This window comes from Atribacterota bacterium, from assembly GCA_028703475.1.
Taxonomy (GTDB): domain Bacteria; phylum Atribacterota; class Phoenicimicrobiia; order Phoenicimicrobiales; family Stramentimicrobiaceae; genus JAQVMU01.
Window position 1 is genome coordinate 1 of record JAQVMU010000001.1, and the last position, 57,671, is coordinate 57,671.

Annotated in this window: 49 protein-coding genes and 1 tRNA gene (1 of these 50 running past the window's edge); 6 read left to right on the forward strand and 44 right to left on the reverse strand. The window is 33.5% G+C overall.

Going from position 1 to position 57,671, the window contains the following annotated elements; genetic code table 11:
- The 31 genes from PHQ99_00005 to polA form a co-directional block, all read right to left on the reverse strand.
- The coding region (locus tag PHQ99_00005) for a hypothetical protein (protein ID MDD4287968.1) at positions 1–521 on the reverse strand (521 nt) is incomplete at its 3' end.
- 46 nt (positions 522–567) lie between these two features.
- Positions 568–2,523 (reverse strand): methionine--tRNA ligase, encoded by a 1,956-nt coding sequence (gene metG, locus PHQ99_00010; GenBank protein MDD4287969.1) that lies wholly within the window; start codon positions 2,521–2,523, stop codon positions 568–570.
- A 139-nt stretch (positions 2,524–2,662) separates the two neighbouring features.
- The gene (gene rsmI / locus PHQ99_00015; protein MDD4287970.1) at positions 2,663–3,541 is read right to left on the reverse strand and encodes a 16S rRNA (cytidine(1402)-2'-O)-methyltransferase; all 879 of its coding nucleotides are present in this window, start codon (positions 3,539–3,541) and stop codon (positions 2,663–2,665) included.
- 81 nt (positions 3,542–3,622) lie between these two features.
- On the reverse strand, positions 3,623–4,315 hold the full coding sequence (locus PHQ99_00020) for a methyltransferase (protein ID MDD4287971.1): 693 nt from the start codon (positions 4,313–4,315) through the stop codon (positions 3,623–3,625).
- Entirely contained in the window at positions 4,236–5,159 is a 924-nt protein-coding gene (locus PHQ99_00025) for a stage 0 sporulation family protein (protein MDD4287972.1), read from the reverse strand. Before PHQ99_00025 ends, PHQ99_00020 begins: the two co-directional genes overlap by 80 nt.
- Before the next feature lie 2 nt (positions 5,160–5,161).
- Positions 5,162–6,151 carry a DNA polymerase III subunit delta' gene (holB, locus tag PHQ99_00030; protein ID MDD4287973.1) on the reverse strand — a complete coding sequence of 330 codons (990 nt, stop codon included), beginning with the start codon at positions 6,149–6,151 and terminating at the stop codon, positions 5,162–5,164.
- A gap of 38 nt (positions 6,152–6,189) precedes the next feature.
- On the reverse strand, positions 6,190–6,894 hold the full coding sequence (gene tmk, locus PHQ99_00035; GenBank protein MDD4287974.1) for a dTMP kinase: 705 nt from the start codon (positions 6,892–6,894) through the stop codon (positions 6,190–6,192).
- Positions 6,872–7,339, reverse strand: coding sequence for a CBS domain-containing protein (locus tag PHQ99_00040; protein MDD4287975.1), 468 nt, complete (start codon positions 7,337–7,339; stop codon positions 6,872–6,874). Before PHQ99_00040 ends, tmk begins: the two co-directional genes overlap by 23 nt.
- A 17-nt stretch (positions 7,340–7,356) precedes the next feature.
- Complete coding sequence (locus tag PHQ99_00045) at positions 7,357–8,298, reverse strand: 1-phosphofructokinase family hexose kinase (GenBank protein MDD4287976.1); 942 nt, start codon at positions 8,296–8,298, stop codon at positions 7,357–7,359.
- 149 nt (positions 8,299–8,447) lie between these two features.
- Positions 8,448–9,134 (reverse strand): rhomboid family intramembrane serine protease, encoded by a 687-nt coding sequence (locus PHQ99_00050; GenBank protein ID MDD4287977.1) that lies wholly within the window; start codon positions 9,132–9,134, stop codon positions 8,448–8,450.
- A 198-nt stretch (positions 9,135–9,332) separates the two neighbouring features.
- A complete protein-coding gene (wecB, locus tag PHQ99_00055; protein MDD4287978.1) occupies positions 9,333–10,499 on the reverse strand; it encodes a UDP-N-acetylglucosamine 2-epimerase (non-hydrolyzing) in 1,167 nt (388 codons plus the stop codon).
- The gene (locus tag PHQ99_00060) at positions 10,492–10,941 is read right to left on the reverse strand and encodes a cytidine/deoxycytidylate deaminase family protein (protein MDD4287979.1); all 450 of its coding nucleotides are present in this window, start codon (positions 10,939–10,941) and stop codon (positions 10,492–10,494) included. Before PHQ99_00060 ends, wecB begins: the two co-directional genes overlap by 8 nt.
- Positions 10,942–11,410: 469 nt before the next feature.
- Complete coding sequence (gene upp, locus PHQ99_00065; protein MDD4287980.1) at positions 11,411–12,040, reverse strand: uracil phosphoribosyltransferase; 630 nt, start codon at positions 12,038–12,040, stop codon at positions 11,411–11,413.
- Positions 12,041–12,092: 52 nt separating this feature from the next.
- Positions 12,093–12,542 (reverse strand): ribose 5-phosphate isomerase B, encoded by a 450-nt coding sequence (gene rpiB, locus PHQ99_00070; protein ID MDD4287981.1) that lies wholly within the window; start codon positions 12,540–12,542, stop codon positions 12,093–12,095.
- 3 nt (positions 12,543–12,545) lie between these two features.
- Positions 12,546–13,022, reverse strand: a complete 477-nt coding sequence (locus PHQ99_00075; protein MDD4287982.1) for a low molecular weight protein arginine phosphatase — start codon at positions 13,020–13,022, stop codon at positions 12,546–12,548.
- Positions 13,023–13,057: 35 nt separating this feature from the next.
- Positions 13,058–13,951, reverse strand: coding sequence for a peptide chain release factor N(5)-glutamine methyltransferase (gene prmC / locus PHQ99_00080; GenBank protein MDD4287983.1), 894 nt, complete (start codon positions 13,949–13,951; stop codon positions 13,058–13,060).
- Between the two features lie 28 nt (positions 13,952–13,979).
- Positions 13,980–15,020, reverse strand: coding sequence for a peptide chain release factor 1 (gene prfA / locus PHQ99_00085; GenBank protein ID MDD4287984.1), 1,041 nt, complete (start codon positions 15,018–15,020; stop codon positions 13,980–13,982).
- Between the two features lie 122 nt (positions 15,021–15,142).
- Entirely contained in the window at positions 15,143–15,823 is a 681-nt protein-coding gene (gene thyX / locus PHQ99_00090) for an FAD-dependent thymidylate synthase (protein MDD4287985.1), read from the reverse strand.
- Positions 15,824–15,840: 17 nt separating this feature from the next.
- A complete protein-coding gene (locus PHQ99_00095) occupies positions 15,841–16,437 on the reverse strand; it encodes a thymidine kinase (protein MDD4287986.1) in 597 nt (198 codons plus the stop codon).
- 193 nt (positions 16,438–16,630) lie between these two features.
- The gene (gene rpmE, locus PHQ99_00100; GenBank protein MDD4287987.1) at positions 16,631–16,876 is read right to left on the reverse strand and encodes a 50S ribosomal protein L31; all 246 of its coding nucleotides are present in this window, start codon (positions 16,874–16,876) and stop codon (positions 16,631–16,633) included.
- A gap of 189 nt (positions 16,877–17,065) precedes the next feature.
- Positions 17,066–18,325 (reverse strand): transcription termination factor Rho, encoded by a 1,260-nt coding sequence (gene rho, locus PHQ99_00105; GenBank protein ID MDD4287988.1) that lies wholly within the window; start codon positions 18,323–18,325, stop codon positions 17,066–17,068.
- Between the two features lie 404 nt (positions 18,326–18,729).
- Complete coding sequence (locus tag PHQ99_00110) at positions 18,730–19,485, reverse strand: NTP transferase domain-containing protein (GenBank protein MDD4287989.1); 756 nt, start codon at positions 19,483–19,485, stop codon at positions 18,730–18,732.
- 41 nt (positions 19,486–19,526) lie between these two features.
- Complete coding sequence (locus PHQ99_00115) at positions 19,527–21,134, reverse strand: CTP synthase (protein MDD4287990.1); 1,608 nt, start codon at positions 21,132–21,134, stop codon at positions 19,527–19,529.
- A gap of 481 nt (positions 21,135–21,615) precedes the next feature.
- Positions 21,616–22,251, reverse strand: a complete 636-nt coding sequence (locus PHQ99_00120) for an MBL fold metallo-hydrolase (GenBank protein MDD4287991.1) — start codon at positions 22,249–22,251, stop codon at positions 21,616–21,618.
- Positions 22,251–23,783, reverse strand: coding sequence for an HTH domain-containing protein (locus PHQ99_00125; GenBank protein ID MDD4287992.1), 1,533 nt, complete (start codon positions 23,781–23,783; stop codon positions 22,251–22,253). Before PHQ99_00125 ends, PHQ99_00120 begins: the two co-directional genes overlap by 1 nt.
- Before the next feature lie 27 nt (positions 23,784–23,810).
- Positions 23,811–24,314 (reverse strand): gamma carbonic anhydrase family protein, encoded by a 504-nt coding sequence (locus PHQ99_00130; protein MDD4287993.1) that lies wholly within the window; start codon positions 24,312–24,314, stop codon positions 23,811–23,813.
- Positions 24,298–25,788, reverse strand: a complete 1,491-nt coding sequence (locus tag PHQ99_00135) for an excinuclease ABC subunit UvrC (GenBank protein MDD4287994.1) — start codon at positions 25,786–25,788, stop codon at positions 24,298–24,300. The genes PHQ99_00130 and PHQ99_00135 overlap by 17 nt, the downstream gene beginning before the upstream one ends.
- A 28-nt stretch (positions 25,789–25,816) precedes the next feature.
- A complete protein-coding gene (gene uvrA / locus PHQ99_00140; GenBank protein MDD4287995.1) occupies positions 25,817–28,666 on the reverse strand; it encodes an excinuclease ABC subunit UvrA in 2,850 nt (949 codons plus the stop codon).
- 516 nt (positions 28,667–29,182) lie between these two features.
- The gene (gene uvrB / locus PHQ99_00145; protein MDD4287996.1) at positions 29,183–31,174 is read right to left on the reverse strand and encodes an excinuclease ABC subunit UvrB; all 1,992 of its coding nucleotides are present in this window, start codon (positions 31,172–31,174) and stop codon (positions 29,183–29,185) included.
- A 293-nt stretch (positions 31,175–31,467) separates the two neighbouring features.
- Complete coding sequence (gene coaE / locus PHQ99_00150; GenBank protein ID MDD4287997.1) at positions 31,468–32,082, reverse strand: dephospho-CoA kinase; 615 nt, start codon at positions 32,080–32,082, stop codon at positions 31,468–31,470.
- Between the two features lie 46 nt (positions 32,083–32,128).
- Positions 32,129–34,819, reverse strand: coding sequence for a DNA polymerase I (polA, locus tag PHQ99_00155; GenBank protein ID MDD4287998.1), 2,691 nt, complete (start codon positions 34,817–34,819; stop codon positions 32,129–32,131).
- 186 nt (positions 34,820–35,005) lie between these two features.
- On the opposite strand from polA, the gene PHQ99_00160 reads away from it, so the two are divergent.
- A tRNA-Leu gene (locus PHQ99_00160) sits at positions 35,006–35,094 on the forward strand.
- An 11-nt stretch (positions 35,095–35,105) separates the two neighbouring features.
- On the opposite strand, the gene PHQ99_00165 is transcribed toward PHQ99_00160, so the two are convergent.
- The 3 genes from PHQ99_00165 to fba all read right to left on the reverse strand — a co-directional run bounded on the left by PHQ99_00165 (position 35,106) and on the right by fba (position 40,680).
- Positions 35,106–38,579 carry a DNA polymerase III subunit alpha gene (locus tag PHQ99_00165; GenBank protein MDD4287999.1) on the reverse strand — a complete coding sequence of 1,158 codons (3,474 nt, stop codon included), beginning with the start codon at positions 38,577–38,579 and terminating at the stop codon, positions 35,106–35,108.
- 150 nt (positions 38,580–38,729) lie between these two features.
- Positions 38,730–39,761, reverse strand: coding sequence for an ATP-dependent 6-phosphofructokinase (locus PHQ99_00170; GenBank protein MDD4288000.1), 1,032 nt, complete (start codon positions 39,759–39,761; stop codon positions 38,730–38,732).
- A 52-nt stretch (positions 39,762–39,813) separates the two neighbouring features.
- A complete protein-coding gene (gene fba / locus PHQ99_00175) occupies positions 39,814–40,680 on the reverse strand; it encodes a class II fructose-1,6-bisphosphate aldolase (GenBank protein MDD4288001.1) in 867 nt (288 codons plus the stop codon).
- Between the two features lie 310 nt (positions 40,681–40,990).
- Here fba and hflK point away from each other — a divergent pair, with 310 nt between their 5' ends.
- Both hflK and hflC read left to right on the forward strand, forming a co-directional pair.
- Complete coding sequence (gene hflK, locus PHQ99_00180; protein ID MDD4288002.1) at positions 40,991–42,001, forward strand: FtsH protease activity modulator HflK; 1,011 nt, start codon at positions 40,991–40,993, stop codon at positions 41,999–42,001.
- Positions 42,001–42,858 carry a protease modulator HflC gene (hflC, locus tag PHQ99_00185; protein MDD4288003.1) on the forward strand — a complete coding sequence of 286 codons (858 nt, stop codon included), beginning with the start codon at positions 42,001–42,003 and terminating at the stop codon, positions 42,856–42,858. Before hflK ends, hflC begins: the two co-directional genes overlap by 1 nt.
- Before the next feature lie 140 nt (positions 42,859–42,998).
- Here hflC and PHQ99_00190 read toward each other — a convergent pair whose 3' ends face one another.
- Positions 42,999–44,657, reverse strand: coding sequence for an NAD(P)-dependent oxidoreductase (locus tag PHQ99_00190; protein MDD4288004.1), 1,659 nt, complete (start codon positions 44,655–44,657; stop codon positions 42,999–43,001).
- Between the two features lie 371 nt (positions 44,658–45,028).
- Between PHQ99_00190 and PHQ99_00195 the strand changes: the two genes are divergently transcribed.
- Together PHQ99_00195 and PHQ99_00200 are read left to right on the forward strand one after the other, a co-directional pair.
- A complete protein-coding gene (locus PHQ99_00195; GenBank protein MDD4288005.1) occupies positions 45,029–45,757 on the forward strand; it encodes a hypothetical protein in 729 nt (242 codons plus the stop codon).
- A gap of 2 nt (positions 45,758–45,759) precedes the next feature.
- Positions 45,760–46,353 (forward strand): hypothetical protein, encoded by a 594-nt coding sequence (locus PHQ99_00200; GenBank protein MDD4288006.1) that lies wholly within the window; start codon positions 45,760–45,762, stop codon positions 46,351–46,353.
- 104 nt (positions 46,354–46,457) lie between these two features.
- Here PHQ99_00200 and PHQ99_00205 read toward each other — a convergent pair whose 3' ends face one another.
- The 9 genes from PHQ99_00205 to ligA all read right to left on the reverse strand — a co-directional run bounded on the left by PHQ99_00205 (position 46,458) and on the right by ligA (position 56,539).
- The gene (locus tag PHQ99_00205) at positions 46,458–48,113 is read right to left on the reverse strand and encodes a mucoidy inhibitor MuiA family protein (GenBank protein MDD4288007.1); all 1,656 of its coding nucleotides are present in this window, start codon (positions 48,111–48,113) and stop codon (positions 46,458–46,460) included.
- An 82-nt stretch (positions 48,114–48,195) separates the two neighbouring features.
- Entirely contained in the window at positions 48,196–49,047 is an 852-nt protein-coding gene (locus PHQ99_00210; GenBank protein ID MDD4288008.1) for an MBL fold metallo-hydrolase, read from the reverse strand.
- A 3-nt stretch (positions 49,048–49,050) separates the two neighbouring features.
- Positions 49,051–49,575, reverse strand: a complete 525-nt coding sequence (locus tag PHQ99_00215) for a hypothetical protein (protein MDD4288009.1) — start codon at positions 49,573–49,575, stop codon at positions 49,051–49,053.
- Positions 49,576–49,695: 120 nt separating this feature from the next.
- A complete protein-coding gene (locus tag PHQ99_00220) occupies positions 49,696–50,874 on the reverse strand; it encodes an FprA family A-type flavoprotein (protein MDD4288010.1) in 1,179 nt (392 codons plus the stop codon).
- A 2-nt stretch (positions 50,875–50,876) separates the two neighbouring features.
- Positions 50,877–51,038, reverse strand: a complete 162-nt coding sequence (locus PHQ99_00225; GenBank protein ID MDD4288011.1) for a rubredoxin — start codon at positions 51,036–51,038, stop codon at positions 50,877–50,879.
- Positions 51,039–51,098: 60 nt separating this feature from the next.
- The gene (gene gatB, locus PHQ99_00230; GenBank protein ID MDD4288012.1) at positions 51,099–52,556 is read right to left on the reverse strand and encodes an Asp-tRNA(Asn)/Glu-tRNA(Gln) amidotransferase subunit GatB; all 1,458 of its coding nucleotides are present in this window, start codon (positions 52,554–52,556) and stop codon (positions 51,099–51,101) included.
- 96 nt (positions 52,557–52,652) lie between these two features.
- Complete coding sequence (gene gatA / locus PHQ99_00235; protein ID MDD4288013.1) at positions 52,653–54,092, reverse strand: Asp-tRNA(Asn)/Glu-tRNA(Gln) amidotransferase subunit GatA; 1,440 nt, start codon at positions 54,090–54,092, stop codon at positions 52,653–52,655.
- Positions 54,093–54,200: 108 nt separating this feature from the next.
- On the reverse strand, positions 54,201–54,494 hold the full coding sequence (gene gatC, locus PHQ99_00240) for an Asp-tRNA(Asn)/Glu-tRNA(Gln) amidotransferase subunit GatC (GenBank protein MDD4288014.1): 294 nt from the start codon (positions 54,492–54,494) through the stop codon (positions 54,201–54,203).
- Positions 54,495–54,517: 23 nt separating this feature from the next.
- Positions 54,518–56,539, reverse strand: a complete 2,022-nt coding sequence (ligA, locus tag PHQ99_00245; GenBank protein MDD4288015.1) for an NAD-dependent DNA ligase LigA — start codon at positions 56,537–56,539, stop codon at positions 54,518–54,520.
- 209 nt (positions 56,540–56,748) lie between these two features.
- On the opposite strand from ligA, the gene PHQ99_00250 reads away from it, so the two are divergent.
- Positions 56,749–57,671, forward strand: partial view of a SurA N-terminal domain-containing protein gene (locus tag PHQ99_00250; GenBank protein ID MDD4288016.1) — the 5' portion only. The gene runs 199 nt beyond the window's last position; only the first 923 of its 1,122 coding nucleotides appear in the window; the start codon lies at positions 56,749–56,751; the stop codon falls past the right edge of the window.

Sequence of the window (57,671 nt, forward strand, 5' to 3'; positions counted from 1 at the left end):
CTTTCTACTTTTATTAATGCTGAAACTAATAAAGGATTAAAATTGTATTTAGTGGATTCCTCATAAATACTTTTTGCAATTGAATAAATAGTTTCACTTTCTAACTGATTATTACTACCGGAAACAATGTTTACAATACGACCAATATAAAATTCTCTTTTGTTTTCTTCAGACACCATTCCGGTTAACTCTTGTAACTGCATGTATATTTCAGTAAACTGATTTTTACTAACCCTGTCGAGATTATACTCCTCAAATTGCTTGTTAACCACATCTAATTTCATGTTTTGTTCGGCAATTTTCTCTCTTAATAATTCATTTTCTTCCCTTAAATCCTGGTTAGAAGCGGACAATCCAACTATAGCTTGATTTGTTTGATAGTTTTCAAATAAGCTATAAACAAGTATCAATAAAACAGTAATCAGAATAATAATCACAATAGTGTTAAAATGACTTTCTAATATGTTAGTATTTTTTTTCTTTTTCGTGATTTTTTTTTCTGCTTTTTCAGCTTTTTCCATATTTTTATCACCTATATATTTTCTTTTTTTATGAAAAAAGTTATTTTTAACGTATCCTGCTACCAGCATCTATTTTTCTGTCAGTAGTCAGTAAAACAACTTTTTCATTATCTGAAGCAGCAAGAAGCATCCCCTGGGATTTAATGCCTCTAATTTTAGCAGGTTCTAAATTAAATACAACCACGATATTCTTGCCAATTAGCTCTTCAGGGGAATAATGCTTCTTTATACCGGCTACCAGAGTCCTGGTTTCGCTGTTAAAATCAACCGTTATCTTTAGTAATTTATCAGTTCCGGGAACATCTTCAGCCGCTAATACTTTTCCTACTCTCAAATCTATTTTTTTAAACTCTTCAATAGAAATATACTCTTTTTCTTCTTTTATGCATTTATCTTCAACCTTTTCCATTTCAGGCACTTTTTCTTTTCTCTCTTTTTCTTTCCCTGTTTTCTTTTTATCATCAATTCTCGGGAATAGATTATCACCAGGGTTAACCATAGTACCCGCTTTTAAGGTACCCCATTTTATATTTTCCGGAATAAGCATTTTTTCAATATCCTCTTTTATTCCTAACTGTTGCCATATCTTTAAAGCTGTAGTTGGCATAAAAGGATACAATAAGACGGATATTATCTGCAGTGACTGTGCCAGGTGATAGATAACTTTATCCAGTCTTTCTTTTTTATTTTCATCCCGGCCTAAAATCCATGGTTCTGTCTGATCAATATATTTATTAGTCCTGCGGACTAATGTCCAGATATTTTCCAAAGCAACATTAAAAGACATTTCATCCATAGCCTGAATAAACTGTTCAACCATATCTTCGGCCATCTGGTGTAATTCTATATCATATTTTTCATCTTTTCCTGAAGATTCAGGTATTTTCCGGTCACAGAATATTTTAGTCATAGCGACTGTTCTGCTCAACAAATTACCTAAATCATTTGCTAAGTCATAGTTAATCCTCTGTATGAGTAATTTTCTGGAAAAATTTCCATCCTGTCCAAAGCATAATTCTCTCAATAGAAAGTATCTAAAAGCATCTGCATCAAATTCATCAGTGACCTGATAAGGATCAACAACATTGCCTTTAGATTTCGACATTTTTTCACCTTCCATAGTCCACCAGCCATGAGAAAAGACCATTTTTGGTGGAGTTATATCAGCAGCCATTAACATTGTAAACCAGATAATAGTATGAAATCTGAGTATATCTTTTCCGATTAGATGTACTGCTTCAGGCCAATAATAATTGAACTTTTCTTCATCTATACCATAACCGGCAACTGTTAAATAGTTGATTAAGGCATCGAACCAAACATAAATTACATGTTCTGAATCAAATGGAACATCAATTCCCCAATCAAGACTTGCCCGGGTACGGGTAACGCTCTGATCTCTTAATCCTCTTTCAATGAAGCTAATAATCTCATTTTTTCTGGATTCCGGTTTAATACAATCCGGGTTATCTTTAATATGTTGTAACAACATGTCCTGGTATTTGCTCATTTTGAAAAAATAACTTTCTTCTTTAAACTTTTCAACCGGTCTTCCACAATCCGGGCATTTGTTTTCCTCTATCTGTGTTTCCGGCCAGAACGCTTCGCAAGTAACACAATACCAGCCTTCGTATTCTCCCTTATAGATATCCCCTTTTTCATAAAGCTTGTTAAATAATTTTTGCACTACCTGCTCATGCCTCTTTTCAGTAGTGCGTATAAAATCATCATACCGGATATTCAGTTTAGGCCAGAGGTTTTTAAACTTTGCTACAACCTGATTAGCCAGTTGCAATGGTTCAATTCCCATTTTCTCTGCTGATTTTGCAATTTTCTGGCCATGTTCATCTGTTCCGGTGGCAAAAAGAACATCAAATCCTCTTAATCGCTTATATCGCGCCATGGTATCTGCTGCAATAGTAGTATAGGCATGACCTATGTGGGGCACATCATTAACATAATATATAGGGGTTGTAATGTAATAAGCATTTCTTTTTTTCATTTTCCTCTTGTAGTCCTTTCATTTCAATATTAATAAAAAAGCAGTTGGATTGTTATGTTGGAGGAAATCCAGCCGTTTTTAAATGTTTATCTCTCTTTATCTAACAATAATAACACAAAACATCTTCTTTGTATTAATTTTACTTATTTTCCTTATCACGCAGTTTTAGAATATTATCATAAACCCAATTTTTTGGTACATCATATTCACTTGTTATTAATAAAACTATATCCTTATTATAATAACCTTTTTTACTATAGTTTATAATCTTTTTTTTAATTTCAGGTAAAATTTTTAAATCTGTATTAAACAGTCCTGTTTCATTCTTTTTTTCCTGGTTTCCTTCTAAGACTATGGTCAGCTCTCCTTTAATAATTCGACTATTTATCCTTTCAATTACCTCTGAAATGAACCCTCTTAATATTTCTTCATATTGTTTTGTTATTTCACGACAAATTACAATTTTTCTATCCCCTATTATGTTTAATATCATATTAATTGTATCCTTTATCCTGAATGGGGACTCATAGAAAATGATGGTTCTTCTTTCTTCTTTTAATTTTAGGAAAAATTGTTTTTTTTCAGTATTCTTCTTGGGAATAAAACCCTCAAAAATAAAATTATTCATATTAAACCCGGATACTACCAAGGCAGCAGTTAAAGCAGACACTCCGGGTATCGGAATCACCTCAATACTGTTTCTAATGGCCATATTGATAATTTCATATCCGGGATCACATATTCCAGGCATTCCCGCATCAGAAACCAGGGCAACATCATTTCCTTCTTTTAAATATTTTACAATATACTGGTTTTTTTTCTCTTTACTGAATTCATGGTAACTGGTTAAAGATTTATGTATGCTATAGCGGTTTAACAATTTTCGGGTATGCCTGGTATCCTCTGCAGCAATCAAATCTACTTTTCTTAATGTTTTCAGGCAGCGTAAAGTAATATCTTCCAAATTACCTATGGGAGTACCACATATATATAATTTTCCTTCCTGTTTGAAATCCAATTTAAAATTTCCTTTTATGTAATGTTTATAAAAATCTATCTATCTTATTTACTGATTTTGTTGAATAATGATTTTTAATTTTTAATCTAATATCAATGGGGGTGCAACTTTTAATTCTGTTCCACCTTCTTTTCTTGCTTCAATCAATACCCTTTTGGCATTTTGATTTTTCTTTGTATAAATAAATTTCAAAACTTTTGGCTCAAATAAATATTTTCTTAACACCATAATAACCTGTATCAGGCTATCTGCCCGGTGAATCAAAAAAAGTCTTCCTCTTTTTTTCAATAGCCGGCTACATATTGCTGTCATATTATCAATATTAATATTAATTTCATGTCTTGCAAATAATTGTTCTTCTTTTGAGCTCACTTTCCCTTTGCCGGCTGGAATATATGGCGGATTAGAGGTAATTACATCAAAAAATTCAGCAGGGAACCTGTTTAATAAATTTTGCATGTCATCATGAAGAATGTTAATCTCTTTTTCCAGATTATTTAATATAACACTTCTTTTTGCTATGTCAGCTAATTTTTCCTGTATTTCCACGGCATAAATATTATTATTTTTAGCAGAGTCATAAATCATTAAGGGTATAATTCCACAACCGGTTCCCAGATCTATTATCCTTTCATTCCTTTTAGTATACACAAACTCACCTAATAGAATAGAATCAATTGAAAATCGGTAAGTATTACTGTCTTGAATTATTTTTAAATGGCTTTTTCCCAGTTCTTCTATTGTTTCGCTGGGATGAAGGTTTATTTTCTGCATGATTATTTCCCTTACTTACCTCTTTATCATTCTGCCAGTCATCGACTGATATTTTAACACGATTTCTAATATGTTCATTATCTTCTTTTTCTATCGTTTCTATTACTATATATTTACTTAATATATTAACTTCAACCACCTTGCCGTTTTTTCCATCTTTTGTCAGGATACGTTTTCCTAATTTAGGATATTTTTTTAACTCTTCTTTGTAAAAATTAGACTCGAAATTCAAACAGCATTTTAACCTGCCACAAGCTCCTGAAACCTTTGATAGATTCAGGGCAACACTTTGCATTTTAGCTACATTAATTGGAACAGGCTTAAAGTCTGATATAAAAGTAGAGCAGCAAAGGGGCCTTCCGCAAATTCCCAGCCCTCCAATCATTTTTGCTTTATCCCTGACACCTACCTGTTTCAATTCAATCTTTGTTTTAAAATGATGAGCCAAATCCTTTACTAATTCACGAAAGTCAACCCGGTCATCGGCACAGAAGTAAAAAATAAGGCGACTCTTGTCAAATAAGTATTTACATCTTATTAGATGCATGTCAAGCTCGTATTTTTGTATCTTCCCAAGACAAATATTGTAAGCCTCTCCTTCTTCTATTTGCAGATTTTCCCACTTTTCCAGATCACTCTGATTCGCTTTTCTGAGAATACTTTTCAGCGGGGTATCAAGCTCTTTCTCTTCTATATGCTGTACCGGAATAACTACCTCACCGATATCTAATCCTAACGATGTTTTTACAACACACAGGTCTCCAATCTCCAGTATATATTTATTATTCTTAAAATAATATACAAGGCCGGAATTACGAAATTGAATACCGACAATCTTTGGCATTATTAATCACCTAACCGTATAAAAAAATTTTCCAAAAGTATGTTCTGGTTAACATGTTTTTCCAGTTCTTCAGGAATAGTTGTTAAATACTCTAAAATCAAAATTATTTTATCCTTCTTAAACCATTGTGCATATTGCCTTATTGATTCTATTTTGTCCTGAAAAAAAAGTTGATTTTCATCTATATTCATCTTTACAAGCAAAGTATCTCTGAACCAGAGTACCATCATCTCGACAAAATCTTGAAAATTATTAGTAATATCAGGAAATATTTTTTCAGAACTAAAAATATAATTTGACAATTCTTCTGGTTTTATTTTTACCAATGAGTCTATATAATTATCTTTTATTTTTATTTTATCTTGATTTCTAATTAAATCCAGAGCCATCCCGGGGCTTCCATGAGACAGCTTGATAAGATTATCAAGCTGTTTTTCATCAATAGAAGAATTACCCGATATAATCTTTTTTTGCTGATTTATCTCTAAGGGTTTAAAAACCAGCCTGCAGCAACGAGATATAATAGTGGGTAATATTTTATCAGGAGCTGAAGTCACCAATATCAATATTGCATATTCAGGTGGCTCTTCCAAAATTTTTAGAAGGGAATTGGAGGCTTGAGTAGTCATCTTTTCTGCATTATCAAATATGTATATTTTCTTCTTATTTGTCAGAGGGTGAAGGTATATATTGCTTTTAATTTCCCTGATTTTTTCAATTTTTATGACCGAATCAACAGGTGAAATAATGCTGAAATCAGCACTGCTGTTTTTTTCAATCTGCTGGCAGGAAGAACATTTATTACAGGGGTCCTGCTCTTCAGAAATATTTTTACAATTAATTGCCTTGCTAAAAGCAATAGCAGTTAATTTTTTACCTATTCCTTCATTACCGACAAAAAGATAGGAATGTCCTATTTTTTCATTCTTTATTCTGTTTTTAAGTATTTGTTTGGGTTTAGTATGCCCGACAATTTCTTTAAAATCAATCATATTATATATTTAGCGTTTCTTTAATCTTTGTTATTCACTTATATTTCTAAAGCTACCTCTTTATTATATTTTTCTGACAAGCGCTGATTTAATATCTTTATTATACAGCTCATTACAAACTCCAATTCTCTGTTAGTATCAATAATTCTTATTCTGTCCGGGTTTTTTCTGGCAATCTGATGATATCCGTCTCGCACCCTATCTAAAAATAATTTTCCATTTATCTGTTTTTGCTGGATAAATTCATCCTCGAATCTCATCTCTTTCCCCTGACTGTATAAGGTAGAACGATGTAATCCAACCTCAGTATCTACATCCAGAAAAAAGGTAATATCCGGAACAATATCTTCTACGGCAAAATCATTCAAGTACTGAATTATTTTCATATCAATTCCCCTGCCAAATCCCTGATAAGCAGTAGTTGAGTCAAAAAAACGATCACAAATAACTATTAATCCATCTTCTAATGCCGGTTTAATGTTTACCCGGATATTTTCAGACCTTGAAGCAGCAAACAATAATAATTCCGCCTTATACCCCAACCCCTTGTTTTCTCTTTCCAGCAAGATTTCTCTTATCTTATCTGCAATCAAGGTACCGCCAGGTTCCTTAGTCATTACTGAGTTAAAACCATTTTTTAATAAAATATGATAAAGTTTCTTTGAAACAGTAGTTTTACCGGAACCTTCAAACCCTTCAAAAGTTATAAAAAACCCTTTTTTATTGTGTTTTTTCTTCTTCATAGTTATCTTCTTCTTCAATCATTGCTTTCAATAAATCTCTCAGAGTAACAATCCCTACCAAATAACCATTTCGTAATACAGGTAAATGGTGAATTTTATTACGAATTAATAAGTCTGCCGCCATAACCTCGTTATCATCTTCATTAACTGTAATCACACTCTTTTTCATAAACTCTTCTACTTTATGATTGGCATATTCCTTCAGTTTTTTGGAAAGCTGTATAAATTCAGTTATAAACGTACTGCTGTTGATTATCCCTAAATAATTTGGCAATATGGCTTTAATAATATCATGCTGGGAAATAAAGCCAATAACTTTTTGCTCTTCATTTACTACGGGAATTCCGTTAATACGATGTATTGCCATAACTTCAATTACCTCTTCCAGCCTGCAATCAGGCGATACACTAGTCGTACTTTTTAACATAATTTCCTTAACTTTCAATATTTATACCTGCCATTTCATTTTAACTTAGTTATTTTAATACAGTTTATACATTTAACAACATCTTCTTTGGTATGAAATTCCTCATCATCAGTTAAGGCACTTGCTAAACCGCAAGCCATAGCAAATTTTATTATCTCTACTATATTTTCCGGATTTTCTTCGACCAGTTTAATCGCAAAACCGGCAATTATAGCTTCAGCTGTACCTATAATATTAATTACCTGCTGGTTTACGGACTCAGCTAACCAAATACCTTCTGTAGTAGCGATAATATCCTTTGTATCCTGATATGATATTACGGCTATCTGAACATCCCGGTCTAATATTTCATGAGCAATTTTTATTGCATTTTCCTGACTATCAATCTGTTTATTGAAGACCCGATTATTTGATGCTCTCAAATCCGGTTTAGCTAAATACGGACTGGCTTCTAATCCCCTTTCAAAAGGAACACCATGGGCATCCAGAATTGTTTGAACATTTTTTTTCTGTGCAATTTTTATCAACTGGTAATAGATATCATCAGGAACATCTTTCGGCAAACTACCGGAAAGAGTCACCATACGAGTCTGGGACATTACCCGGGAAAATATTGATTTAAATCTTTCCAAATCCCGCTGGCTTATTGCTGGCCCGGGGTCACTTAAAAGTGTATGAATCTTATTGTCATGTTCAATGATTATAACATTTGTCCTGGTTTCTTTCTCTATATGCCAAAAATTAGTAGTAATTCCATATCCCCGGAGATTCTCAGCTATAAAATGTCCGGCATGTCCTCCTAAGAAACCTAAAGCCATGGTGTCAAGGCCAAAAACAGCTATTGCTTTCGCTATATTAATACCTTTTCCTCCAGGAATTTTTGATACTTTATCAACTGCATTATATTGATTTGGCAGCAGGTTATTTAGTTCCATTATAACGTCAAGAGCAGGATTCAGAGTAACTGTTGTTATCATTAATTAAATTCCCTTCCCCTTCGAAATAGTCTGATATTTTAATAACAAATAGTAATAAAAATATTCAGAAAAAAATTATCAAAAATCTTTATAAATTATATCTTAATTAGAAAATATTATCAAAAAACTTCACTTCATCTATTCTTTTTCTATATATAATAATCTCTTCTGACTGGCTTAATTAATTTTATCAGTATTATGCCACCAATAAAACCTCCAATATGTGCAAACCATGCTACTCCTGCATCTGCCCCCTGTAATGATATATTTGAAAAACCATATAGCAGTTGAAAGATTATCCAAATACCCAATACAAACAAAGCAGGCATTTTAATTAGTCTGATGAAAAATCCGAAGAATATAAGAGTAGTAATTCTTGATTTTGGGAAAAGGATAAAATATGCTCCCAGTACTCCTGCTACTGCTCCACTTGCTCCAATCATGGGCACCTGTGATTGGGGACTAATCAAAATCTGCGTGAAAGCAGCAAAAATACCGGAGAGAAAATAAAAGATAGTAAACTTAATTTTGCCTAAATAATCTTCAATATTATTACCGAAAATCCAAAGATACAACATATTCCCAAATAGATGCACAAAACTTCCATGCATAAACATTGACGACACAATTGTTAAATAGATAGGAGAAGGACCATATGGAATAATATCTACTCCCTGACTTATTTCAAAAGGTGTAAGACCAAAGGAATAAATAAATCTAATACTATCAGTTACTATAAAAAACTGGTAATAGTATACTAATGAATTAATAATTATAAGAATTATAGTTATAACGGGTATTCTTTTAGTCGGCATCTCATCCCATAAAGGGAACATATTTAAACCTCAATCTAAAATATTTTGTGTTATAATTTTTCTTTATTTTTTCTATACTTATAAATAATAAAAAACAAATTAGTTTTTCATTATAACATAACAAAGGTTTCAAACCATAGCTTTATAACAAAGAAATTTTAGGGTTCTGTAGTTGAATTGGTTTTGTACCAATGATGTAAACATTTATAATTATCAGTGCTAACAATTCTCAAATACAAATTCATCGGGAGGGCGGTCTATTAAACCATATTGGAAAAGAATATATTTAATTATTCTTTTTGAAGCATTACCATCACCATAAGGAGATTTATTTATAATCATCTTCTGGTATTCATCTGTATTGAATAGCAATCTTTCAACCTCTTTTACTATGTTCATCTTTTCGGTGCCAATAAGCTTTGCGGCACCAATATCTACTACTTCCGGTCTTTCGGTTTCTGATCTCAATATTAATACCGGTTTCCCTAAAGCGGGTGCTTCCTCTTGAATACCACCTGAATCAGTTAGAAGCAAAGTAGATGCCGCAATTAAGTTTGCCATTTCCTGATAGTCCAAAGGCTCTAACAATAATATATTATCCTCCTGGCTTAATAGATTAAAAACAACATTCCTGATTAGTGGATTTTTATGTACAGGGAAAACTATGCCTAAATTGTTATTGTTGTGAATAATTCTTACTAATGACTTGCACAAATTTTCAAGAGGCTCTCCCCAGTTCTCACGGCGGTGCATTGTTACCAATAATAACTGTTTTTTTGTTTTAATAAACTTGTTTATCCTGTCATCTGAAAATTGATACTGCTTATCCTGCATTAATAACAGGGAATCAATAACTGTATTTCCTGTTATTAGTATATTTTTCCGGTTAATATTTTCTTTTTTCAGACTATCTGCCGCATTTTTTGTGGGAGCAAAATGATAATCAGCCAAAACTGTTGTTAGTCTTCGGTTAATCTCTTCGGGGTAGGGATAATACTTCTTTGCAGTCCTTAAACCGGCTTCAATATGGCCTATTTTAGTCTTCTGGTAAAAGGATGCTAATGCACCGGAAAAAGTGGTAGTTGTATCACCCTGCACTAAAACTATATCGGGTTTCTTTAGCATCAGAACTTCTTCCAGTTTTAATAATGATTGGCAATTTATCTGTGTTATTGACTGTCCGTGTTTCATAATTCCTAAATCGAAATCACATTTTATTTTTAAAAGTTCAGTCATTTGATCCATCATTTCTCTATGTTGTGCTGTCAAAATAACAATGGGTTCAATCAGGTTTGGATACTTCTTTGACTCTTTTATAACCGGGTACATTTTTATTGTTTCCGGCCTGGTCCCAAAAATAAAAGCTATTTTAATCTTTTTATTCATATTCACAGCAAACCTCTTCTATACCTGCCTCAACTAACAACTGTCTTGCTAATTCATCAGGATACTTATTCTGGTAAAATATTTTTACTATACCTGAATTGATAATCATTTTGGCACATGTTATACATGGTTGATTAGTACAGTACAGAACACTATTTTGGATACTAATGCCATGCATAGCTGCCTGCAAAATAGCATTTTGTTCAGCATGCAACCCTCTGCATAGTTCCTGGCAGGTCCCGGAAGCAATATTCATCTTTTCCCGCAAACAACCAACTTCCCCGCAATGGGCTAAATTCTTAGGAGCGCCATTATATCCGGTAGTAAGTATTCTTCTGTCTTTCACAATAACGGCACCAACTTGTCTGCGCAAACAGGTTGATCTACTCGCAACTAATCGGGCAATTTCCATAAAATATTTATCCCAAGAGGGTCTGGACATGGTAAAACCTCCAAATAGTAAATAGTGATTAGTAGATAGTAGTTAGTAGTCAGTTAAAACAGGATAATTTTTAGTATATCATTTAAAGGATAGAATTGAGAATAAATAAATAAATATAGTTTTTAGTTATCAGTTCACGATTTTCACTCAAATTCAGAATACAAGGTACAAGATGCGAGTTACAAGCTTCGAAATATTTAGTTTATTTAATATATATTCAATTGACCGGTTTACCGGTTCACCAATTATTTTGGTCTGCCACTTTGACAGTCACCAGATCTTCCAGTCAAAATAGTAAACAGTATCGATTTGAAATAAAATAGGCTTGATACTGTCTTAACCCAAAACCATAAACAAAAAACTTTATTACCTATTAGCTAAATAGTGTCAGCGACAAAAACAACTATTATCTTTCAAATATTCCCGCTAAATTCAAATTATACTTTATATGGTATACGATATATTATTTTTATTTCGTTCCAAATAAGCGGTCACCGGCATCTCCTAAGCCGGGAACAATATAGGCATGGCTATTTAAACCTTCATCTATTGTGGCTGTATATATTTTAATTTCCGGGAATTTATCATGTATTGCCTTAATTCCTTCAGGGGCAGCAACAAGACACATGAATTTAATGTTTGATTTAGTATGACTTTTAACATACTCAATTGTAGCTACAGCCGTTCCACCTGTTGCCAACATTGGATCTACTATAATAATGTCACGTTTATCAGCATCCTTGGGTAATTTTGCATAATAACTGATGGGTTTTAATGTTTCCGGATCCCGATACATACCAACATGTCCCACTTTCGCAGATGGAATTAGTTTTAATATTCCGTCAACCATCCCCAAACCAGCCCGCAATATAGCTATAATTGCCATTTTTTTTCCTGAAATTATTTTCCCTTTTGTCCGGGCAACAGGAGTTTCAATATTGATCTCTTTTAACTCTATATCACGGGTTACCTCATAAGCCATCAGATTGGATAGCTCATCGGCAAGTTCGCGAAAATCTTTAACACCTGTCTTTTTATCTCTCAACATTGTTAATTTATGTTGAATTAAGGGATGGTCTAAAACGATAACATCTTTCAAAATAAATCCTCCTTATGTAGTGTATATTCTTTTTAAATCAATCATTAAATTATTATCTGTTATTAAAAATTTCTTCAATTTTATTCAAGCGGGTAATATGACGGTCTTCCTGACTAAAATCGGTTGTTAGCCATGTTTGAACAATATCCCGGGCTAATCCTATTCCAATTACTCTTCCTCCCATGGTTAAAACATTAGCATTATTATGCTCTCGCGCCATCCTGGCAGAAAAGGTATCATGACACAAAGAAGCCCTGATGCCTGTTACTTTATTGGCAGCAATGGACATCCCAATCCCTGTACCACATATCAATATCCCGCATTCATATTCTTTCTTTGACACTGCCCTGCTGACCTTGTCAGCATAATCCGGATAGTGAACAGATTTTTTATCGTTACAGCCAAAGTCCTTATAGGTATATCCCATTTTTTTTAAGTATTCTATTATCTCGCTCTTTAAATCATATCCACCATGGTCACTGGCAATAGCAATATTATTCATTTTTTATTCCTCTCTTAATCTTTTAATTAATTTATAAATATTTTCCTCTAATTTATCACACACTTCTTCATAAAAAGAGAAGCTTTTGCCAAATGGGTCTTCAATATCCATATTAGTGATATCGTTGTTATTCTGGCAATAATCTCTAAATAAATGTATCTTTTTTGAATCCGGAGGGTACTTATACAAGAGGTAGCTTTTTTGGCTGGATGTCATGGTTAAAACAAGAAAGGAATCAACCAGTAATTTTTTGTCTACCGGTTTAGATCTGTAACAACTTATATCTAATCCACGTTTTGCCATACATAAAATAGCTTCTTCGGTTGGAGCATCACCCTTAAATGCAGCAATCCCGGCCGAATCAGAGTGATATACTAATTCCGGTGATAATTCCTGCTTAGCTTTCTGGAATAAAGCTTGTGCCATTACACTCCGGCAGGTATTTCCAGTACATACAAACAATATGGTTTTCTTATTCAAATCACTCTTCTCCTGTATTTACATAATTCTAATATCTATTTTGTGTAAGCTAAAATCACTCTGTCATTGTGATAATAATCCTGAATTACAGATAAATATTCTTTAAAAAATCCACTTTTTTTAATCATTTCAGATATGTCTTTTTGCTGGTTATGTCCTATTTCGAATGCAAGAAAACTTTTTTCCTGTTTTAGGAATTGAGGGGTTTTGGAAATAATTTCCTGATAATAATCCAAACCTTTTTCGCCTCCGTCTAATGCTTTTACAGGTTCATGATAATATATTTCATCCGGCAGATTATCCAATTCTTCTCTGGGAATATAGGGCGGATTTGATATTATCCCGTCAAAGAGTATTTCTCTGTTCAAATTCTTTATGCAATCAAACATATTTCCGTGACAAAAAGTTATTTTTTCTGCACATTTAAGCCTGTGAGCATTTTCTGTTGCTAATATAATAGCTTTTGCTGAAATATCAACTGCATAAAAATGGATATTTTTCCTGCTGTTTTGAAAATGATTACAAATAGTAACCGGAATAATACCAGAGCCTGTTCCTACATCCAGAAAGCATAACTCTACTTTATCAGGCATTAATGAAATTATATTAATAATTTTTTCAACAAGTATCTCTGTTTCCGGGCGAGGAATAAATATACCCTTTTCTACTTTAAACTCTAAACCCATAAAATTTTGGAATCCTGTAATATATTGCAACGGCATACCTTTGGACCTGCTGTCTATCCAATCATAATAAGTCTGAATATCTTTTGGTGAAAGGGATAATGAACGGTTAAATAATATATTAAATCTACTCTTATTCAAAAGGTAGCTTAATAGTAGAATAGATTCTTCTGCAGCCCTATTATTTCCGCTTTTTGTAAGTCTTATCTCTCCTTCTTTTAAGATTGCACTTATTTTTTTATCCATATTACTTCTTTAAAATGAAACTATAAATCTATTTTGCTTCTTTAAAAGAAGCAATTAAATCATCCATATTACCATCAAGCATCTCTTCAAGATTATGAAAGTTTTTATTTATTCGATGGTCAGTAATGCGGTTTTGCGGGAAATTATATGTTCTGATTCTCTCACTCCGGTCACCTGTTCCAACCTGTTTCTTCCTTTGTTTGTCAATTTTCTCGTTTTGTTCTGACTGAAGTCTATCAAAGAGCCTGGCTCTTAATACTTTTAATGCTTTCTCTTTATTTTTGTGTTGCGATTTTTCATCCTGGCAGGTTACCACTATACCTGTGGGTATGTGGGTCACCCTGACAGCTGAATCAGTTGTATTTACGCTTTGCCCACCTGGCCCTGTTGAACGAAAACGATCAATTTTTATGTCATTAGGATTTATTTCCATCTCTATATCTTCAGCTTCCGGTAGAATAGCAACAGTAACAGTGGATGTATGAATTCGGCCTCCTGATTCAGTTACAGGGATTCTTTGAACACGGTGAACACCACTTTCCTGTTTTAAATTCCCAAATACGTTCTCTCCCGAAATACCAAAAATAATTTCTTTAAACCCGCCAATTTCAGTAGAATTGGAATTCATAATTTCTACCTTCCAACGATTCCTTTCAGCAAAACGGGAATACATGCGAAATAAATCATTAACAAATAGAGCAGCTTCATCTCCTCCTGCCCCGGCTCTTATTTCAACAATGATATCTTTCTTGTTTCTTGGGTCTTCCGGGTATAATAATTCATTAAGATCTTCCTCAAGCTGGTCTTTTTCTTTACTCAGAGAGGCAATTTCTTCATTAATCATCTCATTTAATTCTTCATCAACCTCTCCTTTTTTAAGTTCATTGCTCTCTTCTATTTCTTTTTTAACATTTTTATATTTAGAATAGAGCTGTACAGTTCTGGCAATCTCACTATGTCTTCTTGCTAATTTTTGAAATTGTTCCTGATCAGCGATTATTTTCGGATCAGAAAGCTGCTTATTCAGTTCTTCATATTCTTTTTTCAGTTCTTCTAATTCTCTAATCATTTCTGTTACCTTCTTGTGTTCTCAAGAAATTTATATCAATGCCTTAATAAAAAATATATTATAAAATGGCACAATAAATATAATTCTTTTTTAAATTTAATAAACTATAAAATATTGATTTATTAATTCTCTCTATGCCAGGGTTTCCCGCAGGACATTTCACCCTCCGGACATGGTCCTATCAAGCAAGGAGGGCCTGCATCTTTAAAGATTAAAGGGGCTTCTTTTCTAACTAATTCTAACATAGCAATTGCCAATTCTCTTATTTCCCATTGAGCCCTGTTGCAACATCGTAATCTAAAAAAGTGTATCAGCTCTCTTGCATTTGCTGTAAATATAATACTGGTACCGATTGCCTGAGGCAAAATATAGCGAGCATCTTCAGCCGGTATATCCTTTTCAATCATTTCCTGATATAACTCAAAACTTTTAGCAGTGAGATCTTTAAATTTCTGTAATAAGTTATTGTTATTTTTTATATTATGGGGTATAACAAACTGTTTCTCATCACCGGAGCCAAACTTTACATATCTCTGGCTTCTCTGGGAAAAAGAAGCAATACGGTGCCGAACCAATTGATGTGAACAAGTACGGGAAATATCCTCTATGCCAAAAGTAAAGGAAACATGTTCTAAAACAGAATAATGCCCTAATTTCATTATCTTCTTAATCATCCTGTCCTGCATGTTCTTATCCATTGATTCTGCTATTTCATTAATATTTCTGGAAGAATAACAAAGACGAGCGGCCTGGGCGACCATCTTTTCAATGTTTTTGGAATAATTTATAATCTGTACTCTCATTTTATAATAATTCCTTTTTAATATATTCTTTTAACCGGTTTATTTGCAACCTGATGATGTTGTCTGCATCTTGCCTCATAGCTTTCCTTAGCCCCAACAAGTATAATGGGATCATTGTAATCTGCAGGTTTACCATTTACCAGCCGTTGGGTACGAGTGGCTGGTCTTCCGCATACCATGCAAATGGCATACAGTTTATCTACATATTCAGCTATTGCCAGCAATTGCGGCATTGGACCAAAAGGTTCACCCCGAAAGTCCTGGTCAAGTCCGGCAATAATAACCCGCTTACCTTCATCTGCCAGTAATTGAACCACTCTAATAATCTCTTCATCAAAAAACTGGACTTCATCGATTGCAACTACATCAATATCATCCTGAATTTTATTTGATATTTCCTTTATATCTCTAACACAATTAGCTTCAACCTTGTTACCGTTATGAGAATAAATGAATCTGGAATTATAACGGTTATCAATTATCGGTTTAAATATTTCAACCTTTTTTCTGGCAATCTGAACACGTCTGATTCTTCTAATCAGTTCTTCACTCTTACCGCTAAACATACTACCACTGATTACTTCAATACTACCACCATCACAGGTCTCGTGCATCTTTATTTACCCCCGTCAACTGTACACATTCAAGTATTCTTTTACTAACAACCATTACTGAATAGACTGACTATATATAGAGATCTAAAAACAATTTTTTATTATGGCCAATAATAAATAAAACAGAGCTTTTGCCCTGTTTTATTAACTATTGACATTTGATAGTATCTCTCATTAATTCTTATCCATTATTTTATTTGTCGTTTTTGTCCTGCTCTTCACTTATTTCATCTGATTCCTGTTCAATATTATATCTTCTATTGAATTTTTCTACTCTGCCGGCAGAATCAAATATTTTTTGTTTGCCGGTAAAGAATGGATGACAGGCAGAACAGACTTCAACGCGAATTTCTTCTTTTGTTGATTGTGTTTCAAAGGTATTTCCACAAGCACAGATTACTTTGGATTTACCATATTTTGGATGAATTTCTTTTTTCATATTTTTCTCACCTTCATTGTTAATAATGCCTAAAATTTCGAAAAAATTATATCATAACTAATTGTAACCGTCAAAAATAAATTGTATTACTCTGATAAGTATTAATAATTTAGTTAGTGTATTTTTTGATTTAAGTAAAATTCTTCTTAAAATTATATTTTTTAATAGTGTAATTTTTGCTCTCTTATACTATCTATTGTTATTTTCGTCTCTTATAGTATTAAGAAAATCAGTATTACTCTTTGTCTTTTTTAATTTATTCAAAAGCAGGTTAATTGCATCAGTAGTACTTTGATTAGATAAGGCTCTCCTCATTAGCCATGCTTTGCTCAGACTCTCGGCATCCAATAACAGTTCTTCCCTTCTGGTGCCTGAACGCTTAATATCAATTGCCGGGAAAATTCTACTATCTGATATCTCCCGGTCTAAACGTAATTCCATATTACCAGTTCCCTTAAATTCTTCAAAAATAACATCATCCATGCGGCTACCAGTCTCTACCAATGCAGTTGCCAGTATTGTCAAACTGCCACCTTCCTCAATATTCCTCGCAGCACCGAAGAAGCGTTTGGGATAGTATAGTGCAGTAGAATCAAGTCCCCCGGATAATGTCTTTCCGCTGGTAGGAATATTTAAATTATAAGCCCGTGCAAGCCTGGTTATACTATCAAGTAGAATCACTACATCATGTTTAAGCTCTACAAGTCTTTTTGCTCTTTCCAAGACTATTTCTGCAACTTTGATATGATGGTTTATTGGCTGGTCAAAAGTAGAACTGACAACTTCAGCATTGTTAACAGAACGCTTCATTCCGGTAACTTCCTCAGGCCTTTCATCAATTAATAATATTATCAAAGTGGTTTCAGGATGATTTGCTGTAATTCCATTAGCAATTTTTTCTAATAAGATAGTCTTACCGGCTTTTGGAGGAGATACAATCAATCCTCTTTGTCCTTTTCCTATTGGAGAGAATAGGTCAATTACCCGTGTAGATAATTCATATGGCTTGGTTTCTAATGTGAATTTCTCGGTTGGGAAAAGAGGAGTCAGGTTTTCAAAATCAATCCTGTCCTTGGACAATTCCGGATCTTCATGGTTTACAGCTTCAATCTTTAATAATGCAAAATATCGCTCCCCCTCTTTTGGATAGCGAACCTGTCCGGATACCACATCTCCGTTACTTAAATTAAAACGTTTAATCTGTGATGGTGAAATATAGATATCATTAGTACTGGGCAAATAACCACCTGTACGAAGAAAACCAAACCCCTCTTTCATGATATCAAGTATTCCCTCAGAAAACATATATCCTTTTTTCTCAGTTTGTGCCTTTAGGATATTAAAAATTAAGTCAGTTTTCTTCATACGAGCACAATTATTAATATCATATTCATTGGCAATTTTGCATAATTCACTAATTTTCAATTCTTTTAATTCATTTAATTCCAAAATCAAAAACCTCCTCAAGTTCATAAGTAATTTATTCTATTGAGTATTATAAAATTCATCTGAATGAAGTATTACATTAATTTTTCATTCAAAAAGATTAGATGCTGTCCTTAAATATCCTACATTGACTTTATCGGTATTCGCTGCAAATTTTAAGAATAAATATTTTATCATCAGAATTCACTTGAAATCCAGATGTAATTATTAAAAAACAAAAGTGGTCCATTATTCTTAGCAACTTCAAATTTTAATCAATTAATATTACCTATCAAAGAAATATAGTGGGACAAAATTCATGAAGAATAACCCTGGAGTTATTTTTATTAATTTTATTATATCACTTCCTTTTAAAAAAACAATAGATAAAATATTTTTTTATTGTCCTTAATAAGTATTTAGTGGATTTATTTTTTTGACTCGTCAAGTATTTGAAGAATTAACTCATAATCAGTCAGTTTATCCAGGTCAATCATCATTTCCGGATCATTAACCATAATACCTTTAACCGGATATCCTACTATTTCAGCTGCCCTGTCTTCAATTTCTTTTATAGAAAGACATTTCAGCAAATACTTTGCAATGAATTTCATTCCTAATAAAGTAATATATTTTTTAACGTCTTTTCGATTTTCATACAATTCATTAAGTAAAGACTTATTTTGATCAAACAGTTTAGTAGACAAAACGGCTAAATTTCCTCCACAAAAAACACCTTCTTTTAAAGTGGCATAAGATCTAACAGTTTTCGGATACTTTTCTAAAATAGTTTCCTTTGATATAAAAGGATAGTATAAAAATGCTTCCTGTTCCTGGCATTTTGCAATAAAATCATCAATCATTTTTCCGGTAATCAAGGGCACATCAGAGGTCATAATCATTATCTGTTCATTATTTAAATAATTAATACCATTTATTACATTTTCAACAATGGAATCGGTTGATTCAATTATTTTATTTACTTTTTTTTCAATATAAGGTATAAGCTCGCTCTGCGGGCCTACAACAACTATATTGTCTATTTTCTGTGCATGGTTTAATGCATCCACGACATATTCAATCATTGGCGTACCGTTAATCATCAATAATGCCTTGTTATGTAATTCCTGGTGATTCCCTATCGAGCCGTCGCTTTTTCCTCCTGCCAGTACTAAAACTTCCATATCCTTATCACTCCAAAATATATTTTAATTACCTTTCTTGTTTAATTAGTATTTTTAATTGCTTCCCCGATAAAACTTACAAACATTGGATGAGGATAATTCGGCCTGGATTTAAATTCAGGGTGAAATTGCATTCCAATAAACCAGGGATGGTTTTTTAATTCAAAAATCTCGACCAAATTATTTTCTAAATTAATTCCACTGAATATTATATCACTTTGTTTGAATTTTTCCAAAAAGTCATTGTTGAATTCATAGCGATGTCTGTGTCTCTCCTGAATTAACTCTTTCTTGTAGATATGATAGGCCTTTGTGCCTTTAATTAAATTACAATCATAATTTCCTAACCGCATAGTTCCGCCTTTATCATTTATCTTTTTCTGTTTTTCCATTAAATCTAAAATAGGATAAGGTGTTTCAGTATTAAATTCAGTGCTATTAGCTTCATGCAAGCCTATTTTATTGCGGGCAATTTCTATTAGAGCACATTGCATACCAAGACATATACCCATGAATGGTATGTTATTAGTACGGGCATACTTAACTGCCTGTATTTTTCCTTCTATTCCCCGAATTCCAAAACCACCAGGGATAAGTATACCATTAACTCCTCTTAATAAATCCCTGACACCTTGTTTCAATAAGAAATCTGCATCTATTTTTTTTATATTTATTTTACAATTATGGTGGATACCTGAATGGACAAGAGCTTCATTGATACTCATATAAGCATCCTTTAAACGAATATACTTTCCAATAACTGCAATAGTTGTTTGTCTTTCCGGATGGTACAACCGCTTAACCATATCTCTCCATTTTTGCAGGTCAGGTTTTTTTGAAGGCAAATTTAATTTCTTGACTAATAAATCGCCTAATTTTTGCTCTTCCAATACAATAGGGACTTCATATATAGAATCCACATCACCAATTTCGATAATTCCATCCCTCGGTATATCACAAAATAAAGATATCTTGTCTTTTACTGTTTCTGTCAGCCTTGACTGAGAACGGCAAATCAATAAATCCGGTTGTATACCTATCCCCCGGAGCTCTTTTATACTATGTTGAGTGGGTTTCGACTTAATCTCCCTCGCTGCTTTTAAATACGGAAAAAATGAGACATGTGCATATAAGACATTTTCTTTACCTATATCATTTCTAAATTGCCTGATTGCCTCCAAAAAAGGTAAACTTTCAATATCACCAACAGTGCCTCCTATTTCTACAATGATTACATCTAAAGGTTTATCCTTGGATTTGTTTAGGCTCTTGATGTTGTCCTTAATTTCATCAGTAATATGGGGGATAATTTGAACTGTCTTGCCTAAATAATCTCCATGTCTTTCTTTTGAAATAACCGAATTATATACCTTGCCTGTGGTGACACTGTTATTACGGCTTAAATTAATATTAATAAACCTCTCATAATGCCCTAAATCTAAATCAGTTTCAGCTCCATCTTCTGTAACAAAGGCTTCTCCATGCTGAAACGGACTCATAGTACCGGCATCAACATTAAGGTAGGGATCATGTTTTTGAATAGACACTCTTAAACCTCTGCTCTTTAAAATCCTGCCTATAGAAGCAGCTGTAATGCCTTTACCAATCGATGAAACAACACCACCGGTTATAAAAATATATTTTGTCATAAATATCCCCTTTTAAAACTATCGAATTCTAAATATAGTAATAAGTAAAAATAAATAATATTAAATTAACTAATTAGAAAATACTATTTTCAGTTAAAATAAGTTACAAGATAAGAAATCAGTTTACAGTTTACAGTTTACAGTTTTCGGTCAAAGATACTGGTATAGGTAAATGAAATTGCATTGTCGCTTTGTTCTGTGCAATGACAAAAAAGTTTAACGTATTGTGTTAAAGATTAAAAAGTGCAAGTTAAAAAAATAAAATATGTCCAGTATTATTCTCTACTAAAAACAAAAAGCATTAAACCAAAATCTGTAAATTGATAACTGAAATCAGGGAAACCCTACTTAATTTATTCCCATAATATTTTACTGCTTACACGCTACTGACTAATAAATACTTTCATATTATAATAAGAAATAATGTAAAAGATAAGGGTTTACAAAAAATTTTTTTATTATTATTTAAAAATATTGAAAATTAATAATTTAAAACGAATATAGTTGTTTTCCCGGGAAGAGTTGTTGAGTCGATATCAAAACAGTTTTCGCCAATTATATTGATATCCTGTTTATCATTCAGGAATACGGATAACGGATCAATTGACCACTTAATTGCCTCAGTCTTGTAATGCATTGGAATAACAATTTTTGGTTTAATCTGGCTGATTACCTGTTCTGCTTTAAGGCTATTAATTGTAAAGTATCCTCCTACCGGTACGAATAAAATATCTACATCATCTATCTGCTCTAATTGTTCTTTCTCTAATACATGACCCAAATCTCCTAAATGGCATAATATCATATTATCAGTTTTAATCAGAAAAATAGTATTAATTCCTCTATGCTTCCCATAGACACTGTCATGATAAGATAATATTCCTTTAAATTTTATCTTATGTGTTTCACGGTTTACCGGGCCTTTTAATACAACCGGTTTTCCTTTAATACCCATAGTGTTATTATGATCATAATGTTCGTGGCTAATGGTGATTATGTTAATTTTTTCTTTTGTCATATGATATCCTAATGTTTCATCAAAAGGATCGGTTAAAATATTTATGCCTCTTTCATTTGATATTAAAAAACATGATTGTCCTAACCATCTTATTTTCATCACCGGTGATTATCTCCATTTATTAAATAATTATTTTCTTCTTCATTGAGAAAAAATTGAAAAAGGGAATTAATTCTTTTGTTTATCATAGAGCTCTGATAAGAAATTATCATATTCTCAGACTCTGATAGTTCAATAAATGCAAATGGCTCCTGGTTTAATATATTGACAATTTTCTTGATGAGTATTTCATAATTATCCATACTATCATATTTGTTCAATTCAGTTATTTTTTTCATAAGCATTTTGAAATCTAAATAAGTATTCTGATTTTTAGAAATCTGCAATATTCTAACTACATCTTTTATCAAATTCCAATAATACCATTGCCTATTGCGTATTTCCATTAATTTACCATAATTATTTTCGGGATTTTGCAGCGGGCTAAAGGCAACCTGCAATTCAAAAAGTGAAAAGGGAATTCTTTGATGCTCTTTCATTATTTTTTTTAAAAGAGTAAACTCATACAGTTGAACATTTTCTTCACTGGCCCGATCTATCAAGTTTTTATCTTGAATTTTTTTTAAAAACAAAATAACTGTATTTATGTTATAAGTCTCTCTTACTCTCTTCATCTCAGGCCAATCTATATTTTTAATCATATCAGCATTGTAATGAGCAGGTAATCCTGTAATAAGTAAATAATATGTCTTAAAGTCTAATTCAGCCTTTACAATCAGTAAATCCTGTCGGTTGTTTTTTATATAATCAACTTTATATCCAAAAAACTCAAAAGTTTTTTTAAGGGAAATATGGAAATCCTTAATAGTATTGGTATGTAAAAGATTTTGAAATAGTTTTTCAGTTGTATTTAACCATTCTGTTAATCCCCAGCAGTCTTCTGATATTTCTGTATAACGTAAATCTTTTCTCAGAGTATTTTTGATATAATCTACAAATAAACCCCTACTATCCGGCTCTTGTTTAATAATGGCAGAGTAAATCCGGGCATAGCTGAGCGGTTTTTCTTCTTCTTTTAAAATCCCATAAATGGTATCACTAATATCTCTTTCAGTTTCCGGAAGAATTTCTTTTTCAGCAATAATGAAATATTTTTTCTTACTATCATCAATTAAGCCCATTAAAAGACGATCATTAACGTCTAATTTTTTCTTCTGATACCAACCCTTTAACCCTGTAATATATTTTTTTCGATAATTTACTGATGCAGTAATTTCTTCACCATCAGTATCTACAAAGATTATTTCAATATTGCTGTCATTACGACTCCAGCTGAAATATGGCTTTAAATAACTTGTCAGAAAGACAGTACCGGTAAGCAGGCAGTATGAAGTTAGCGTATAGGAAAGATGGGCTTCTTTGTATTTCCATCTAACCAAACCCCATATTCCCCGTTGATACCTGATAAACCTTTGGTCTGCACCTATTGAGGCATTAACATCATGATGTGGTTTTTCTGCTTTAATCTCTTTAATCTTTTCCAGCTCTTCAGTTATCTTCCGATAATGCATTGGCCTATTATTTCTCTCCAGGATGTCATATGCCAAATCAGCAATTGATTTTTTGTACAATTGACACCTCCCACAGGAATAAGAAAATCATTTTTTGTAACTTTTCATTAATTCAACATATCCATCTGCATGTTCCCGTAACATAGCATATTCCTTATCAGTCAACTTTCTGACCACTTTCCCGGGTATACCCATAACCATAGAATTGGCCGGTATTACTGTTTTTGGTGTGACTACAGTACCGGCAGCAATAATGACATTCTCTTCGATTACCACTTCATCTAATATGTTTGCACCTGAACCAATTAAGGAACAATCCTTAATTGTACATCCATGTAAAATTGCTCCATGACCAATTGTAACATAGTTCCCTACTAAAGTGGGCAGATTTTCTGTAACATGGATAACTGTTCCGTCCTGGACACTGGTATGATGACCAATAGAAATTAAATTCAAGTCACCACGCAAAACAGCATAAAACCATATACTGCTATACCGACCTACATCAACCTCACCAATGATACAGCAATTATCAACTACTAAAGCCGTTTCATCTATGTTCGGTGTTTTACCATTATAATTTATAATCATGTCTTACCTCCAATATATCTTTTATTTTACGTGCTGTTTTATCTCCAATCCCGGGTATTTCTTTTAATTCTTCCTGTTTGGCATTTCGGATATCATCTATACTTTTAAATTTTGATAAAAGCTGTCTTTTTCTTTTATCTCCAATTCCAGGTATAAAATCAATAACAGAATTTTTTATCTGTTTACTGCGCAATCTTTTATGGTAACCAATAGCAAACCGATGGGCTTCATCCCTGATTCTCTGCATTAAAAATAATGATTCTGAGTTTTCCGGTAATAAAATAGAATCTTTTTCCCCGGGTCGGAATATTTCTTCTTCTCTTTTTGCCAAAGAGGCTATATCTAATTTAATGCCAAGTTCCTGCAGTATTTGAATACCTATATTTAATTGACCTTTTCCACCATCCAGTAATACCAAATCGGGCAGTGCGTCTTTCTTTGCTTTACTGTCACGAAATCTCCTGTAGAGCACTTCTCTCATCATGGCAAAATCATTAATACCTTTCACTTCTTTTATCTTATAATGTCTGTACCTTTTTTTATCTGGCACTCCTTCTGTAAAGACTACAAGCGATCCAACCGATATCTGTCCGTGAATATTAGAAATATCATATGCCTCAATATGTTTCGGTAATGACTGTAAATTCAAATAATCTTGTAGCTCGTGCAGTCCCTGATTAAGGGAACTGTGGTTCTTTGTGTTAATCAGGTAACTGCCTACTTTTTTCTTATAATGTTTGCTTATCTTCCCCTGGTCTATTACCTTCTCAATCATCTGTATAGTATCCCTGATTTTGGCAGCCTTTTCAAACAGCATTAACTGGGAAACTATCTTCATTTCATCTTTTAAATCTTTCAATAATTGGTTATGCTGCCCGGTTAATAAGAGACAGCATTCGTCTACTTTTTTTCGGTAATCATCCCGGTTTATCTTTTGAGCACAAGGAGCGGAACACAGATTAATCTGATAATCAAGGCAGGTTGTGCCCATTTTGATTTTTCTATTACTGCAATTTCTCAATTTGAATATTTCTCTTAATTTTTTAACCGCTTTTTTGGTTACTTCTACATCTACAAACGGTCCAAAATACCGGGCTTTTTTATCTTTCTCATACCTATTTTTTCGGACTAATTGAATAGCAGGATATTCTTCCCTGCAGGTTATTTTAATATATGGATAACTTTTATCATCCTTTAGCTGGGTATTAAAATAGGGATTTTTTGTTTTTACCAGTCTACTTTCTAAAAGCAATGCTTCCATCTCTGACCCGGTGATAATATAATCCACATCATCTATCCTGTTTATCATTTGGCTTACTTTTAATGAATGAGTGTAGGATTTATTAAAATAAGAGCTTACTCTGTTTCTTAAAGAAATTGCCTTACCGATATAAATAATTTTGCCAGTTTTATCCTTGAAAAGATATACTCCACTTTGTTGGGGCAATTGTTTGACTTTTTCTAAAATATTCATATTTTGATTCTACCATAAGTTTAATTGCTTATACTTTAATTATGTCTTTATTATGGCCGGTATTTATGATTTCTTTCAAATATTTGCCGGTGAAAGAATCAGGGTGCTGTATAATTTCTTCAGGCGTTCCTTCAAAGACTATCTCTCCTCCCTCATCTCCTCCTCCAGGTCCTAAATCAATAATGTGATCCGCCGACTTGATTACTTCCAGATTATGCTCAATTACCAGTACAGTATTACCCTGTTCGACTAATCTGTTTAATACATTTAAAAGTTTGCTGACATCATCAAAATGCAATCCTGTAGTGGGTTCATCTAAAAGATATAATGTCCTGCCGGTGCTTATTTTGCTTAACTCCTTAGCCAGTTTAATTCTTTGTGCTTCTCCTCCTGATAAAGTACTTGCAGATTGACCTAATTTAATATAACCCAGTCCTACATCAACAAGAGTCTGTAATCCTCTATTTATTTTGGGAATATTCTCAAAAAATTGACAGGCTTCATCAACTGTCATATCTAACACTTCAGCAATATTTTTATTTTTATATTTTACCTCTAATGTCTCCTGGTTAAACCTGTTTCCCTTGCAAACCTCACAGGGAATATAGATATCAGGTAAAAAAAACATCTCTATCTTTACTATTCCTGCACCCTGACATGCTTCACACCTTCCGCCCTTCACATTAAAACTAAATCTTCCTGACTTGTATCCTCTCACCTTTGCTGTTTTTGCCTTTGCAAACAATTCCCTTATCGGGGTAAAGACTCCGGTATAAGTAGCAGGATTTGAACGTGATGTTTTCCCTATGGGTGACTGGTCAATGGTTATAACTTTATCGATATTTTCAACACCTTCTATTCGGTCATATTCACCAGGCCTGACTCTGCTATGGTATAATATTTTATTCAATGATTTGTATAATATATCCTCTACCAGTGTGCTCTTTCCAGAACCGGATACTCCGGTTACACAGTTAAATTTACCTAAAGGTATGGAGACATTTATATTTTTCAGGTTAAATTGCCTGGCGCCAATTATATTTATACTCTTACCATTCCCGTTTCTCCTGCTTGTTGGGACAGGTATCTTCTTTTTCTTGCTCAAATACTGACCTGTTATTGATTTTTTATTTTTCTGGACACTTTCTTCATCACCCTGTGCCACTAAATGCCCTCCATGGATTCCGGCACCCGGTCCCAGGTCAATAATAAAATCGGCTGAACGAATAGTATCCTCATCATGTTCAATAACAATCACTGTATTTCCCTGGTCTCTAAGCTGAAAAAGAGTCTTTAATAATTTATCATTATCCCGTTGATGCAATCCAATTGATGGTTCATCCAGAATATATAAAACTCCCGTCAGGCTTGAACCTATTTGTGTAGCAAGTCTTATCCGCTGATTTTCTCCTCCGGCAAGTGTAGAGGTAGCCCGGGAAAGAGTAATATAGTCCAAACCAACATTCATTAAGAAATTAAGTCGGTTGCTGATTTCCTTTCTAATCTGTTTTGATATTTCTGTTTCTCTATCATCTATATGAAGATGTTTAAAAAATTTAATAATTGCCTTTATCGTCATGTCCGATAATTGAGCAATGGAATACCCGTTGATTTTCACCATAAGACTTTCCGGGCGAAGTCTTTGTCCGTTACAAACCGAACAATTGCTGATTGTCATATATTTTTGAATCTCATATTGCACATATTTTGATTTAGTCTCTCTGTATCTTCTTTTTAAATTATTTATGACTCCTTCAAATTCATTTGTATGCAACCATGTTTTGTCATCTTCATAATGTTTATATTCAAAATTTATCTTTTCATCTCCAGATCCATAAAATAAAATATTTTTCTGCTCATCTGTTAACTGATTAAATGGAATATCCAGTGAAAAACCATAATGTTTTGCAACACCGGATAAAATGTGATTCAGGTATCTACCTTTAACTTTACCCCATGGTGCCAGAGCCCCTTCCATGACTGATTTACTTTTATCGGGAACTACCAAATCATGGTCAAATGCCATCTTGTATCCCAAACCTGTACAATTTGGACAAGCTCCATATGGACTATTAAAAGAAAAAATTCTGGGTGTTATTTCAGGCAGGTTAATTCCACAATGAGGACAGGAGAATTTCTCACTAAAAACATGTTCTTTATCATCTTCATCCAGAACAATTACTAACCCTTCACCTAATTGTAATGCAGTTTCAACAGAACTGCTTACCCTGCTCTTTATTTCCGGTTTTACTATTAATCTATCAATAACTATGTCTATATCATGCATTTGATAACGAGCTAATTGGATATCATCATCCACTTCAACCATTTCTCCATCAACCCGTAACCGGATAAAACCCTTCCTTCTAATATCTTCAATCACCTGACGGTGTTCACCTTTTTTAGCCCTGATCACAGGTGCCAATATCTTTATTCTGCTATTTTGGGGCATATCCATTATCTGTTCAACAATTTGATCTAATGTCTGCCTTGTTATTTTTCTGCCACATTCGGGACAATGAGGTATACCGATTCTGGCATATAATAAGCGCAAATAATCATATATCTCGGTTACAGTTCCCACAGTAGAACGTGGGTTTTTACCTGATTTTCTCTGGTCAATCGAAATAGAAGGCGATAACCCTTCAATATAATCTACATCAGGCTTGTCCATTTTTTCCATAAATTGTCTTGCATAAGAGGACAGAGATTCAATATAACGTCTCTGGCTCTCTGCATAAATAGTATCAAAAGCCAGAGAGGATTTTCCTGAACCACTTAAACCGGTTATAACAATCAGTTTATTTCGGGGTATGCTCAGAGAAATATTTTTTAAATTATGTTCCCTTGCCCCTTTGATGATAATGTTGTTTTGCATATTTTTTAACTCCCATTTTTGCTTTGCAATTTGCAATTAATTTAAGATATCATTATTTGTGTATAAAAAAAGTATAACGTATACCGTATAACGTATAACATTAAGATAATCAATATTATAAATAAAAAATCAATCTTCCAATAGACTACTCATAATCAATCATTCATCAGATTTCCAAATTTCAGAACCAATACATTTTTTTATATTATCCCTATAATCAAACTAATAAGTTACATTCTCAACTAAATTTAAAAGTGGGAAAGGTTTTAGAACTCCAATATTTGAAATATTACTGCGAATCTTTTGAAATTATTTACCTATGAACTAAAAACTGATATCTGAAAACTATTTTCTATTTATGCTTACCCTGTATTTCTTTTAACTATAATCTGGATACTATTTTTCTTGAACATTGTCTTTAACTACCTACCAACTACCAATGACTAACTACTATTATCTCCCGCTTATTCACACATTATTTTATTATCTTAGTGTATACACGATACTTAATTAATTTTATTTAAACATTGTTCTTTCTTTTTTTAATCTCCTTATTTCATCTCTCAGCAAGGCTGCTTTTTCAAAATCCAATTGTTTGGCAGCCTGATTCATTTCATTCTTAAGTGATTTTAGCAGGCTGCTTAAACTGCTCTTTGGCAGGTATTTTGCTTTCCCTTCCCCTACTGAGTATTCTTCTTCCTCTAAATCAACCTTTTCATTATAAAGCATTTCATAGATGGGTTTTTTAATGGTTTGCGGGGTAATGTTATATTTTTTATTATACTCCAATTGAATCTTTCTTCTGCGATTAGTTTCATTTATTGCTCTCTGCATGGAACCGGTTATTTCATTACAATACAGTATAACGGTACCATTTACATTTCGCGCTGCACGTCCCATAGTTTGAATCAGGGATGTTTCTGACCTTAAAAAACCTTCTTTATCTGCATCAAGAATTGCTACCAGGGAAACTTCCGGTAAATCCAGCCCCTCTCTTAATAAATTAACACCAACCAGTACATCAAACTTTCCTTCTCTGAGATTTTTCAATATCTTAATTCTTTCTATGGTACCGATTTCTGAGTGAAGATACCTTACATTTATATTAATGTTCTGTAAATAATTAGCTGTATCTTCTGCCATTCTCTTTGTTAATGTAGTAACCAGTATTCTCTCTTTTTTAACAACTCTTTTTTTGATTTCTGCAATAAGGTCATCAATTTGAAATTCAGCCGGTTTTATAATCACTTCCGGATCTGCCAATCCGGTAGGTCGGATAATCTGCTCAACAATCTGCTGGCTTTTTTCAAGTTCATACCGGGCGGGAGTTGCCGATACAAATATGGCCTTCTTGATATATTTTTCAAATTCATGAAAAACTAACGGGCGGTTATCATAAGCAGAAGGCAGCCGGAAACCATACTTTACAAGACTGTCTTTTCTTGATTTATCTCCTGCATACATTCCTCTTATCTGAGGTAATGTCACATGTGATTCATCAATTATCATCAAAAAAGACCGGGGGAAATAATCTAATAGAGTAGCCGGTGGTTCACCAGGATTTCTTCCACTTAAATGTCTGGAATAATTTTCAATACCTGTGCAATAACCAAATTGGACAAGCATTTCCAAATCATATTTCGTTCTTTGTTTTAACCTTTCTGCCTCTAATACCTTATTATGCTTTTTAAAATACGTAAGCCTCTCCTCTAACTCATTGTTAATTGTTTTTATTGCTTCTTTTACACGACCATGAGTAGTAACAAAATGTTTTGCCGGGTAAATAGCGACTGTTTCTTTTTTTTGTATTTTATGCCCGGTTAAAGGATTTATCTCATGAATTGCTTCAACAACGTCTCCGAATAGTTCTATTCGGAATGCACTTTCAGAATATGCAGGAAATACTTCTACTATATCTCCTCTGACCCTAAAAGAGCTTCTCTGAAATTCAATATCATTTCTTTCGTACTGAATATCAATTAATCTATTAATAATATCACTTCTCGGGTATTGCTGGTTTTCCCTTATAATCAATACCAGATTAGAAAAGTCACCAGGAGAACCCAGACCATATATGCAGGAGACACTTGAAACAATAATTACATCTTTTCTTTCCAGTAAATTAGCTGTAGCGGCTAACCTTAACCTGTCAATCTCTTCATTGATAGAAGAATCTTTTTCAATATAAGTGTCAGTTCGAGGTATATATGCTTCAGGTTGATAGTAATCATAGTAGCTTACAAAATAACCAACAGCATTATGAGGGAAATATTGTTTAAACTCATTGCACAGTTGCGCTGCTAAAGTCTTGTTATGTGATATAACCAGGGTCGGTAATTGCAGGTTTTGAATTATATTAGCCATAGTAAATGTTTTTCCTGAACCGGTAACACCAAGCAGTGTTTGGATTTCCTTTTTATTCTGAAAACCATTGCTGATTCTGTCTATTGCCTCCGGCTGATCTCCCTGAGGTTTATAATTAGAAACTAACTGAAATTTTTTTACCATTTAAAAATACCTATAAAATGTTTTGTATGTTTTAATCATAATACTCTTTAATAAAAATAGTTCAAACAATTATTATATCACATATTATAATTTAGTCAGCAGGGTAAATATAATGAGGTTTGTTTACCTTTTGATAGTGTCTTTTACCAATACATATAATTGTTTATTGTAATATATTGTAATTACAGCAGATAAATTACTTGGTCTCTTTATCACACATAGTATTTAATAATAAATAATCTATATTACTTCTTAGAAATTTCTTTCAATAAATACATATTCTTTCAATTGAATTATTGAAAATTTTTATTCAGTTCTTCCCATAAATGTAGAACCTGTTTTTTAGTATATTCCAGGCTGTTACTATTATCAATAATATAATCAGCCATTTTTACCTTTTCCTCTATCGGTATCTGTGTTTTAATCCTTTTCAGGGCATCTTCCCGTGTCAGATTGTTTCTTTTCATTAATCTGTTTATCTGTTTTTTTGGATCGAGATATACAACAATGATTTTATTCATCATATTCTCAAAGCCTGTTTCAAAAAGTAAAGGTACATCAACAATACAAACAGTACTCCTGTTGCTGTTATTACTTATATTTTCTAACTTCTTTTTTATCACTTCAGTGATTTCCGGGTGAGTAATCTGATTCAATAATTTGAGTTTGTTTTTGTCAGAAAAAACAATATTTCCTAATTTTTTCCTGTTGATTTCCTGATTTTCCCTTAATATTCCTACACCAAAATGTTTCACAATTTTTTCCCAGGCCTTTTTCTTTGGGCGTACAACTTCCCTGGCAATAATATCTGCATCAATAATATCTGCACCTAATTCCCTGAACATATCTGCAACAGTTGTTTTTCCGGATACAATTCCCCCGGTGAGCCCTATAATAAGTGCTTTCAAATTATTTTTACCTCATTGTTATAATAAAACTAAAATAATTATCATATTATTCCAAATCACCCCAGCGATGGCCGGTCTTAAAATTGACTATTAGTGGAATACTCAATTGCAGGCTTCCCTCCATTATGCTCCTAATAATTAATTTTCTGTCTTCTATTTCAAATTCTGGTATTTCAAAGATTAATTCATCATGAATCTGTAAAATCAAACCACTGTCAAGATTTTTTTCTCTCATTGCTTCGTTTATTCTAATCATAGCAATTTTAATCAAATCTGCAGCTGTTCCCTGAATAGGTGTATTAATAGCAGTCCGCTCGAAAAACTCCCGAATATTTCTGTTATGACTGTCAATGCCCTCAAGATATCTTCTACGGTTTAACATTGTATGCACATATTTATTTTTCCTTGCACTTACAATCTGCTCCTCTATAAATTCTTTAACCCTGTAATATTTTTGAAAATATGCATCTATATAAAGCTGTGCCTCATTCCTGCTGATACCCAGGTTATTTGCCAAACCATAACTGCTTATTCCATAGATAATTCCAAAATTTATAGTCTTGGCAATTCTTCGCATCTCTTCGCTGACAATATTCTCATCAATATTGAATAACTTTGCCGCAGTGAATGCATGTATATCCTCACCTTTTGAAAATGCCTGTAATAAATTTTCATCCCGGGATAGATGTGCTAATATCCTTAATTCTATCTGGGAATAATCAGCTGAAAGGTAGATATAGTCCTTTTCCGCAATAAATGCATTTCTGATTGCCTTTCCTAACTCAGTCCTAACAGGAATATTCTGTAAATTCGGGTTGTTGCTGCTTAACCTTCCGGTTGTAGTTCCTGTTTGATTAAAGCAGGTATGGAGTCTGCCGGTTTCCGGATTAATAAGTTGAGGTAATTTATCAATATAGGTATTTTTTAATTTTTCCAGTTCACGGTAATTGAGTATCTTTGCTACTATTTCATGTCTTTCTGATAACTTATTCAGAACACCAGCATCAGTGGAATAGCCTGTTTTAATTTTTTTAGTTGCAGGTAGTTTTAATTTTTGAAATAATATATAGCTCAACTGTTTTGGGGAATTAGGGTTAAATTTTTCACCAGCCATATTAAATATTTCTTTTTTAATATCTCCAATTTTTTTAGAAAATTGCTGGGACATTTCCTTAAGAAAGGCGCTATCCAGCTTTATTCCCCTTTTTTCCATCTGAAAAATAACCTTAATAAGGGGTAATTCAATTTCCTGGTAAAGTTCTTCTAAATGGTTTTCCTTTAACAATTTGTTAAAATATTTCTTTAAAGGTATCAATGTCTTGATTTGTCTACAAAGTTCTAACTCTTTTTCAGAAATATCATTATCACCCTGTATGCCTGTTGCTATTGTAATTCCTGCCTGCTCTGAGTAATCCTGTATTGTCTTTGTCAGAGAATATTCTGTTTGGGATGGATTTAGCAGATATGCAGCAATCATTATGTCAAAATAAGGCAGATTGAAAAAAAAGCTATTTTCATGAAAGCAGTTCCAGATATTTTTCAGATCATAGCCAACCTTTTCAATTTTTTTATCCTGAAAAAGTGGATACAGATATTCTTTTATCTGTTTTAATGAAAAGTATTCAGATTTTTTAATCAAAGCATTGCCTGCATCAATTCTAATCAGATACACATCTTCCTCAATAGCAAATAATATTTTATCTATCACTCCGGTAAAATCTCTTTTCAGGCTTGCCTTGTTAAATAAAAAAGAAAATATATCTTTAGATTTAATTTTTTTTGTTAACTGCTTTAGCTCTGATACTTTTTTTATCTCGTGAAGTGAAATATATTCCTCTTCAGCTTGACTATTTTTATTACCATCATCAGGTAATTTTTCTAACAATTTTTTAAATTCATATTTCTGGAAAAGACTCCGCAGCCTTGAATAGTCAGGTCCTTTATATAAAACATTTTTAATTTTTAAATCAAGATCCATATCCTTTTTTATAATAGCTAACGATTTGCTTAACTCTGCCTGTTCCTGGAATTTTTCAATTTTATTCCTTATTGCAGGCTTTTCTATCATATCCTTGTTATTTATTATATTTTCCAGGCTACCGAATGTTTTTATTAAATCACTGGCAGTTTTTTCTCCTATGCCGGGAACACCGGGAATGTTATCTGATTTATCTCCTTTTAAACCCACATAATCCGGGATTAATTGAGGAGAAAATCCTAAAAATTCCTTTACAGAATCCAACTGGTACTGCTTGACCTGCGTAATCCCTTTTTGCATTAATAATATCTCTGTGTCCTTATCAATTAGCTGTAATAAATCACGGTCACCTGTTACAATAACAGTCTGATAATCACTGTTCTTTGCCATCTCTGCCAGAGACCCTATAATATCATCTGCCTCAAAACCTTCAACAGCAATTGAAGGAATATTGTAGCAATCAACTATTTCTTTTATAATGGATAGTTGTTCTATCAATTCCTGTGGCATCTTCTCCCGCTGTGCCTTATATTCACTATACTGTTTATGGCGAAAGGTAGGTTTAGGGGTATCAAAGGCAATAATTAATCCGTCCGGCTTTTGTTCCTCCAGTAATCTTGTGAGTACTAAAGTAAATCCATAAGCGGCATTTATTAACTGTCCATGTGTAGTAGTCAATTTTGGCAATGCAAAGAAAGCGCGGTAGATTAAACCCTGTCCATCAATCAGGTATAGTTTTTTTGTATCTTTTTTACTCATAATTATAATAATCTTTCTTGACGTATCTTGTATATATTTGAATTCAGCTGTCAAATAAATCTTTTTTATTATTTTTCATATTTTTCCACGTTTTACAAACCTTATTTTACAGGCATTTTACTTGACATTATAAATATACTAAACTATAATTTTTAAGAATGTTTCCATTAAACCAGAAACAATTATGCCGAAGTGGCGAAATTGGTAGACGCACTGGACTCAAAATCCAGCGGGCCTCGCAGCTCATGTCGGTTCGACTCCGACCTTCGGCACCATTAAAATTCTTTTATTCACTACCCTCAAACCACACCCTGCTATAATTTAATACATTCTTTATTTCACTAATAATTTTTTCGTTGTATTCTATCCTATCATCAGTTTGCTGGCGATAAATTTTTTGTGGTGATTTGAAGTGAATAATGACATTGTTTTGACCAGGATATTTTTTAAATATTTTTTTCAGGTCTTTCAAACTTTGTTTATCTATATGATTAATATCTGCCTCGATATGTAAAAGGTGCTTATTACTCTTTCTGCTATTATTTTTACGTCTTTTTTTTATCTTATATTCATTGATAGGTGTAATTGATTCAGCCAGTAGTTTTACATTAAACTCTGCTGCATCAAGGCGGCCTTCAACTATTATTATATTCTCCTCACTGAGCGCCTCTTTGTAATCTTCGTATGTTTTTGGGAATACTATTACATCAACAGTACCGTCTAAATCCTCTAAAACAAAAAGAGCCATCATATTGCCGTTTTTAGTTGTTTTTTTGCGCAAAGAAGTAATTATACCACCAAGAACCAGTTTACTCTTATCTGCAAATTGGTTTAATTGTGCAGAATTGCCAGAAACCGCTTGTTTTAGCTTCTCCTGGTAATCTTCCAGTGGATGGTGTGATAGATAGAAACCAAGTGTTTCTTTCTCCATTGTTAATAAATCCTTATCTGAAAATTCGTCAATATCCGGCAATGGTATATCATCTGTCTGTTGAGATTGAGAATTTTCAGACATTAAAGAAAAAAGATTGGTCTGACCATTTCTCTTGTCTTTCTGCATCTCATTCCCTAAATTGATGGCTTTTTCCAAAATTGATAATAATTGGGCTCTTTTGGATTTAGTGGAATCAAATGCACCGCATTTTATCAGACTTTCAATGACCCTGCGATTCATAGTTTTGAAATCCACCCTGCGGCAAAAATCAACAAGGGAGGTAAAATGACCATTTGCTTTTCTTTCTTCTATAATATTTTCAATAGCTGCTCTTCCTACATTTTTTACTGCAGCAAGGCCAAATCGGATTGCATCTTTGTCAACAACTGTGAAGTCAATCAGGCTTTCATTGATATCCGGTGGTAATATCTTAAGTCCCATATTCTGACATTCTTTTATATACTTTACTACTTTATCAGTATTTTGCATAATACTTGTTAGTAGTGCAGCCATAAACTCAACAGGGTAGTGTGCCTTTAGATAAGCGGTCTGGTATGATATAAATGCATATGATACGCTATGCGATTTGTTAAAACCATATCCGGCAAAATATGCAATAAGATCAAATATTTCACTTGCAGTCTGTCTTTCAATTTCATTTTTTACAGCTCCCTCTATAAACAGCTGCTGTTGTTTTTTCATTACCTCTTTTTTCTTTTTGCCCATGGCTTTTCTCAAAATATCTGCCTGTCCAAGGGAAAAACCTGCTAATTGGCTGGCAATCTGCATTACCTGTTCCTGGTATACAATAACACCATATGTATCACGTAAAATAGGTTCTAAACTGGGATGTATGTACTTTATTTCAGAATTTCCTTTTTTTCGGTCAATAAAATCATCAATCATATTACTGCCCAGGGGACCCGGCCTGAATAAGGCTATAAGGGCTGTTATATCCTCTATATTCCTGGGTTCTAACCGCTTGACCAGATCAATCATGCCTGAACTTTCTAATTGAAACAATCCACAGCATTCCCCTCTGGATAATAATTGATACACTTTTTCATCATTGAGTGGAATATTTTCAATATCAATATTTTCTCCACGTGTTTTCCGGATAATCTTTAGGGTGTTATTGATTACTGAAAGAGTTCTCAAACCCAGAAAATCCATTTTTAATAATCCTAATGATTCCAGTACATCAGCTGCATATTGTGTCGATATTTCGCCATCAGATGTTAGTTGCAGGGGAACAAAATTGGTAAGTGACTCTTTAGACAGTACTACACCGGCAGCATGGGTTGAAGCATGTCGGGATAATCCTTCCAATTTTGATGATATCTCGATCATTTTATTTATATTAGCATCATTTGCCATTATATTTTTTAATTCAGGTTCCAGCTTCAATGCTTTTTCAATGGTCATTTTGGGATCCATGGGCACTAATTTGGCAATTTTGTCCACCTGTCCATAAGGTATACCCAGAGCCCTGCCAACATCCCGAATTGCTGCCCGGGCAGCCATAGTACCAAAAGTAATTATTTGAGATACTTTATCTCTTCCATATTTCTTACTGACATATTCAATAACATCCCCTCTTTCTTCATAACTGAAATCAATATCGAAATCCGGCATGCTGATTCTTTCAGGGTTCAGGAATCTTTCAAAAAGTAAATTATAATCCAGGGGATTTATGCTGGTAATGTTGAGACAATAAGCTATCAGACTTCCTGCTGCAGACCCTCTTCCAGGACCTACCATAACATGATTATTTTTTGCATAATTAACAAAATCCCATACAATAAGAAAATATGTGGCAAAACCCATCTTTTTAATAACTGATAATTCATAATCCAGTCTTTCTCTGATTTCCTTATTTAATTCCTTGAATTTAGTCTTTGCACCTTCGTAACAAAGCTGTCGTAAATAATCATTATCTGTAAGCTTTTCGGGTAAATCAAAATCAGGTAGATGGGCATTACGAAATTCAATTTCCAGATTACATTTTTCGGCTATTTTTAAAGTATTGCTTAATGCTTCGGGAACATCAATAAAATGCTGTTGCATTTCTTCAGGGGTATTAAAATAGAATTCATCAGTACTTAATTTCATTCTATTCGGATCATCAAGGTTGGTTGCTGTCTGAATACATAACAGTACATCATGGGCTTCCCTGTCTTCTCTATTTATGTAATGTACATCATTTGTTGCAACTAAAGGTATTTCTAACAGACGTCCCAATTTAATCAGCTCTTCGTTCACTTTGATCTGTTCCGGCATAGTATTATTCTGTATTTCCAAATAAAAATCATCCTTACCGAATATCTGCTGATAGGAAACTGCCAGTTCCCTGGCTTCGGTAAAATTATTCTGCAGAATCATTCGGGGAACCTCTCCTTTTAGGCAGGCAGATAACCCAATTAAACCCTTACTGTATTTTTTTAAAATATCTTTATCTATTCTCGGTTTATAATAGAATCCTTCTAAAAAAGACTTTGTTACCAACTGGAGGAGGTTCTGGTAACCCTCTTTATTCTTAACCAGAAGTATTAAATGGCTGGGTGATTCTTTTTTTCCATTTGATTTATCTTTCCTGCTCTTAGGGGCAACATACACTTCACAACCAATTATTGGTTTAATTTTATTAGCTACTGCTTCTTTGTAAAAATTTATCACACCATACATTACTCCATGATCAGTTAAAGCTAATGCTGGCATGTTATTCTTTTTTGCCTTTGAAATCAGGTCTTTTATCCTGCATGCCCCGTCAAGAAGGCTATATTCAGAATGTACATGAAGATGGACAAAATTTATCTTTTCTGACATATTTAAACACTCTCTTAAATTTCTAAAAAAATGGAAAGCCTGGCTGGCTTCCCATTAATTATTTCTCTATATTAATACTATCACAAATTTTTCTTAATTTTCTATTATGATTAAAAATATTTGAATTTTCTAAAAGATTTTTAATCCGGATTACTTGAAGAAAATCTTTGCGAAATCAATCCATTCCTGGTTAACTGTTTTAATCTCTTTTGTCGCTTCTTCCAGAGGAGTGGCAACTATTTGATTTCCCTTCATAGCTGCAAGCTTTCCAAATTCCTGTTGTTCGATTAACTCAACTGCCTTTACACCGGTGCGCAGACCCAGCATCCTGTCAAATACAGTAGGAATTCCTCCTCTTTGCATGTGTCCGATCACGGCATGTCTTGTTTCTATACCGGTTTTTTCAGTAATTATATCCCCTAATGATTGCCCGATTTCTCTCTTTTTTAGTATCATATGACCAAATTGGTCTAACTCTTCTTCTCCCATACCAACTCCTGGCAATTCTACTCCTTCCGAGACAACAACTAAGGCATATTTTTTCCGGGAATATACTCTTTGCAGTTGCTTGCACATTCCTTCTATGTCCGGGGTTTCTTCCGGTATCAAAATCCAGTCTGCACCGGAGGAAAGACCCGTATAAAGAGCTACCCAGCCGGCATGTCTTCCCATTACTTCCAGTATCATTACACGATGATGGGATCTACCTGTATCTTCCAGACTTTTCATGGCTTCTACTGCCCTGGTAACTGAGCTGTCAAAGCCAAAGGTAAAATCTGTATCAGATAAGTCATTATCCATTGTTTTGGGGGCACCAACCACATTTACCTGATGTTCATGGTATAACTTACTGGCAACACCCAGAGTATCTTCTCCTCCCATTGCTAATATAGCATCCAAACCATAATTATTTATTGTATTTAATACTCTCTGTACACCGCCTTCAATTTTAAATGGATTAGTCCGGGAGGTTCCCAGGAAAGTTCCTGCTTTATCAATTAATTCCTCTGCATCCTGTAAATGAATTTTAAAAAGGTTTCCATCAATTAATCCTCTCCAGCCATCCCTGATGCCAAAAACTTCATAATTATAATCATGGGCTCTATAAACAGCACCGCGAATAGCCGGATTTAATCCACAACAATCTCCTCCACCAGTTAAAATTCCTATTCTTTTTGACATAAGTAATTCCTCCCAAAAATGTATATTATATTTTTTTATGATTTAACATTATTTATGCCTTATTGTTTGAACCTAATACTCTGATACGCCCTCTTATAACCTCTTTTGCAGCTTCTTTTGCAGGTGCCAGCATTTTTCGGGGATCTATCTCTTCAGGGTTTTTTTCAAGAAAATCATTTGCGGCTTTAGTAAAAGCCATACGAATTCGGGTATCAATGTTTATTTTAGTTATACCTGCAGCTATTCCTTTTCTTATTTCTTCATCACATGCCCCGGATGCTCCGTGCAAAACCAAAGGTACTCCTGTTAAATCTCGTATCTTTTCTATTCTTGGTATATCCAACTGTGCTATTGGTTCCTTACATCCATGAATTGTTCCCACTGCGGCAGCCAATGAATCAATTTTAGTCATTTTGACAAATCTTTCAGCCTCTTCCGGATCAGCCATATATTCCTTTATTTTTTCAAGAGCTACACCAGGCTCATCGCTGGAATCCATCTTCCCGATTTGACCGATTTCGGCTTCTACCGGTACATCGCAAACATGAGCCATTTCAACTACTTTTTTGGTCATTGCCACATTTTCATCAAAGGGAAGCTTGGATCCATCAAACATCAATGAAGTAAAGCCAGCTCTCAAACAAAGAATATTCTGATTATAATCAGTTCCATGGTCTAAGTGTAACACAACCGGTATAGTTGCCCTTTCCGCCATTGACCTGACCATACTGACAATCATGTCCAGGCCGGCATATTGAATTGCTCCCTGGGAAGCCTGGACTATAACCGGGGATTTTTCCTCTTCTGCCGTTTCAATGATAGCTTGAACAATCTCCATATTGTTTGCATTAAATGCTCCGACAGCATACTGTCTTTTTTGTGCGTCAATTAACATCTCTTTACTGGTTACTAATGGCATTCTATTCTCCTCTCAATATTTTAGAAATTCCAGTTTTAATTATTTTTTTTATTGATTAATATCAGATTGATAAAAATTCTCAATGTTTTTTTATTATATAGCTGTTGTAATCTTATTGCAAACATAAAAAATCTTTAATGTCTAAATAGTCATATGTATAGGAGGTGTCTGCGAGTATAATTATATAATATTCGGCAAATAAAACAGGTAAATATATTTGAGTAAAAGTTTATTTGGTGTTATATTCAAAAAAGCCTGTTTATTATTAAAAATAGACTATGGGCTTAAATAAAAAAGAAAGGAGATAAATATGCCAGAATTTGGAAATGAAAATAACCCTGATAAATTTGCTAATATAACAGAAAAGATATCAAAGATACAAATTGGAAAAGGTATAATTAAAATATTATTCCTGCTCATTCTTATTATTTATCTTGCCAGCGGTATTTATATTGTTCAGCCAAATGAACAGGGTGTAATAAAGCGCTTTGGAAAATTTGCAAGAATTGACAGTCCTGGATTGCATTATCATCTTCCCTACCCTTTTGAATCAGCCCTGACCCCCTCTGTTACTGAGGTAAAGCGTATTGAAATTGGCTTTAGAACTGTTCGGGGAGGTTACGTAGAAGTATCCGAGGAGGCATTAATGCTAACCGGTGATGAGAATATTGTCAGTGCAGAGTCAATAGTCCAGTACAGGATAAAAAATGCTGCTGATTATCTCTTCAATATCATTGAACCGGAACAAACGGTTAGGAATGCTGCTGAAGCAGCATTACGACAGGTCATTGGGGAACGAAAAATTGATGATGCTTTAACTGAGGGAAAGTATGAAATACAGGAAGAGTCAAAGGTATTAATTCAAGAACTGCTTGATTCCTATGAATCAGGGATTGTAGTTATTGCAGTACAGCTTCAGGATGTAAATCCTCCTGAGGAGGTTTCGTCAGCTTTTAAAGATGTGGCCAGTGCAAAAGAAGATAAAAGCAAATTCATCAATCAGGCTGAAGGCTATCGGAATGACATAATTCCAAATGCCAGAGGTGAAGCTGCTAAGATTATCAAAGAAGCCGAGGGTTACAAAGTTGAGAGAATAAGAAAAGCTGAAGGAGATGTTGCTAAATTTAATCAGGTTCTGACTGAATACCAAAATGGAAAGGATGTAACAAAATATCGTCTGTATATTGAGACTATGGAATTAATACTGCCTAAGATGAAAAAATACATCATGGAAACGAATAATGATACTGACTTGCTGAAATTTTTACCTCTGAGTGATTCATTTATGCCAGAAATCCTCGGAAAGGAGGCTACCAAATAATGAGAAAAAGTTTATTAATAATTATTTTAGTATTAGTTATCATAGTTGCAAATTTTTCCTTCTTTATTGTTGATGAAACCAAGCAGGCTATAATTCTGCAATTCGGCAAGCCTATAAAAGCAATTCAGCAAGCCGGTCTATATATGAAAATACCTTTTATTCAAAATGTAGTATTGTTTGAAGGAAGACTGCTTATCTATGATGCCCAGCCGACAGAGATTATTACCCGGGATAAGAAAACTTTAATTTTAGACAATTATGCCAGATGGAAAATTGAAGATCCTTTGCTTTTCCTGCAAACTGTTAGAGATATTAATGGCGCACAGGCAAGACTGGATGACATTATTTACTCAGAATTGAGAGTAGATTTGGGAAAGTTTGATATGAGTGAAATTGTCTCTCAAAAAAGAACAGAAATTATGAAGACAGTAACTGAACGAAGTAATGAAAAATCAATAGAATATGGAATTAACATTATTGATGTAAGAATTAAAAGAGCGGATTTACCTCCTGAAAATGAGCAAAATATCTTTGCCAGAATGGAAGCTGAACGTGAAAGAATTGCCAAACAATATCGAGCAGAAGGTGAGGAAGAATCTGCAAAGATTATTGCAGAAACAGAGAGAGAAAAAACAGTTATTCTCGCTGAAGCATACAAGGAAGCGCAACAGTTAAGAGGTGAAGGAGAGGCAGAAGCAATTCGAGTATATGCAGAAAGTTTTAATCAGGACCCGGAATTTTACAAATTCTACAGGTCATTGGAAGCATATTTAAATAGCTTTAATGAAAACACCACTATTTTATTATCTCCTGATAATGAATATATAAAATATATTAATGATTTATCAGGTAATTAGAATTTTATAAAATAAACAAAAAGGGTCTTTTGTGTATTTATCTTACTGGATGATAACACAAAAGACCCTTTTGAATTATTCAATATTACCGAAAGCTTCTAAAGCTAAACTTTGTGCAGATAAAAAAATATGATTATCGATTAATATCCTTCTGAGAGATCCACTTTATTTTCCGGCTCCTCCCCATAAAAAATCCTGGTAATATTATTGTAAACAGATTGTATATTCTCTTCAACCGCCTTATCACTGTACCCGGCATTATGAGGAGTCATAATAATATTACCCAGTTCGTGAAAAGGATATTTTCCCGGCAATGTTTCAGGGTGTTCTCTGTCAGGATAACGATACCATGTATCTATTGCCGCTCCGGCTAAATGTCCATTTTTTAAGTTATGATAGAGAGCCTTTTCATCAACAACCCTACCTCTACCTATATTGATAAGGTACTTATCTTTCATTAATTTTAACATATCTCCATCCAGCATATTATTGGTTTTTTCAGTAAGGGGCACTGCAACAATAATAAAATCAGACATTTTGATTACATACTCCAGGGATTCATGATTGCCTAAGAATGTTAATCCGTATATCTTCTCCAATTGCTCTTCCTCTTTAATTTTCCGTTTAATGGCATAGATATTCATACCGAAAGGTAATGCCCTTTTCGCAATTTCTAAACCAATAGCACCAAAACCGATAATACCCAGGTTTCTACCATGAAGCTGGAGTGTGGTTTCCTGTGAAATAAAGCCATGCCATTTTCCTTTTCTTAAATCTCTGTCAGTATTGATTAAATCTTTTGCCAGTGCTAATAATAAACAGATTGCATGTTCTGATACAGCATGGCTGTTTCCGTGAACATTACACACATTAACTTTTGGAAATTTCCGGAAAGCATCCAGGTTCTGCTTATCTACACCTGCAAATGGTATCTGAAATAATTTTAGATTCTTGGCCATTTGAAGGTTATCCTCATTTAGCTCTCCACCAATGATTACATCCGCCTCTGCTATCAGTTTATTTAGTTCAGTCTTCTTTTTTGCTTTAAAATTAATATTCAGGGGAATACTATTAATTTTATTAGATTTATTTAATAGTTTTACCCAGTTCTCTCTGCTGACCATCTTGCTTAAAACAAGTACATTTATTGTCTTATTACATGACTCGCTAATCAGATTTTGTCTATCATTTTCATATCTGCGTGCAGCAATTATATGTTTGCATTCCAAATTCCATTTTTGACAGTTATTTTGAAAATCATAACAATCACATTCTGGAACATCAAGGTTGACATGATATGTTTTTTTACTCTTTTGGTTTTTTACCAAAAAAATATTCCCCTCTCCTCCCTCTCTGCAAATAGACAAATCATTTGCGGCTAAAGCCCTGTTGTTTTGTTCCTCCTGTATCAACAGCTTTCTTGCTAAATTATCAGCTATCTTGTTTTCTTCCCGACGATTCCAGATAAAAAATACCGGTACTTTTATTTCATTTAGTAATTCCTGTATTCTCTCATAAAGAGGGATCATCCTTTTGTTTTTTACTTTAAATTGCTTATTCAACTGTTTCACGACCAACTGACTGTCACAATAAAATTCAACACTTTCTGCAGGTATATTTTTTATCTCTTCCAATCCTCTGATTACAGCCTGATATTCAGCAATGTTGTTTGTTCCCCTGCCGATAATTTCATTTACTTTTTTAACAATATTTCCATCCTTATAGATTACAACACCAATAGCCATTTTTCCCGGATTGGGAATACATGAACCATCAACACGCAATAATAATTTAGACATAATAATCCTCTACTTTTGTCATTTCTTTTAATATTTCTCTTGATTAGTTAAAATCACTGGTACAAAAAACCTGGTAATTATTCAGATAACTGTTAATCCGGGAACAAGTTTCAAACGGGAATCGGAATGGTTAAAGTCCCCAAAATATAATTTATCCTGAAATAATTAAGTATCATTTTTATACTCTTACTCTTATATATTATCATATATTATCACTTTAATTACCAAATTTTGTCAGCAAATTACAACATATCCACGAAAGATTTGACATTTTTAAATATATAACTAAAATGTTGTAAGTGAGTATAACTTTATACAAAAAAACAATGATTTGTATAAAAATGTATTCCTAAAAAGAAGGGATAGTGAATATGGACAAGAGAATACAGTATGCATTTGAAAACTCGAAAATATTAAAATGGCCGAAGCAGCTTTTGTCTTCCTTTGGTTCCTCAGAAATACACTATCATGTTTTGACAGAGCCTGTTTACCAGGAATTTACCAAAGGAGATACCGAAACTGTTGTCAGAGAGGGAACAGTCAGCTGGCATCGTCCGCAGCTCTTAACACCAGGGTATATTCTTCGAATTGAGGGCTTTAGTGATGAAGCCAGAAATGCTTTTTCTGAATTAGCAGATGAAATGCCTGATTTAGCCAGCATTTTATATCGTTTCCATTTCAAAAGAGAAGTAGACTCAATGAACTTTGTTTCAGGAAATTTAGAAACTGTTGCAGATAAGATTGCAAGGGGCATCGAAAAAAGAGGAGATAATCTATCTGCTATTATTCAAGGAGTAGGAGATTTATGGGATATTTCACTCTCTAAATTTATTCTTGACATGATGACTAAAAGTGCGCGACAATCTCATTTTCCGGAACTAAGAAAAAGAGGGCTGGTATCTTATAATCAATTTGGCCAGCAGGTAGTATCAAGAGATAACCAGGGTATTCCGCTTATTGCTAAAAAAGAAATTGAGTCAATGTTCCAGATGGTAAAAAATGGTGATATGGAACCCAGGGATTTAAAAAAGGAATTAGATCGTTGGGGATTATTTGAATTATATCAGGATCGTTTTTTCGATTTGTTCAGAAGGAGGTAAGTGTGGCAAAGATCAAATCAGCATTAGAAATAGCCATGGAAAAATCAAAAAAAATTGAAAAATTAAGTTCTCAGGAAATGAATGAGATAAGACAACAAGAAAAAATTGATAGAATTTTAGCGAAATATTACAAAGACGAAATTGAGGCAGATGATTTATGGCGTCATCTAAAAGATATTTCCAATAAAATGTTAATTAATGCACAAAATAACTTTCTTCAATCATTAACATTTCAAAGCAATGAATTTGAGATTGAAAAAAGAAAAAACGGAATACTTGCAATTGAAAACCTGAAAAATGACAATTTAACTTCAGACATTGAATTCTCTTTTGAGCAACTGGCCAAAATACGTACTGAGTTCAAAAAAAACAAAGAGCAATTGATGCAAATACTTCGAGAAGAGTTAGAAAGAGATCCCCAAAGGAGATTTCAGACATTTCAACAGGATGGTCAGATTGTTGTAAAACAATTAAGTATGGAAGAAGCCATGGAACAGGATGAGCAGTTGAAGAAAAATTTAAAACAACTGGAAATACAATTCAGCAAAAAGTATAATACCGTTAAAGAAAAAATAAGTAACATTATTAACAATTAGCTTAGCAGTCTATATACAAAAACCGGTCTTTTTATCAGAAAGACCGGTTTTTTTCCATTTATCCAATAAGGCATATCTTTTATTATGTATCAAAAATGTTTATTTTATGGCAAATCTATTACCTGTAAATCTCTCGGATGTATAACAGTGTACCCAATATTGATTTCAATCTTCTCCTTTGGCTGTAATAAAACTTCCCACATCCATACTCCTTTTTTATCATTCCAATCCTTTATATCAGGCTCCAGACTGATATCTTCAATATTTACCTGAATTCTATCATCCGCCGGAATAGGGATATTTTCAAAAATCTGGCATAGCGATTCCGAATCCTGATAATTTTCTAATACTATTTTGTATTCATACTTAGTGGCAATTTTAGAGGAAGGTATACTGGCAATTAAGGTTTCATCTACGTATTTTCTAATTAGCTTTCTCTGTATCCGAACATTTTCCGCAATTCCTAATGAAACTTCAAAGTCTTCTCCCGTGGGAATATAATCTATTGAGCTGTTACCTATATAACCTCCTTCTAAAAATAGGTTAGCTTCACCGGGTAGTAAGGGAATATCCATGTTATTTTTTAAAGATACATTATAATAAACAAAAGGGCTTTCCTTTGGATATGCCTTATACTGAAAATTTCCTGTTAATTCTTCTTCAGAGATTAACAACTTTTCCTGTCTGTTACCTGATAAAACAGAAATTTTGTGAGGAATATTATAAGTAACACTTGTACCTTTATGCTCTACGGGTACAATATTTTTTTCATACATACTGTCTCCTGAAACTGCTTCTAAGGCATATTCCTCCATTATAGGAGTCTGTACCATCTTACTGTCTCTTTGCTCTAACTGGAATGGTTTTAAAAACCACGGTTCAACGGTAGGCATAATACCTGATACAGTTGGCCTTGCAGTAGATAAAGAAATATAAACATCCTCCCAGTTTGTTCCAGTAGACTGATTTATTAAGGCATATGTAAAGATAGTGATGCTGTTTTCATTGATATTTGCCCTGATATCATAAGCGGGTCGCCAGCTGATTTCATTATCTACCAGATATGATATTAAAATATGTGGATTGCTTTTTTTATAGACATCTAACTCAATAGTTACTATTACTTTGGTATCAATTTGTCTATCTATTATTTGCTGTAATTGTTTTTCCAGGAAAACAATCTTTTCCTGAAGTGATTCTATTTCCAAGTCATAATTCAGTTCTTCTTCATAGTTTGATTTTAATTTTTCATCTAAAAAATCATAGATTCTTTCAAACTGCTCCACTGCTGGCATCTGAATAATGTAATCAGAAGATATATCCTGGTTTTGAAAATAATATATAATTGAATCTAAAAATCCTTTTTTGTCTTTTAGAGTATCTTTTTTACTGATTAGCAGTCTTATCTCTTTTTCCAGCTGCACAATCTCTTCCTTTAACTGCCTGATTTCTATAGAAGGCTCTACTTCTAATAAAACTTTTTCAATACTTACATTTCTTATACTGATTGCATCTTCACTGATTCCTTTTAATTCCGCATTGATTGTTCTCTCATCAAATGTTTCTAAAATATTATCAAATACAATTTTGTGAAAGCCCTCACCCAGTTCAACTTCTGTTTCTCTGATTATCATTCCGGTATTGGGATAAATATTTATTCGGGTTGGCTGTGAATCTATTATCACTTCCTGTGTCATCGAAAGTGCCACTCCGGAAAATATAAACATAACAAAAAAAACAGCTATTATTTTTTTAATCATCCTCATACCTACCCGTATTTCTGAAGTTTTTTTTAGAACTAAAAATATATTTTATTTCCTATTATTATCAATATTATTAGTATTAATATTGTAAGACAACCCCTGAACCAATCTCTTCTAATGGAGAAACCTGTGATAAGGCAATCTTTGATTTTAAGTCAACACAATGACAGGCATGTAACTTTTTAGGATTAATCCTTTTAAAATATTCAATTGTATTTTTTAATTGTTCTTTTGGTGAATTCAGTAGATGAAATCCGCCAATAATGTCATATATTCTGTCTTCCTTACACACCGATATTGCATAATCTATAATATTGCAAATACCAGCATGTGAGCAACCGGTGACAATTATTAATCCTTCCGGGGAATTAATAGCTATGGCAGAATCGTCAAAATTAAAATCATCAACTTCCCTTTCTTCTATACAGGTTTTACCAATCGGAGTTTTCGCCTCAAACTCATATTTCCTGGGAATCTCTCCCAGAAAAACTACATTGGGAGTTAACCATAGTGGTTTTATAGAAGTCTTCGTCGGAAAAAATCGTTCCAGGGAATTTCTATCCAGCATGGAACCGATAGCTCCGATTTCAGGAATTTTTTTAGATGAAAAAGCATCAGGGTGTGAAATGACTGTTGGCTTATGATAAGACAATCCCTCTATTGCAGCTTCGCTTATCAATCTAATCAGATATGGTAAACCCCATGTGTGGTCCATATGTCCATGAGAAATAACAAGATAATCAAGACTCAATAAATCTATTTTCATTTTTTGAGCATTTATTAAAAAAGCATCTGAATACCCGGTATCAAATAAGATATTCTTATTGTCAGTTTCTATATATATGGAAAGTCCCGGCTCAGCCAGAAAGTATCTGTCAATAATACTGTTGTTATCTATCAGGATTGTTATCTTTATCTCTTTATCCCCCAACTCCTAAATCTCGCCTCTAACCTTAAAGAAGATAATGGCAAAATCCTCTATCATTCTATTTATATGATTTCTGGCTATCTGTTTTATATCCTTTTCATCACAAATCCCAAGCACCTCATCAGTCCACATTTCGTACTTTTCGTAATTACCTGCCTTGCACTCAATAAGGTAGGCTATGGGTGAGTTCTCTCCTGCTATCCATACTCTAAACCAGATACTCCCTGCTCTTTTTGCTTTTTCCTCTTCCTGAAATATAGATGTTTCTTCTGCAGTTATTTCCTGATACTCAATACCGCTAAAATTATTCTTATATCTGAGTTTTGCATAATCCGTCAGCTCTTCGCTGCTCAATCCGATTCTTGGTGCCCGTTCTCCCTGTACTTTAACATAAATATAACCAAAGGTTTCTATTTGTGCTAAATCGCCATATAGTATATCAGTAATATTTCTTTGAGCAGCAGCGTTTATACCGGCTAATAAGAAAGCTACCATCAGGATGGAAATAACAATAACTATATTCCTGAACATATTTAATCACCTCTATATACAATTGTAACCAATTTGCTACAAAACAAATCATTTTTATGATATTTTAGATCAAGGATTTAAAATGTTATTTTTAAATCTATACTTTTTTAATCATTCTGACTATTTCAATTTATTGTGATTATCGGCAATTTGTTCTGCCAGCTTATCAAGTTTTGCTAAATCTTCCTTTCTGGGGTAACTTTTTACCATTACTGTTGGCAATAATTCAACTTTTAAATTACTTATTAATTGAAGAATATTTTCCTCCATTTTACTGCCCCATCCATAAGAACCTATAATCCCTGCATATTTTGTCTTGGGTTTTAAAGCATTACAGAGGTAGGCAGCATATACAATTTGCGGATGAGGACCTGTTAGCACTGTCGGGGAAGCTATAATGACTGTTGCCGCATCTACTAAATCCATTGCCAGGTCACCAATATCAGTATAAATAAGGTTATATGGGGTTACATTGATGTCTCTTTTTATAAGTTGATCTACCAGGTATGAAACCATCATCTCTGTACTGCCATGCATAGAAACATAAGGAATTATCACCTTATTTTTCACCTTCTCAGATACCCAATCACGATAAGCGTTTAGAATGAAATCAGGGTCTTTGTAAACCGGACCATGTGATGGAGCAATAATTTTAATGGAAACATTATCTAATTTTTTCAAGTGTCCTTTAATCTGTTTCCTGAAAGGCATCATAATTTCTGCATAATAGCGTTTGGCAGCACGATAAAAATATGCATCATCCCTGGCCCATAATTCACTTGTAGCCATATGGGAGCCAAAAAAATCACAGGTGAATAATATTTTTTCGTTAATCAGGTAGGTTAAAAAAGTTTCCGGCCAATGTACCCATGGTGCAAATATAAATTTAAACTTCATCTCACCAAATTGAAATATTTCCCCATCCTTAATCTCATAAAAATCTTTTTCTTCCAGGTGTAATTCATCGATTAATAATCCCTTACATTTTTTATTTGTGATAACACGACAACCTGGGTACTCTATTAATACATCTTTTATGCATCCGGAATGGTCCTGTTCAGCATGGTGTGCAATAATATAACTGATTTTCTTGATTTTTATTTCTTTTAATTTTTGAAAGAACTCTTCCTTCTTTGCAGGATCAACAGTATCAATAAGAATTGCTTCATCTTTGTTTTTTACTAAATAGGAATTATAGCTGGTCCCATCAGGTAAGGGTATTAATTCATCAAAAAGTCTTCGATCCCAGTCTATGGAACCAATACAGTAAATATTGCTATCAAGTTGTCTGAATGCCAATATTACTCCTCCTTTTCAAATTCGTCTTTGCCTGCTCCGCATAGGGGGCATACCCAATCATCAGGCAAATCATCAAAAGAAGTTCCGGGCTCAATTTCTGATTCCGGGTCCCCTTTCTCCGGGTCGTAGATATAACCGCAAACTGTGCATTTATATTTATCCATTATTTTTCCCCTTTCATTTTTATATTTATATTATATTGTTTTTATTATAATTAATACAAGCTAATTTGACAATTTATTCACTTTTTCTTTTAATAAATCAAGCACCAAATCCGGTTGTGCCCTTCCTTTTGTGTATCGCATAACCTGTCCTACTAAATAATTTAATGCTTTTTCCTTACCAGAATGGTAATCCTGTACTGACTGGTAATTTTGGCTGATAACTTTTTCTATTACAGTATCAATTTCACTCTTATCGCTAATTTGGGTTAAACCGCTTTCCTGTACCAACTCTTCAGCTCGCTGTCCTGTTTTATACATTTTTTCAAAAATTGTTTTAGCAATCTTTCCACTGATAATATTTCTGTCAATCAAAACCAATAATTCTGTTAATCTTTCAGCTGAAACCGGGCTTGAACTAATATCGATACTGTCTTCGCTCAGATATCCCAGCAGCTCACTTAGAATCCAGTTAGTCAGCTTTTCATAATTTTTATAATGTCCTACCGCTTCCTCAAAGTAATCACCTAATGATTTTACCTCCACCAATCTGTCTGCATTATACTCGGAAAGGCCAAAATCTTTCACAAATCTTTTTTTTCTATCTGCAGGCAATTCAGGCAAGTTATCTTCTATCTCCTTAATCCAGGAACTTTCAATTGTTAGAGGCAATAAATCAGGTTCGGGAAAATATCGATAATCATGTGCTTCTTCCTTGGTTCTCATGCTAATAGTTTTATTGTTTGCCTCATCCCATCTTCTCGTTTCCTGTAATATTTTTTCACCATCTTCAATCATCTTTCTCTGTCGAATTATTTCATAATCCAGAGCCTTCTTGATTGCCCGGAATGAATTCATATTTTTAACTTCAGTCTTGGTACCTAATTGATGGGTTTTTGAATCCCTTATAGAAATATTTGCATCACATCTCATAGACCCTCTTTCCAGATTGCCATCACAGACACCAAGATACTGAACAATGCTCCTGAGATTTTGTAAAAATATTATAGCTTCATCGGAAGAATGTATATCCGGTTCAGTAACTATTTCCAGCAATGGAATACATGAACGATTATAATCTACTAAAGAACCGGTTATCCTGCCATTCTCTTCAATATGTACTAATTTACCGGCATCTTCTTCCATGTGGGCTCGATTTATTCTTATTCTGACCTTTTCATTTTGATTACCGGTCAGAATTTCCAGATACCCTTCCCCTGCTAAGGGTAAATCATATTGTGATATCTGATAGGCCTTTGGTAAATCCGGGTAAAAATAATTTTTTCGATGAAAAATATTTGTTGTATTTATATGGCAATTTAAAGCAATTGCCGTTCTAACAGCTAATTCCACTGCTTTTTTATTTAAGACCGGCAGGCATCCGGGCAATCCTAAACAAACCGGACATGTGTTAGTATTGGGTTCCCGGTCTATATAATCTGTGCTGCAATGGCAAAATAGTTTTGTTTGCGTTAACAATTGAACATGGATTTCTAAACCAATTACAATATCATCTTGCATTATAATTCTCCAATCCTTTAAATTCACATTCTTCTTATTATTTCCTTTATTTTATGGAATATACAATTTTTACTGACATAATTCTATGTTTACCGGTTAGCCTACTGGAGGTTTTGGTCTTTTAATCTTTAGTGTCTGATTATAATGTCTTTCAAGATTATAGCCAACACGTAATATATTTTCTTCCTCAAATGCCCTGCTGATAATCTGTAATCCAATAGGTAAATTATCCTCATTAGTAAATCCACAATTCAGGGACATACCGGGCAGTCCTGCCAGGTTCACCGGCATTGTATAAGTATCAGTTAAATACATAGTCAGTGGATCATCTATTTTTTCGCCTATTTTAAAAGCAGGAACAGGAGAGGCAGGACAAAGTATAATGTCAATATTTTTAAAGACTTTATCAAAATCTTCTTTGATTACAGTTCTGACCTTTTGTGCTTTTAAATAATAGGCATCGTAATAACCTGAACTTAAAGCATAGGTGCCAAGCATTATTCGGCGAATTACTTCCGGTCCAAATCCGGAACTTCTCGTTTTTCTGTACATATCCTCAAGGTCATCATTATCATCTATTCTCAAGCCATATTGCACTCCGTCAAATTTAGCTAAATTCGAACTTGCCTCTGCCATCCCTATCAAGTAATAAGCAGGCAGTGCGTACTCTATACTCGGTAAGGATATTTCTTCTACTTTTCCACCTAATTTTGATATATGATCAATTGCTTTTAGTACAGCATCCTTTACCTCAGGATTTAAGCCTTCTTTAAAATACTCTCCGGGGACACCAAATCTTAAATCTGAAATATCATCACGGCATGCACTAAGAAAATCCGGTACAGGTACTTTAGCTGATGTGGAATCCATTTCATCATAGCCACATATTATATTCATCATTAAAGCAGCATCCTGAACACTTTTAGTTAAAACACCTACCTGGTCTAAAGAGGAGGCATAGGCAATAACACCATAACGGGATACCCGTCCATAAGTAGGTTTAAGACCAACCACCCCACAAAATGAAGCAGGCAATCTAACGGAACCCCCGGTATCTGTTCCCAAAGCCACCAGTGCTTCGTCTGCTGCTACGGCTACTGCCGAACCACCACTGGACCCTCCGGGAACACGGGTAATATCCCAGGGGTTTGTAGTTACCTGATATGCAGAATTTTCATTAGATGAACCCATACCAAATTCATCCATATTTGTTTTGCCTAATATAATCGCACCAGCATCTTTTATTTTTCTGATAACCGTGGCATTAAAAGGAGGGATAAAACCCTGTAAAATCCTGGATGCACAGTTAGTTTCTATACCTTCTGTACAAATAATATCTTTTACAGCCACCGGAAGCCCTGCAAGAGGAGGAATCTTTTCACCATTGCTTATTTTTCTATCTATTACCCTTGCCTCCTGTAATGCTTCATCCCGATTTGTCCTCAGGTAGGCCTTAAATATTTTATCAGTCTTATCAATTTGACTAAATATATCCAATATAACCTGTTCAACTGATAATTCCTTTTCATGGACCATTCTTATATAATCAATTCCCTTTAGCTCATTCAATTGCAAATCAATTTCCTCCCATTTTTTAGCATTTATTTTCCTTGTATTATATATTATAAAAAATATTCAAATTACTTATAATGTTTTTGGAACCTTAAAATATCCATCTTTTCTGGAATTAGTCAAATTCATTACTTTTTCCTGAGGCAGTGACGGCCTCGGAATATCCTCATGAAACGTAAGATTAGAATGCAATATTTGAGAAGTAGGGCTTACCTCCCTGGTATCTAATTCATTTAATTTCTTGAAATAAGTAAGTATATCATTAAATTGTTTTACATATAATTCTTTTTGTTCTTCAGATAATTCCAGTTTAGCTAATTGTGCTACATATTCGACATCTTTTTTCTCAATAATTTTTTCAGACATATGAAACCATTCCTCCTATCAAATTATCCGCTTTTACCTATCATTTTTTTAAAATCTTCTTCTTTAATTATTTTTGTATTCAGTTCTAATGCTTTTTGATATTTCTTACCCGGATCATTTCCTAATACTAAATAATCTGTTTTCCCTGTTACATTACCGGTGACTCTCCCGCCTAATTTTTCAATTTCAATTTTTGCCTGTTCTCTGCTGAAACTTTCCAGTGTGCCGGTTATAACAAATTGAGTACCATCCAACAGTTGCTTCTCCTCTTTTCCTGTTACTGCACTCAGTTTAACTCCTGCATCCTTTAATTTATCAATTATTAATAAATTTTCTCTTTCCTTAAAAAATAATTGAATGCTCTCTGCAATCTTAGGACCTATCTCCTGAATACTGATTAAATCGTCTAAGCTCTTATTTTGTAAATCATAAATATTGTCTATTTTTTGGGAAATTACTTTCGCAGCATAACTGCCAACATAGCGAATGCCCAAAGCATACAGCAAATTAGGTAAAGGTCTGTTTTTACTTTCTTTTATAGCATTTATTATATTTTCCGATGATTTTTCTGCCATTCTTTCCAGTTTAATCAAATCATCCTTTTTCAGATAATACAAATCAGCAAAATCATTGATAATCTTCCTGTCAACAAGCTGTTCTATTAAGGCTGAACCCAGGCCATCAATATCCATTGCCTGCCTGGAAACAAAATGCTTAATCCTCTCTTTTACCTGAGCAGGACAGGCAATATTATTACAGCGAGTAGCGACTTCATCATTTAATTTTACGACACGGGAATTACAAACAGGACATTTCGATGGCATATTAAACTTTCTTTCTTTACCATTACGATTTTCCTTGATTACTTTTACCACTTCAGGAATAACTTCTCCAGCTTTTTGTACCAGTACAGTGTCCCCGATCCGAATATCCTTTCTTCTAATTTCATCTTCATTATGCAATGTAGCTCTCTGAACTCTTGACCCGGAAATAATTATCGGTTTCAAAACAGCTACCGGGGTAAGAGTTCCGGTTCGGCCAACACTTACTTTAATATCTTTTATTACAGTTGTCATCTGCACAGCGGGAAATTTAAAGGCTATTGCCCAACGGGGACTTTTAGAAGTGGAGCCAAGTTGTTCTCTGATTTTTAACTGGTTAATTTTTATCACCATTCCGTCAATCTCGTAGTTAAGGTCATTTTTTCTTTTACTCCAGGAATCACAATACTCTATAGCATCTCTTATATCCCGGCAATGTTTAATATGCGGATTTACCTTAAACCCAGCATATCTTAAAAATTCCAATACTTCCATATGTGTTCTGAATTCACTTTTTTCAGGTAGCATTGCCTGGTAAATAAAGGTGTCGAGCTGCCTTTTTGCTGTTATTGCAGGATCCAGCTGGCGTACTGAACCGGCAGCGGCATTGCGGGGATTAGCAAACAGGTTTTCACCTTTTTTTATTCTTTCTTCATTAAGCATCTTAAAGCTATCCTTGTTCATATATACTTCACCGTAAACTTCAATACGTTGAAATTGATTATTATTTCTTAATTTTAATGGTATACTGTTTATTGTTCTTAAATTTTGAGTAATATCCTCTCCGGTAAAACCATCGCCTCTGGTTGCCCCGCGAATTAGAATCCCTTCTTCGTAAACCAGGGCAATTGCAAGTCCATCTATCTTTAATTCAACAACATAATCAAATAATTCTGATGGATAACTCTTCTTGATTCTTTTATCAAAATCTAACAATTCTTTGTCTGAAAAAGCATTGGACAGACTTAACATAGGAACAAGGTGTTTAGCAGTTTTAAATTCAGCTAAGGGTTTTGCTCCAACTCTTTGCGTAGGTGAGTCAGGAATAATTAATTCAGGATATTTTTGTTCTAATTTAATCAATTGATTCAGCAAAGTATCATATTCATAATCTGATATAAGAGGCTTATCAAGAATATAGTAATTATAATTGTGGTTTCTAATTACCTCTCTAAGTTTGTTTATCTCCTTTTTTATATCCGATTTATTTCCTGTTAATCCCATAACCGCAATTCCTTCAATTAACTTTTAAATTTTATTGTATTATAGTATATAACAAAATACATGGGAACCTCAATATTTAATGCTTAAATAACATACAATTAAAATTCTTATGTGTTTAAACAGGGTTAAAGTAAATTTGACAAATATTCTTAGTAATATTATATTTATAATCGATATCCAAATTAATTTTAAGGAGACTATATACCACTATGCAATTTATTCGTAAGAACGTAAAACCAATTCTACTAATCATTGTTGCTGCCTTTGTTGTCTCAATATTTTATGGTCTTGGCCAATACAGGTCTTCTGGTGGAAGTCAACAAAACCCGGGAGCACTAATAGCGCAAGTGAATGATACAGGAATCAGTTATCAGCAATGGCAAAGCGCTTTTACAAATTTTATTTCCCGTTATGACAATCAGACACTATCAAATATGAATGAGGAAACCCTGGCGTATATAAAAAACAGCATAACTGAACAACTGATTAATTCAATACTATTATATCAGCACGCACAGAACGAAAATATAAAGATTTCTGACAGTGATATCAGTAATGAATTAGAAGCAGTTAAAAGCACTTTCGACTCAGAAGAATCATTCAACCAGGCTTTAAAAAGAAATAATATTACCGTTAACCAGTTAAAAGATGACATAAACATGCAATTGATGATAGGAAAAGCTGTCGAACAGGAATATGATAAAATTGAGATTACTGAAGAGGAAATCTTGCAATATTATGAAGAAAACAAAGAATTCTTCTTTCAACCGGAACAAAGAAAAGTCAGCCATATTTTAGTTGAGAGTTTGGAAGAAGCTGAAAATATTCAAAATCAATTAAACGACAAAATGGTTGATTTTGAAAAATTGGCAACTGATAACTCTATATGTCCTTCTGCAGAACAAGGCGGAGATTTAGGCTATATTTCCCGTGGACAAACAGTTCAACCATTTGAAGATGCTGCTTTTTCCTTAGAGCCCGGAGAAATAAGTGATATAGTGGAAACTGAGTTTGGTTTCCATATTATTAAAAGTGAAGAGATTCTTGAAGAACATCAGTCTGATTTTGAGGAAAGCAGAGAAGAAATTGAAAATATTTTAAAAACTCAAAAACAGAATTCTGCTATAAATGA

Excerpts from the sequence above, each read along its gene's own strand:
- PHQ99_00130 (MDD4287993.1), bottom strand. The coding sequence starts at position 24,314 with ATGATTATAAATTATAATGGTAAAACACCGAACATAGATGAAACGGCT.
- gatA (MDD4288013.1), bottom strand. The coding sequence starts at position 54,092 with ATGGTCCATGAAAAGGAATTATCAGTTGAACAGGTTATATTGGATATA.
- uvrA (MDD4287995.1), bottom strand. The coding sequence starts at position 28,666 with ATGCAAAACAACATTATCATCAAAGGGGCAAGGGAACATAATTTAAAA.
- PHQ99_00170 (MDD4288000.1), bottom strand. The coding sequence starts at position 39,761 with ATGTCAAAAAGAATAGGAATTTTAACTGGTGGAGGAGATTGTTGTGGA.
- hflC (MDD4288003.1), top strand. The coding sequence starts at position 42,001 with ATGAGAAAAAGTTTATTAATAATTATTTTAGTATTAGTTATCATAGTT.
- fba (MDD4288001.1), bottom strand. The coding sequence starts at position 40,680 with ATGCCATTAGTAACCAGTAAAGAGATGTTAATTGACGCACAAAAAAGA.
- metG (MDD4287969.1), bottom strand. The coding sequence starts at position 2,523 with ATGAAAAAAAGAAATGCTTATTACATTACAACCCCTATATATTATGTT.
- PHQ99_00215 (MDD4288009.1), bottom strand. The coding sequence starts at position 49,575 with ATGTTCAGGAATATAGTTATTGTTATTTCCATCCTGATGGTAGCTTTC.
- holB (MDD4287973.1), bottom strand. The coding sequence starts at position 6,151 with ATGATTGATTTTAAAGAAATTGTCGGGCATACTAAACCCAAACAAATA.
- PHQ99_00195 (MDD4288005.1), top strand. The coding sequence starts at position 45,029 with ATGGACAAGAGAATACAGTATGCATTTGAAAACTCGAAAATATTAAAA.
- PHQ99_00025 (MDD4287972.1), bottom strand. The coding sequence starts at position 5,159 with ATGCCAAAGATTGTCGGTATTCAATTTCGTAATTCCGGCCTTGTATAT.
- thyX (MDD4287985.1), bottom strand. The coding sequence starts at position 15,823 with ATGAGAGTACAGATTATAAATTATTCCAAAAACATTGAAAAGATGGTC.
- prfA (MDD4287984.1), bottom strand. The coding sequence starts at position 15,020 with ATGATTAGAGAATTAGAAGAACTGAAAAAAGAATATGAAGAACTGAAT.
- rpiB (MDD4287981.1), bottom strand. The coding sequence starts at position 12,542 with ATGAATAATATTGCTATTGCCAGTGACCATGGTGGATATGATTTAAAG.
- PHQ99_00135 (MDD4287994.1), bottom strand. The coding sequence starts at position 25,788 with ATGAATATTTTAGAAAAAGTCAAACAATTGCCCCAACAAAGTGGAGTA.
- PHQ99_00095 (MDD4287986.1), bottom strand. The coding sequence starts at position 16,437 with ATGCACGAGACCTGTGATGGTGGTAGTATTGAAGTAATCAGTGGTAGT.
- PHQ99_00205 (MDD4288007.1), bottom strand. The coding sequence starts at position 48,113 with ATGATTAAAAAAATAATAGCTGTTTTTTTTGTTATGTTTATATTTTCC.
- PHQ99_00060 (MDD4287979.1), bottom strand. The coding sequence starts at position 10,941 with ATGTCCAGACCCTCTTGGGATAAATATTTTATGGAAATTGCCCGATTA.
- uvrB (MDD4287996.1), bottom strand. The coding sequence starts at position 31,174 with ATGGTAAAAAAATTTCAGTTAGTTTCTAATTATAAACCTCAGGGAGAT.
- PHQ99_00020 (MDD4287971.1), bottom strand. The coding sequence starts at position 4,315 with ATGCAGAAAATAAACCTTCATCCCAGCGAAACAATAGAAGAACTGGGA.
- polA (MDD4287998.1), bottom strand. The coding sequence starts at position 34,819 with ATGAGTAAAAAAGATACAAAAAAACTATACCTGATTGATGGACAGGGT.
- PHQ99_00165 (MDD4287999.1), bottom strand. The coding sequence starts at position 38,579 with ATGTCAGAAAAGATAAATTTTGTCCATCTTCATGTACATTCTGAATAT.
- prmC (MDD4287983.1), bottom strand. The coding sequence starts at position 13,951 with ATGGATAAAAAAATAAGTGCAATCTTAAAAGAAGGAGAGATAAGACTT.
- tmk (MDD4287974.1), bottom strand. The coding sequence starts at position 6,894 with ATGAAGAAGAAAAAACACAATAAAAAAGGGTTTTTTATAACTTTTGAA.
- wecB (MDD4287978.1), bottom strand. The coding sequence starts at position 10,499 with ATGAATAAAAAGATTAAAATAGCTTTTATTTTTGGGACCAGGCCGGAA.
- PHQ99_00045 (MDD4287976.1), bottom strand. The coding sequence starts at position 8,298 with ATGATAACAACAGTTACTCTGAATCCTGCTCTTGACGTTATAATGGAA.
- hflK (MDD4288002.1), top strand. The coding sequence starts at position 40,991 with ATGCCAGAATTTGGAAATGAAAATAACCCTGATAAATTTGCTAATATA.
- gatC (MDD4288014.1), bottom strand. The coding sequence starts at position 54,494 with ATGTCTGAAAAAATTATTGAGAAAAAAGATGTCGAATATGTAGCACAA.
- gatB (MDD4288012.1), bottom strand. The coding sequence starts at position 52,556 with ATGCAAGATGATATTGTAATTGGTTTAGAAATCCATGTTCAATTGTTA.
- PHQ99_00050 (MDD4287977.1), bottom strand. The coding sequence starts at position 9,134 with ATGTTCCCTTTATGGGATGAGATGCCGACTAAAAGAATACCCGTTATA.
- ligA (MDD4288015.1), bottom strand. The coding sequence starts at position 56,539 with ATGGGATTAACAGGAAATAAATCGGATATAAAAAAGGAGATAAACAAA.
- PHQ99_00120 (MDD4287991.1), bottom strand. The coding sequence starts at position 22,251 with ATGAAAATAAGATGGTTAGGACAATCATGTTTTTTAATATCAAATGAA.
- PHQ99_00190 (MDD4288004.1), bottom strand. The coding sequence starts at position 44,657 with ATGTCTAAATTATTATTGCGTGTTGATGGTTCATGTATTCCCAATCCG.
- PHQ99_00225 (MDD4288011.1), bottom strand. The coding sequence starts at position 51,038 with ATGGATAAATATAAATGCACAGTTTGCGGTTATATCTACGACCCGGAG.
- PHQ99_00110 (MDD4287989.1), bottom strand. The coding sequence starts at position 19,485 with ATGGAAGTTTTAGTACTGGCAGGAGGAAAAAGCGACGGCTCGATAGGG.
- rpmE (MDD4287987.1), bottom strand. The coding sequence starts at position 16,876 with ATGAAAAAAGAAATTCATCCAAAATATGGTAAATCCAAAGTAATCTGT.
- PHQ99_00115 (MDD4287990.1), bottom strand. The coding sequence starts at position 21,134 with ATGACAAAATATATTTTTATAACCGGTGGTGTTGTTTCATCGATTGGT.